This window comes from Sulfitobacter sp. HNIBRBA3233, from assembly GCF_040149665.1.
GTDB classification, from domain to species: Bacteria; Pseudomonadota; Alphaproteobacteria; order Rhodobacterales; family Rhodobacteraceae; genus Sulfitobacter; species Sulfitobacter marinivivus.
In genome coordinates, this window is record NZ_JBEFLP010000001.1 from 1,238,587 (window position 1) to 1,294,893 (window position 56,307).

The 56,307-nt window shown below is 63.9% G+C and carries 51 protein-coding genes and 2 tRNA genes (2 of these 53 cut by a window edge); 18 read left to right on the top strand and 35 right to left on the bottom strand.

The window, feature by feature from the left end; translation table 11 throughout:
• The 17 genes from ABMC89_RS05925 to ABMC89_RS06005 all read right to left on the bottom strand — a co-directional run.
• On the bottom strand, nt 1–702 hold the beginning of the coding sequence (locus tag ABMC89_RS05925; RefSeq protein WP_349566183.1) for a chloride channel protein. It extends 987 nt beyond the left edge of the window; only the first 702 of its 1,689 coding nucleotides appear in the window; the start codon lies at nt 700–702; its stop codon lies off the left edge, out of view.
• A 97-nt stretch (nt 703–799) separates the two neighbouring features.
• Complete coding sequence (gene recN / locus ABMC89_RS05930; RefSeq protein WP_349566185.1) at nt 800–2,449, bottom strand: DNA repair protein RecN; 1,650 nt, start codon at nt 2,447–2,449, stop codon at nt 800–802.
• A 31-nt stretch (nt 2,450–2,480) separates the two neighbouring features.
• Nucleotides 2,481–3,353 carry an outer membrane protein assembly factor BamD gene (locus tag ABMC89_RS05935; RefSeq protein WP_349568527.1) on the bottom strand — a complete coding sequence of 291 codons (873 nt, stop codon included), beginning with the start codon at nt 3,351–3,353 and terminating at the stop codon, nt 2,481–2,483.
• Between the two features lie 179 nt (nt 3,354–3,532).
• Complete coding sequence (lpxC, locus tag ABMC89_RS05940) at nt 3,533–4,456, bottom strand: UDP-3-O-acyl-N-acetylglucosamine deacetylase (protein ID WP_349566187.1); 924 nt, start codon at nt 4,454–4,456, stop codon at nt 3,533–3,535.
• Between the two features lie 207 nt (nt 4,457–4,663).
• Nucleotides 4,664–6,328, bottom strand: coding sequence for a cell division protein FtsZ (ftsZ, locus tag ABMC89_RS05945; RefSeq protein WP_349566189.1), 1,665 nt, complete (start codon nt 6,326–6,328; stop codon nt 4,664–4,666).
• 412 nt (nt 6,329–6,740) lie between these two features.
• Complete coding sequence (gene ftsA / locus ABMC89_RS05950; RefSeq protein WP_349566190.1) at nt 6,741–8,075, bottom strand: cell division protein FtsA; 1,335 nt, start codon at nt 8,073–8,075, stop codon at nt 6,741–6,743.
• Complete coding sequence (locus ABMC89_RS05955) at nt 8,072–8,962, bottom strand: cell division protein FtsQ/DivIB (RefSeq protein WP_349566193.1); 891 nt, start codon at nt 8,960–8,962, stop codon at nt 8,072–8,074. Before ABMC89_RS05955 ends, ftsA begins: the two co-directional genes overlap by 4 nt.
• Entirely contained in the window at nt 8,950–9,867 is a 918-nt protein-coding gene (locus ABMC89_RS05960) for a D-alanine--D-alanine ligase (RefSeq protein WP_349566195.1), read from the bottom strand. The genes ABMC89_RS05955 and ABMC89_RS05960 overlap by 13 nt, the downstream gene beginning before the upstream one ends.
• A gap of 85 nt (nt 9,868–9,952) precedes the next feature.
• Nucleotides 9,953–10,876 (bottom strand): UDP-N-acetylmuramate dehydrogenase, encoded by a 924-nt coding sequence (murB, locus tag ABMC89_RS05965; protein WP_349566197.1) that lies wholly within the window; start codon nt 10,874–10,876, stop codon nt 9,953–9,955.
• Nucleotides 10,873–11,148 (bottom strand): hypothetical protein, encoded by a 276-nt coding sequence (locus ABMC89_RS05970; RefSeq protein WP_349566199.1) that lies wholly within the window; start codon nt 11,146–11,148, stop codon nt 10,873–10,875. The genes murB and ABMC89_RS05970 overlap by 4 nt, the downstream gene beginning before the upstream one ends.
• Nucleotides 11,149–11,153: 5 nt before the next feature.
• Nucleotides 11,154–11,417: a DUF2484 family protein gene (locus ABMC89_RS05975; RefSeq protein ID WP_349566201.1), complete on the bottom strand. Its 264-nt coding sequence runs from the start codon at nt 11,415–11,417 to the stop codon at nt 11,154–11,156.
• A complete protein-coding gene (locus ABMC89_RS05980) occupies nt 11,414–11,665 on the bottom strand; it encodes a DUF2484 family protein (protein ID WP_349566203.1) in 252 nt (83 codons plus the stop codon). The genes ABMC89_RS05975 and ABMC89_RS05980 overlap by 4 nt, the downstream gene beginning before the upstream one ends.
• Complete coding sequence (locus ABMC89_RS05985; RefSeq protein WP_349566205.1) at nt 11,662–11,916, bottom strand: hypothetical protein; 255 nt, start codon at nt 11,914–11,916, stop codon at nt 11,662–11,664. The genes ABMC89_RS05980 and ABMC89_RS05985 overlap by 4 nt, the downstream gene beginning before the upstream one ends.
• Nucleotides 11,913–13,328: a UDP-N-acetylmuramate--L-alanine ligase gene (murC, locus tag ABMC89_RS05990; protein ID WP_349566207.1), complete on the bottom strand. Its 1,416-nt coding sequence runs from the start codon at nt 13,326–13,328 to the stop codon at nt 11,913–11,915. Before murC ends, ABMC89_RS05985 begins: the two co-directional genes overlap by 4 nt.
• A complete protein-coding gene (locus tag ABMC89_RS05995; protein WP_349566209.1) occupies nt 13,325–14,428 on the bottom strand; it encodes a UDP-N-acetylglucosamine--N-acetylmuramyl-(pentapeptide) pyrophosphoryl-undecaprenol N-acetylglucosamine transferase in 1,104 nt (367 codons plus the stop codon). The genes murC and ABMC89_RS05995 overlap by 4 nt, the downstream gene beginning before the upstream one ends.
• Nucleotides 14,425–15,591 carry a putative lipid II flippase FtsW gene (ftsW, locus tag ABMC89_RS06000; protein ID WP_349566211.1) on the bottom strand — a complete coding sequence of 389 codons (1,167 nt, stop codon included), beginning with the start codon at nt 15,589–15,591 and terminating at the stop codon, nt 14,425–14,427. The genes ABMC89_RS05995 and ftsW overlap by 4 nt, the downstream gene beginning before the upstream one ends.
• A gap of 120 nt (nt 15,592–15,711) precedes the next feature.
• Nucleotides 15,712–16,236: a peroxiredoxin-like family protein gene (locus tag ABMC89_RS06005; protein WP_349566213.1), complete on the bottom strand. Its 525-nt coding sequence runs from the start codon at nt 16,234–16,236 to the stop codon at nt 15,712–15,714.
• A gap of 112 nt (nt 16,237–16,348) precedes the next feature.
• Here ABMC89_RS06005 and ABMC89_RS06010 point away from each other — a divergent pair, with 112 nt between their 5' ends.
• Complete coding sequence (locus ABMC89_RS06010; RefSeq protein WP_349566215.1) at nt 16,349–17,527, top strand: BaiN/RdsA family NAD(P)/FAD-dependent oxidoreductase; 1,179 nt, start codon at nt 16,349–16,351, stop codon at nt 17,525–17,527.
• Between the two features lie 63 nt (nt 17,528–17,590).
• Here the strand turns inward: ABMC89_RS06010 and murD are convergent, their stop codons facing one another.
• From murD to mraZ, 8 genes are all read right to left on the bottom strand, one after another.
• On the bottom strand, nt 17,591–18,988 hold the full coding sequence (gene murD, locus ABMC89_RS06015) for a UDP-N-acetylmuramoyl-L-alanine--D-glutamate ligase (RefSeq protein ID WP_349566217.1): 1,398 nt from the start codon (nt 18,986–18,988) through the stop codon (nt 17,591–17,593).
• Nucleotides 18,988–20,109, bottom strand: coding sequence for a phospho-N-acetylmuramoyl-pentapeptide-transferase (mraY, locus tag ABMC89_RS06020; protein ID WP_349566219.1), 1,122 nt, complete (start codon nt 20,107–20,109; stop codon nt 18,988–18,990). The genes murD and mraY overlap by 1 nt, the downstream gene beginning before the upstream one ends.
• 84 nt (nt 20,110–20,193) lie before the next feature.
• Complete coding sequence (locus ABMC89_RS06025; protein WP_349566221.1) at nt 20,194–21,621, bottom strand: UDP-N-acetylmuramoyl-tripeptide--D-alanyl-D-alanine ligase; 1,428 nt, start codon at nt 21,619–21,621, stop codon at nt 20,194–20,196.
• Nucleotides 21,618–23,102 (bottom strand): UDP-N-acetylmuramoyl-L-alanyl-D-glutamate--2,6-diaminopimelate ligase, encoded by a 1,485-nt coding sequence (locus ABMC89_RS06030; RefSeq protein ID WP_349566223.1) that lies wholly within the window; start codon nt 23,100–23,102, stop codon nt 21,618–21,620. Before ABMC89_RS06030 ends, ABMC89_RS06025 begins: the two co-directional genes overlap by 4 nt.
• A 17-nt stretch (nt 23,103–23,119) precedes the next feature.
• Nucleotides 23,120–24,913: a peptidoglycan D,D-transpeptidase FtsI family protein gene (locus ABMC89_RS06035; protein ID WP_349566225.1), complete on the bottom strand. Its 1,794-nt coding sequence runs from the start codon at nt 24,911–24,913 to the stop codon at nt 23,120–23,122.
• Nucleotides 24,910–25,260, bottom strand: coding sequence for a cell division protein FtsL (ftsL, locus tag ABMC89_RS06040; RefSeq protein ID WP_349566227.1), 351 nt, complete (start codon nt 25,258–25,260; stop codon nt 24,910–24,912). The genes ABMC89_RS06035 and ftsL overlap by 4 nt, the downstream gene beginning before the upstream one ends.
• On the bottom strand, nt 25,257–26,246 hold the full coding sequence (gene rsmH / locus ABMC89_RS06045) for a 16S rRNA (cytosine(1402)-N(4))-methyltransferase RsmH (RefSeq protein ID WP_349566229.1): 990 nt from the start codon (nt 26,244–26,246) through the stop codon (nt 25,257–25,259). Before rsmH ends, ftsL begins: the two co-directional genes overlap by 4 nt.
• Before the next feature lie 5 nt (nt 26,247–26,251).
• Entirely contained in the window at nt 26,252–26,755 is a 504-nt protein-coding gene (mraZ, locus tag ABMC89_RS06050; RefSeq protein ID WP_349566231.1) for a division/cell wall cluster transcriptional repressor MraZ, read from the bottom strand.
• A gap of 802 nt (nt 26,756–27,557) precedes the next feature.
• Here mraZ and ABMC89_RS06055 point away from each other — a divergent pair.
• The gene (locus ABMC89_RS06055) at nt 27,558–28,322 is read left to right on the top strand and encodes a hypothetical protein (RefSeq protein ID WP_349566234.1); all 765 of its coding nucleotides are present in this window, start codon (nt 27,558–27,560) and stop codon (nt 28,320–28,322) included.
• A gap of 13 nt (nt 28,323–28,335) precedes the next feature.
• Here ABMC89_RS06055 and ABMC89_RS06060 read toward each other — a convergent pair whose 3' ends face one another.
• On the bottom strand, nt 28,336–29,409 hold the full coding sequence (locus ABMC89_RS06060; protein WP_349566236.1) for an Mrp/NBP35 family ATP-binding protein: 1,074 nt from the start codon (nt 29,407–29,409) through the stop codon (nt 28,336–28,338).
• A 503-nt stretch (nt 29,410–29,912) separates the two neighbouring features.
• Here ABMC89_RS06060 and ABMC89_RS06065 point away from each other — a divergent pair.
• Nucleotides 29,913–30,131 (top strand): DUF1127 domain-containing protein, encoded by a 219-nt coding sequence (locus ABMC89_RS06065; protein WP_349566238.1) that lies wholly within the window; start codon nt 29,913–29,915, stop codon nt 30,129–30,131.
• 392 nt (nt 30,132–30,523) lie between these two features.
• Here ABMC89_RS06065 and ABMC89_RS06070 read toward each other — a convergent pair whose 3' ends face one another.
• The gene (locus tag ABMC89_RS06070) at nt 30,524–32,866 is read right to left on the bottom strand and encodes an ATP-dependent helicase (protein WP_349566240.1); all 2,343 of its coding nucleotides are present in this window, start codon (nt 32,864–32,866) and stop codon (nt 30,524–30,526) included.
• A gap of 167 nt (nt 32,867–33,033) precedes the next feature.
• Here ABMC89_RS06070 and ABMC89_RS06075 point away from each other — a divergent pair, with 167 nt between their 5' ends.
• Nucleotides 33,034–34,179 (top strand): alpha-hydroxy acid oxidase, encoded by a 1,146-nt coding sequence (locus ABMC89_RS06075; protein ID WP_349566242.1) that lies wholly within the window; start codon nt 33,034–33,036, stop codon nt 34,177–34,179.
• Nucleotides 34,180–34,187: 8 nt separating this feature from the next.
• On the opposite strand, the gene ABMC89_RS06080 is transcribed toward ABMC89_RS06075, so the two are convergent.
• Nucleotides 34,188–34,733: a hypothetical protein gene (locus ABMC89_RS06080; protein WP_349566244.1), complete on the bottom strand. Its 546-nt coding sequence runs from the start codon at nt 34,731–34,733 to the stop codon at nt 34,188–34,190.
• 213 nt (nt 34,734–34,946) lie between these two features.
• Here ABMC89_RS06080 and ABMC89_RS06085 point away from each other — a divergent pair, with 213 nt between their 5' ends.
• Nucleotides 34,947–38,387 carry a pyruvate carboxylase gene (locus tag ABMC89_RS06085; RefSeq protein ID WP_349566246.1) on the top strand — a complete coding sequence of 1,147 codons (3,441 nt, stop codon included), beginning with the start codon at nt 34,947–34,949 and terminating at the stop codon, nt 38,385–38,387.
• A gap of 275 nt (nt 38,388–38,662) precedes the next feature.
• A tRNA-Gly gene (locus ABMC89_RS06090) sits at nt 38,663–38,737 on the top strand.
• A 140-nt stretch (nt 38,738–38,877) separates the two neighbouring features.
• On the opposite strand, the gene ABMC89_RS06095 is transcribed toward ABMC89_RS06090, so the two are convergent.
• Entirely contained in the window at nt 38,878–39,216 is a 339-nt protein-coding gene (locus ABMC89_RS06095) for a hypothetical protein (RefSeq protein ID WP_349566248.1), read from the bottom strand.
• Nucleotides 39,216–39,455, bottom strand: a complete 240-nt coding sequence (locus tag ABMC89_RS06100; RefSeq protein ID WP_349566250.1) for an Lrp/AsnC ligand binding domain-containing protein — start codon at nt 39,453–39,455, stop codon at nt 39,216–39,218. The genes ABMC89_RS06095 and ABMC89_RS06100 overlap by 1 nt, the downstream gene beginning before the upstream one ends.
• A gap of 124 nt (nt 39,456–39,579) precedes the next feature.
• Between ABMC89_RS06100 and hisB the strand changes: the two genes are divergently transcribed.
• Nucleotides 39,580–40,167, top strand: coding sequence for an imidazoleglycerol-phosphate dehydratase HisB (hisB, locus tag ABMC89_RS06105; protein ID WP_349566253.1), 588 nt, complete (start codon nt 39,580–39,582; stop codon nt 40,165–40,167).
• Nucleotides 40,167–40,805, top strand: coding sequence for an imidazole glycerol phosphate synthase subunit HisH (gene hisH, locus ABMC89_RS06110; RefSeq protein WP_349566255.1), 639 nt, complete (start codon nt 40,167–40,169; stop codon nt 40,803–40,805). Before hisB ends, hisH begins: the two co-directional genes overlap by 1 nt.
• Nucleotides 40,806–40,864: 59 nt before the next feature.
• Here hisH and ABMC89_RS06115 read toward each other — a convergent pair whose 3' ends face one another.
• Nucleotides 40,865–41,248: a DUF2147 domain-containing protein gene (locus tag ABMC89_RS06115; RefSeq protein WP_349566257.1), complete on the bottom strand. Its 384-nt coding sequence runs from the start codon at nt 41,246–41,248 to the stop codon at nt 40,865–40,867.
• A 133-nt stretch (nt 41,249–41,381) separates the two neighbouring features.
• On the opposite strand from ABMC89_RS06115, the gene hisA reads away from it, so the two are divergent.
• From hisA to ABMC89_RS06130, 3 genes are all read left to right on the top strand, one after another.
• Nucleotides 41,382–42,101: a 1-(5-phosphoribosyl)-5-[(5-phosphoribosylamino)methylideneamino]imidazole-4-carboxamide isomerase gene (gene hisA, locus ABMC89_RS06120; RefSeq protein WP_349566259.1), complete on the top strand. Its 720-nt coding sequence runs from the start codon at nt 41,382–41,384 to the stop codon at nt 42,099–42,101.
• A gap of 84 nt (nt 42,102–42,185) precedes the next feature.
• Complete coding sequence (gene hisF, locus ABMC89_RS06125) at nt 42,186–42,947, top strand: imidazole glycerol phosphate synthase subunit HisF (protein WP_349566261.1); 762 nt, start codon at nt 42,186–42,188, stop codon at nt 42,945–42,947.
• The gene (locus ABMC89_RS06130; RefSeq protein ID WP_349566263.1) at nt 42,944–43,249 is read left to right on the top strand and encodes a phosphoribosyl-ATP diphosphatase; all 306 of its coding nucleotides are present in this window, start codon (nt 42,944–42,946) and stop codon (nt 43,247–43,249) included. Before hisF ends, ABMC89_RS06130 begins: the two co-directional genes overlap by 4 nt.
• Nucleotides 43,250–43,338: 89 nt before the next feature.
• Here ABMC89_RS06130 and ABMC89_RS06135 read toward each other — a convergent pair whose 3' ends face one another.
• Nucleotides 43,339–43,806, bottom strand: coding sequence for a CoA-binding protein (locus ABMC89_RS06135; RefSeq protein ID WP_349566265.1), 468 nt, complete (start codon nt 43,804–43,806; stop codon nt 43,339–43,341).
• A 124-nt stretch (nt 43,807–43,930) separates the two neighbouring features.
• Here ABMC89_RS06135 and ABMC89_RS06140 point away from each other — a divergent pair, with 124 nt between their 5' ends.
• Entirely contained in the window at nt 43,931–44,098 is a 168-nt protein-coding gene (locus tag ABMC89_RS06140) for a hypothetical protein (protein ID WP_349566267.1), read from the top strand.
• 86 nt (nt 44,099–44,184) lie between these two features.
• Here the strand turns inward: ABMC89_RS06140 and rlmB are convergent, their stop codons facing one another.
• Nucleotides 44,185–44,961, bottom strand: a complete 777-nt coding sequence (gene rlmB, locus ABMC89_RS06145; protein ID WP_349566269.1) for a 23S rRNA (guanosine(2251)-2'-O)-methyltransferase RlmB — start codon at nt 44,959–44,961, stop codon at nt 44,185–44,187.
• A gap of 176 nt (nt 44,962–45,137) precedes the next feature.
• Here rlmB and ABMC89_RS06150 point away from each other — a divergent pair.
• A tRNA-Tyr gene (locus ABMC89_RS06150) sits at nt 45,138–45,221 on the top strand.
• A gap of 137 nt (nt 45,222–45,358) precedes the next feature.
• On the opposite strand, the gene ABMC89_RS06155 is transcribed toward ABMC89_RS06150, so the two are convergent.
• Nucleotides 45,359–47,533: a hypothetical protein gene (locus ABMC89_RS06155; RefSeq protein ID WP_349566271.1), complete on the bottom strand. Its 2,175-nt coding sequence runs from the start codon at nt 47,531–47,533 to the stop codon at nt 45,359–45,361.
• A 375-nt stretch (nt 47,534–47,908) separates the two neighbouring features.
• Here ABMC89_RS06155 and ABMC89_RS06160 point away from each other — a divergent pair, with 375 nt between their 5' ends.
• From ABMC89_RS06160 to ABMC89_RS06170, 3 genes are all read left to right on the top strand, one after another.
• Entirely contained in the window at nt 47,909–48,913 is a 1,005-nt protein-coding gene (locus ABMC89_RS06160; protein WP_349566273.1) for a GT-B fold glycosyltransferase domain-containing protein, read from the top strand.
• 105 nt (nt 48,914–49,018) lie between these two features.
• Complete coding sequence (locus tag ABMC89_RS06165; RefSeq protein ID WP_349566275.1) at nt 49,019–50,311, top strand: O-acetylhomoserine aminocarboxypropyltransferase/cysteine synthase family protein; 1,293 nt, start codon at nt 49,019–49,021, stop codon at nt 50,309–50,311.
• 125 nt (nt 50,312–50,436) lie between these two features.
• Nucleotides 50,437–53,178, top strand: a complete 2,742-nt coding sequence (locus ABMC89_RS06170) for a hypothetical protein (RefSeq protein WP_349566277.1) — start codon at nt 50,437–50,439, stop codon at nt 53,176–53,178.
• Nucleotides 53,179–53,294: 116 nt separating this feature from the next.
• Here the strand turns inward: ABMC89_RS06170 and hppD are convergent, their stop codons facing one another.
• Nucleotides 53,295–54,389 carry a 4-hydroxyphenylpyruvate dioxygenase gene (gene hppD, locus ABMC89_RS06175; RefSeq protein ID WP_349566279.1) on the bottom strand — a complete coding sequence of 365 codons (1,095 nt, stop codon included), beginning with the start codon at nt 54,387–54,389 and terminating at the stop codon, nt 53,295–53,297.
• A 140-nt stretch (nt 54,390–54,529) separates the two neighbouring features.
• On the opposite strand from hppD, the gene ABMC89_RS06180 reads away from it, so the two are divergent.
• On the top strand, nt 54,530–54,985 hold the full coding sequence (locus ABMC89_RS06180) for an Lrp/AsnC family transcriptional regulator (RefSeq protein WP_349566281.1): 456 nt from the start codon (nt 54,530–54,532) through the stop codon (nt 54,983–54,985).
• Between the two features lie 32 nt (nt 54,986–55,017).
• Nucleotides 55,018–56,307, top strand: the 5' portion of a protein-coding gene (locus tag ABMC89_RS06185; RefSeq protein ID WP_349566283.1) for a cation:proton antiporter domain-containing protein. Its footprint extends 633 nt past the window's final position; the window shows 1,290 of its 1,923 coding nt (coding positions 1–1,290); the start codon lies at nt 55,018–55,020; its stop codon lies off the right edge, out of view.

Sequence of the window (56,307 nt, forward strand, 5' to 3'; positions counted from 1 at the left end):
TTCGATCCGGTTGATCACCGTTCCCGCCACAGAGGCGATAACGATGGGTGCGAAGGCATGGATTGCGAAATGGCGCAGCACGACCTCCAGCGCGAAAAGCGCGCCCGCGATGGGCGCGTTGAAGCTGGCCGAAACGGCGGCGGCGACGGCACAGCCCAGCAGATCACGGCCCGTGATCCCGTCGGCATTGATGCGATTGGTCACCCATGTGGAGAGCACACCGGCAAGGTGCACCACCGGCCCCTCGCGCCCGGACGAACCGCCCGTGCCGAGCGTCACAAGCGATGCCGCCGCCGATGCCAGACCGGCGCGTGTCTCTACCCGGCCGTCCTTGAGCGCGGAGCCCACGATGACATCCGCGACCGACCGTGCCCGCGCATCGGAGGTGAAGCGGTGCAGGATCAGGCCCGTAGCCAGCCCGCCCAAGGTGGGAATGACGATGATCCAGTACCATTCGAGCCCCGAGATGAAGCTGTGCAGGAACTGCACATCTTCGGTCCCGTAAAGAGTGGCCTGCAAGAGGTTGATCCCCTTGCGGAAAAACAGGGCCGCGAAACCTGCCGCGATACCGATGACCAAGGCGATGAACCAGAATGTGATCTTGCCCGGCCCCTTGCGGCGCAGAACGGCCCAGCCCTCGCAACATCCCTGCCAAGCCTGCGTGGCCTGTTGCGAGAGAAAGGAGCGGCTGGGCTCTGACATCGGGGCCTTTCGATCGCTACGGGGCAAAATATCCTTTCCCTAGCGGAAATCATACTTCCGGCGGCGGTTCAAGGTATCTGCACCGCTCTGGGGCGCATCACACGCTCAGAAGCGCACGGGCCGCCTGCCGTGCCGCATCGGTAATCTGATCGCCCGCAACCATACGCGCCAGTTCGTCCACCCGCGCCTCGGGGTCGAGGGGCACCACGTCCGTCGTCGTCATCCCGTCGGTCACGGATTTTTCGACCCGCCAGTGGTGCGCGCCCAGTGCCGCGACCTGCGGCGAATGGGTCACCACCAGCACCTGACCGCCATCGGCAATTGCGGCCAGCCGGCGCCCGACCGCATCGGCGGTCGCCCCGCCCACGCCACGGTCGATTTCGTCAAAGATCAGCGTCAGCCCCGACTGCCCCTGTGTCAGGCAAACCTTCAACGCCAGCAAGAAGCGCGACAGCTCCCCGCCCGAGGCAATCTTGTTCAGCGGTCCTGCCGGCGCGCCGGGGTTGGTCGCGACCGTGAAGGTGACGGCATCGCGCCCGTCCGGGCCGGCCGTGTCCTCGGTAATGCGCGTGGCAAAGACGGCGCGGTCCATCTTCAGCGGTGCCAGCTCTCCGCTGACGGCTGTGTCCAGCCGTGCCGCCGCCGCTTGGCGTGCCTGCGTCAGCAGGTTCGCCGCCGCGTCATAGGCCGCCTCTGCCGCGCGTGCGTCACGCTCGAGGCGCGCCAGTTCTTCATCGCCCGCATCGAGTGCCGCAAGCTTGCCGCGCAGGGTGTCGGCGAAACCGGCCAGTTCATCCGCCTGCACATTGTGCTTGCGTGCGAGGCCACGCATCGCAAACAGCCGTTCTTCGGTTTCCTCAAGCTCAGCCGCGTCGAAGGACATCGCCTCGATCGCGGTCACGACACCTTCCATCGCGGTGTCGAGTTCGATCATCGCACGGTTCAGCGCCGCCATCGGTTCTTCCAGCGCGCCTTCGGCACGATCCGCCGCACCGTCAAGCCAGCGCAACGCGTCTGCCATCTGCGATTCCGCCCCGTTCGGGCCCATCGCCTCATAGGCCTGCACCACGTCGGCGCGGATCCGTTCGGCGGCCTGCATCATCCGCCTGCGGGTATCGAGCGTGGCTTCTTCGCCTTCTTCCGGCTTCAGCTTGTCCAGTTCGGCCACCGCGTAGCGCAGGAATTCTTCCTCGGCGGCAATCTCGGCCTGTGCCTTACGCGCGGTCTCGAGCGCGCGGCGGGTGCTGTGGCGCGCCGACCACGCCGCCCGCGTCTCTTGCAAGGCCGCGTCGAGACCTCCGAAATCGTCGAGGATCGCCCTGTGCCCTTTGGGATCCAGCAGGCCGCGATCGTCGTGCTGGCCGTGCAGTTCCACCAGCGTCTCAGACAGCTGGCGCAGCACCTCGCCCGAACACCGCCGGTCGTTGACCCACGCCGTTTTGCGCCCGTCCGACGTATTGATCCGCCTCAGGATCAGCTCATCCCCTTCGGGCAGTCCCGCTTCTTGCAAAACCGCGTGCGCGGGGTGACCGGCGGGCAGGTCGAACCAAGCGGTCACTTCGCCCTGCGCGGCGCCCTGCCGGACCAGATCGGCACGGCCCCGCCATCCAAGGACAAAGCCAAGCGAATCCAGCAGGATCGACTTGCCCGCGCCGGTCTCTCCGGTCAGCACGTTGAGGCCGGGCTGAAAATTCAGCTCCAGCCGCTCGATGATGAGCATGTCGGAAATATCCAGTCCGCGCAGCATGGTCAGATCACCGGAAAGGTGCGTTGCACCGTTAAAGCCACTCGCCCTTGATCGTCTGGCGGTAGATCGACGACAGCCAGTTGTTGCCGAAGCTTTTCAACTCGAGCCCGCGACCGGTCAACAGCTTGTAGCTGTCCTGATACCATTCCGTCGCCTGGTAGTTATAGCCGAGGATCGCGCCGGCGGTCTGGGCCTCCTCGGTCAGACCAAGGCTCAGATACGCCTCGACCAGCCGGTGCAGCGCTTCGGCGGTGTGGGTGGTGGTCTGGAAATCCTCGACAACGACCCGGAAACGATTGATCGCGGCTGCGTAATGGTCGCGACGCAGGTAGTAGCGCCCGATCTCCATCTCTTTCGCGGCAAGATGGTCGAAGGCCAGATCGAATTTCAGGATGGACGACCGCGCATATTCGCTGTCCGGATAGCGTTCGATCACCTGACGCAGCGATTGCAGCGCCTGGAACGTCAGGCCCTGATCCCGACCGATATCGTCGATCTGGTCGTAATAGCTGAGCGCGAGAAGATAGGCGGCATAGGCCGCGTCATCGTCATCGGGATAGAAATCGATGAACCGCTGCGCCGCGGAGCGGCTGTTGGGATAATCGCCATCCTGATGATAGGCAAAGGCCTGCATGATCAGCGCGCGCTTGGCCCATTCGGAATAGGGATAGAGCCGCTCGATCTCGGCGAAATAGAACGCGCCTTCGGCCGGACGCCTGCGGTTCAGTTCGAATTCGCCACGATCGAAAATCTGTTCCGGCGTGTAGGTTTCGAGCGGAATTTCCTGCGGATTGAAAAAGTTGTCCGTAAAACGGCCCGCATCCCGGCCACCATCGCAGGCGGCCAGCGCGGCCACAACAAGCAGCGACACGGACAGTCGTTTTGCCGAACCCCCAAGACCCATCGCTGGATTTCCCATGATTGCTACCGCTTCATCGTTTTTCTAGAGCGTCTCGCGCCTGTTGACCATGGTGTTATCACATTAATCTGCCGTACAAAACGCCGTTTTCCGCCGAAAGAAAACGCCCGGAACGCGAGGTTCAGGGCGCTGTTTCCTATCAGAGTGGCTTGCGTGAAAGCTGTTCAGGCAACGGCGGGGATTTCTTCCCAGACCAGACCAAAACCGGGAAGGCGCGCGGCCTTGTCGCCGGTGCAGGCAACTTTGCGCACCGCACCGGGTGTTGCGAAAAGTTTCCGCAAGAGCGTGTTGGTCAGCGAATGGCCCGCCCGTTCGCCCACATAATGACCCAGCAGAGGCGCACCGGCCAGCGCCAGATCGCCCAGAGCGTCGAGCATCTTGTGGCGCACGGGTTCGTCCGCGTGGCGCAGGCCACCGGGGCTGAGCACACGCTCGCCATCGAAAACAACCGCGTTTTCGCCGGGCTGCCCGCCGAGGGCCAGACCGTTGGACTGCATGTTCTCGACATCGGCCTGGCGGCAGAACGTCCGGCTGTCGCACAATTCGCGCGCAAAAGAGCCGTTGTTCATCACCAGCGACTTGAACTGGTGGCCGATAGCCGCATCGTCGAATTCGATCTCGAAGTCGATGCGCAGCGTGTCGGACGGTTTGATCGTTGCGACCGCGTCACCATCGCGGACGGTCACTTCCTTCAGCACTTCGAAAGCCATGACAGGGGCCGCCTGTGGCTGCACGCCTTGCGCCATGATCCCGCGCACGAAAGGTGCTGACGAGCCGTCGAGGATCGGCACTTCGGGTCCGTCGATGTCGACAACCGCGTTGTGGATGCCGCATCCGGCCAGCGCCGCCATCAGGTGCTCAACGGTGGATATCTCAAGCCCGGCGTCATTGCGCAGCTTGGTGCACAGGGGCGACCGGTCTACCGCGTCCCAGCGTGCCGGGATCATGCGGTTGCCCACCTGAACGTCGGTACGTTTGAACCAGATGCCCGAATTCACCGGCGCAGGGCGCACGGTTGCCGTTGCCGGTTTGCCGGAATGCAGGCCGAAGCCTGCGAAGCTGATCGCTGTTTTCACGGTTGTCTGCACGGTCTCGCCCTCAAGCTCGGATTCAAGATTACACTTGATTAACCCTTAGCTAAGCGGACGGTTGCCTTCACTCAACTCAATCTTTGCAACCGACTGAAACATCACTGTCACAAAACGGCCCACGCCGCCAAAGCCCCCGGCAATCCACTGTTATCAATAGAAAAAGGCCACCCGAAGGCGGCCTTTCTCATCACGTTGTTTCATCAATCAGTTTGCTTGGCGACGCAGGAAAGCGGGGATTTCGATGCGTTCCTGGTCGGGATCCTGCTCCTGACGGGGCTGAGGTGCTGCGGCCTGCTGGCTCTTGACCGGGGGCTGCTGGCGTGGCGGCTGGGGGGCGGGACGTGCCTGCCCTTCGGCTTCCTGCGTGCCGGTCATCCGGTTGATCAGCGAGTTGATGCCAAAGCGTGGACGCTCGCCGCCCTGTGCCGATGCAGCGGACTGTGGCTGCGGCTGGGGCCGTTTGGGCGCTTCCTGAACACGATCCGCCGAAGGTGCGGCACGCTGCGCTGCGGCGCGCAGTCGGGCCATCGCTTCGGGCGAAGGTGTTCCGGGTGTCGGCGCGCGTGGCGCAACGAAGGTTTCGGGATGCGCTTCCAGTTCTTCGGCTTCGGCCTCGGCGTGGTACTGCTCGGGCTCCGGCGTATAGGCTGGCGGTGGCAGATCGTCTTCCACCTCATCCATACGGGTGTCGCGGCGGCTGCCGAACATATCGCGCGTATCGGGCTGCGACGCGGCGGGTGCGTCATCAAAGAAGCTGGGTGTCGAGGGCTCGTCCTCGGCCGAGCTGCGGCTTTCGGCAGCCACGGGCGCCTCTTCGACGGCTTCGGGCTCTTCGATGGTACGATCCTGTGTCAGCGGCTTGGACATCGACCGGCGCGGCACGGGCATTTCGCCGGTGTTGTCCAGCGCATCGATGCCGGTTGCCACGACGCTCACGCGCATCGTGCCGCCCATGCCTTCGTCCAGCGTGGACCCGACGATGATGTTGGCTTCGGGGTCGACTTCTTCGCGGATACGGTTTGCCGCTTCGTCGAGTTCGAAAAGCGTCAGGTCGTGACCGCCGGTGATGTTGATCAGGACGCCCTTCGCACCGCGCAGCGAGATTTCGTCGAGCAGCGGGTTCGCTATAGCCTTCTCGGCGGCCTGGATGGCGCGGTCTTCGCCGTCGGCCTCGCCCGTGCCCATCATCGCCTTACCCATCTCGTCCATCACGGCACGCACGTCCGCGAAGTCGAGGTTGATGAGGCCCGGACGCACCATCAGGTCGGTCACGCCCTTGACGCCCTGGTAGAGCACGTCGTCGGCCATGGAGAAGGCTTCGGTGAAGGTGGTCTTTTCATTGGCCAGACGGAACAGGTTCTGGTTCGGAATGATGATCAGCGTATCGACGACCTTTTGCAGTGCCTCGACGCCGTCCTCGGCCTGACGCATGCGCTTGGCGCCCTCGAACTGGAACGGTTTCGTCACGACGCCGACGGTCAGAACGCCCAGTTCACGCGCGGCCTGTGCGATGATCGGCGCGGCGCCGGTACCGGTGCCGCCGCCCATGCCTGCGGTGATGAAGCACATATGCGCGCCGGCCAGGTGATCGACGATCTGTTCGATGCTCTCCTCGGCGGCGGCAGCGCCGACAGTCGCGCGGGCACCCGCGCCCAGACCTTCGGTGACCTTGATACCCAACTGAACGCGGTTTTCCGACTTGGCCTGCTGAAGCGCCTGCGCATCGGTGTTGGCCACGACGAAATCAACGCCGTCCAACTCTTTCTCGATCATGTTGTTGACAGCGTTGCCCCCCGCCCCGCCGACACCGAAAACGGTGATGCGTGGCTTCAGATCGTCTTGTCCCGGCATCGAAAGGTTCAAGGTCATCTTAATTCCGCCTGTGTTGCTTGCCCGCACCGCGCGGGTCTATTTTGTCCCAAATTTGCTTAATACTAGACCCCATAGGTCGCAGCGTCACGTAAAAAAGCCCAAAATACCCCTAAATATAGGCGATTTTTTGCCGGATATCACCGCATCTGGTGACGAATTCTAGATATGGATCAGATCGCAGCACGCAGGACGTGTACGCGGACGAAAATGCCAGCTCGGTCGGCTTCCACAGACCGAATCCGGTCACGGATACCGTTTAGCGATGTTGGGCGACTGCTCGTCTGCCACGGGCTTCTTTCGAGCCTTGCTGTGAAATTAACAGCCCTTTCGCGGCCTGTCATCCCTATTCGCACCCCATATGCGTGTATATTTCATTTTCGCGCAGACACAGGCGCCTGCCCTGCCCCGCTCACCAGTTATCGCGGAACCATTTGACCGCACGTTTCAGCGACCGCGCCGGATAGCGGTCGGCGGGAATGTCGAAATCCCACCATTCGTCCTGCGGATGCGCCGCGAAAAGCGCCAGACCCACCGCCGAAGAGAAGCCCGGACCGGTCGCTGCCTGTGGCAATCCGTGCACCCGCAGCGGACGTCCAAGGCGCACCTGCTGGCCCAGAATGCGGCTCGCCAGCCCGTCGAGACCGGGGATCTGGCTGCCGCCTCCTGTCAGGACGATCTGCTGGCTGGGCAGATGGTCGAATCCCGCCGCATCGAGCCGCGCGCGGACCTCTTCGAGAATTTCCTCGACCCGTGGGCGCATGATGCCAATCAGCTCGGCGCGGCTCGCGGTGCGACGGTCATGTTCGTAATCACCGGTCTCTCCGCCGATCTCGATCATTTCGCGGTCGTCCATGCCCGTGGCGTGAACACCGCCGTAGAATGTCTTGATCCGCTCGGCATTGGCCATCGGCACCTGCAATCCCATCGAGATATCCGATGTCACGTGATCGCCGCCCATGCGGATGCTGTCGGCGTAGATCATGTGTTTCTTGATGAAGATCGACACGCCGGTCGCCCCGCCGCCAAGGTCGATACAGGCGGCACCCAGTTCCTGTTCGTCCTCGACCAGCGCCGCGATCCCCGAGACATAGGCCGAAGACGCGATACCGGCGAGTTCCAGATCGCAGCGTTTGATGCAGTAGGCGAGATGCTGGATCGCGGCGGCATCGACCGTCAGCATGTGCATGTCGACGCTCAGTTCGTTGCCAATCTGGCCACGCGGATCGACAAGCCCGGTCCGGTGATCGAGCGAGAAGTTCACGGGCTGCGCGTGCAGAACCTCGCGCCCCTCACCGTATTCGGGCACATCGCAGGAGCTGAGCACCCGTGCGACGTCATCCTCGCTGACGACCTGATCCTCCAGCAACACCGACGCGTCCAGACCGTAGGAGCGCGGCTCGGCCCCCGCAAAACAGGCGATGACATGATCGACGCGGATGCCGGCCATCTTTTGCGCGGCCTGAAGGGCCGTGCGGATCGCGCGCTCGGTCTCCTGCATGGCAGAAATCTCGCCAAAGCGGACGCCCCGCGACCGCGTGGTGGCGGCCCCGATGACCCGGAACCCCGACTGTCCCGCAAGCGACCCGATCTCGCCCTCGTCGCCGAGCTTTGCCGAGCCATCGAAGCGCAGCACCAGCGCCGCGATCTTGGAACTGCCGACATCGAGGATCGCAACCACGCCGCGTTGCATGGCGAGCTTGCGCATGTGACGCATTGTACGCTGACTGTCGTAGAGATCGTTCATTTGTTGCCTGCCCTAAACGCTGCCTGTCGGGCCGCGCGATCCTCGGCGGCCTCTGTTTTCATTTGCACTGTTGGTCGGCGTGCCAGCCTCATATCCACCCGAACCACATCGCGGCTCAGGATATCCTGGGCCGCTTCGAGCGCGATCACCCGCTCCAGCGCGCGCAACGCACCGGTGGCGGGCAGAAGGATACGCTGCCCCCTGTCCAGCACCACGTCCCAGCGCCGTTCGCCGATCCGCACCAGCCCGCGCATCCGGTCCCCCAGTGGGGCCGCCGCCGCGATCAGGTCCAGCGCTTCGGACACCGCTTCGTTCGCGCGGTCCCCCGCGATCAGCGGCAGGTCCGGTCGCGCCGACCGGCTGGTGGCCATTGCGACATAGATACCGTCGCTGTCGATCAGCGACAGCCCGCTATCGAGCCGCCACAGCGCCACGGCCTGGCGCTGCTCGACCTCGATCTGCAGAACGCCGCCGGGTTTGATGCGCACGGACGCGGCCTTGACCGCCGGGATCTCGGTCACGGTCTGGCGCATCGCGTCGAGGTCCAGATCAAAGCTAGAGACCGGGAAATCGAGCGGCAGGCTTTTACGGATGTAGGTGGCCAGTTCGTCCTTTGCGCCATCCACAGCCATCGCGTTAACCATGAATTCGGGCCGCGTTTCGATGCTGGCGCGGGCATCGGCGATCATCGTCTGGATCGCCGCCTGCCGCTGCGGATCGGAGAGGAAAAGCGTGCCGAGGCCCAGCGTCAGGCAAAACGGGATGCCCGCGCGCAATGCGAAACGGATGCCGGGGGTCAGCATCCAGCGCTGCACCCGCCACGCCCAGCGCGAGGGTGCGGGATCGGGCTTGCCTGCATCGGCGCGGCGGCGGATCAGCGATCGCATGATGCGTCCTCCACCATCCAGTGGCACAATTCGGGAAAGCTCATGCCGCAGGCCTGCGCCTGCTCGGGGGTCAGCGATGTGCCGGTCATGCCGGGCTGGGTGTTCGTCTCAAGCAGGATCAGCCCCTCGACGCCGCGCCCCTCGTCCCAGCGGAAATCGGTCCGGCTGACACCACGGCATCCCAGTGCGCGATGGGCGCGCAGCGCGTAATCGAGGCACAGATCGAATATTTCCTGCGGCACCTTGGCGGGGACCACATGGGTCGACCCGCCTTCCTTGTATTTCGCGTCGTAGTCATACCATCCGGTGGTCAGGATGTCCGTTACCGTCAACGCGCGGTCCCCGACGACCGAGGTGGTCAGCTCGCGCCCCGGCGCGAAGGTTTCGACCATCACCTGATCGGGCATCGACGGGTCAAGCTGGGGTGGTCCGTTGTTCTCGGCCCCGACCAGATAGACACCCACCGACGATCCCTCGTTGTTGGGCTTCACGACGTAGGGGGGCAGCATGACGTGGCGCTTGCGGACTTCGTCGGCGCTGACGATCACGCTGTCGACCACGGGCAGCCCTGCCGCGCGGAAGATGTCCTTACTCATCTGCTTGTCCATGGCCACAGCGGAAGCACGGATGCCGGAATGCGTGTAGGGGATCTTCATCCATTCAAGGATACCCTGCACGCAACCGTCCTCGCCCCAGCGACCGTGCAGGCAGTTCAGGACGGCATCCGGTGCAAGATCGGCCAGAACGACAGCAAGATCGGGGCCTGCATCGACCTCGACCACATTATCATAGCCATATTCCCGCAGTGCGGCCGCGCAGGCGCGCCCGGTTGAGAGTGACACCTCACGCTCGGCCGAGGGTCCGCCCAATAGTACCGCCACTGTCGGGTTTGTCCTGCTCGACATACCCTTGTGCCTTCAATGTCCCGGACCTTTCGAGAGGTCCTTTTTGGTTTTTTGGATGCCGCTTTTCGCGGCTTGTCTACCCGCGCTATCGGGGTGATTTCTCACCGATGCGCATAATTTCCCACTCTAGCGTGATCCCGCTGGAATCGTAAACCTTTTTTCGTACATCTTCGCCCAGACTTTCCAGATCCTCGGCGGTGGCGTCGCCGGTATTGATCAGAAAATTGGCGTGTTTCTCGCTCATCTGCGCACCGCCCCGGCGCGCGCCTTTCATGCCCGCGTCCTCGATGACCTTCCAGGCTTTCAGATCGTGGACATCGTCGCTGCGCCCGGTCGAGCTGAAGCCCGCGGGATTGCGGAACGTCGATCCGGCGGAGCGGTCCTTGGTCGGCTGTGTCTCGTCGCGCTTGCGCAGCTGGTCTTCCATCGCCGCGTGCAGGGCCGCGGGGTCGCCCGCGGGCGGGGCGAAGCGCGCCTCGACGATCACGGCCCCCTCGGAAAGGTCGGTCTGGCGGTACCGGAAGTGCAGATCATCCGCCGTCAGGGTCACGATCTCTCCGCTGCGGGTCACGGCGCGGGCGTCGATGAAATGATCCGCCGTATAGGTGCCGTAGCAGCCCGCGTTCATGCGCACAGCGCCCCCGATGCTGCCGGGGATCGTGCGCAGAAAGCCCAAGTCCAGCCCCGCATCCGCCGCCTTGCGCGCCACATGGGCGTCGAGCGCCGCCGCTCCCGCCGTCACGATGCCATCGGCAATGTCGATCCCGTTGAACCCGCGCCCCAGCCGGATCACGACCGCGCGCATCCCGCCGTCGCGCACGATCAGGTTCGATCCGACGCCCATTGCGAATACCGCAGTCTCCGCGGGCAGCGCGTGTAGAAAGCTTTGCAAATCCTCGATATCGGCGGGCTGGAACAGCACGTCCGCCGGGCCGCCCACGCGCAGCCACGTCAGCTCCGAAAGCGAACGGTTCGGCGTCAGGCGCCCGCGCACCTCCGGGAGCGTCATTCCCCTACCCTGCTGTCACGAAAGGCCCGTGTCATCCGGCTAATCAGCCATCCCGTGCCAAGCGCCCCGAGGCCATACATCACCGCCGCTGCATGGGCGATGACGGCGGCACCTTCCAGCGGGTGCGCCTGAAGCCTGAGAACCATCCAGGCGGTATTGAGCGCAATACCCCCGCAGAGGATCACGGCGAACAGCCCGAACCTCCGGGCATAGCCCGCGTATCCGCACCCCAGCATCCAGACCGCCAGCAGTGCAAGCAACATCAGATACATCGCGATTACTCCGCCGGAGTATTGGCGCCGGTACGGCTGCGCAGCCAGCGCCCAAGATAAATGACCGGCCAGCGCAGCACCGAACATCCCCCGGCCATGACCAGCAACCCGACCCACGGGCCGTGCTGGCTGACAACGTAGCCGACGATCGGAATTCCCACGGCAATCAGGATATAGGCATTGCGCCAGTGGTGATCGCGGCTGGGCGTCATGGCCAGCACATTCGCGACGACCGCCCAGATACAGGCGAGGATCAGGGACAAGCTCATTCAGGGATCTCCGGACGTTCGCCGCGCAGACGGGCAAGAAAATAGCGCAGCGGATTGCGGAACATCGATACGAAGGCCGCAAGGCCCAGCGCCGCGAAGATCCAGCCGTATTGCAGACCGATCAGGACGATCAGCACCGGCGCCGCGATCAGCAGCGCCACGCCTGGAACATACTGGCGGCGCATGGGCAGCATCGCCACCGCCGCCGAGGCGAAAACCCACCCGATACAGAGCAACACCAGCGTCATGCGCTACGACGCGCAAGCCGCGCGACCCCGAGCCCCGAGAGCCATCCCAAGCCAAGGCTGACAGGCAGGCCAACGAGTGTCAGTGCAGCGCTGCCCAGCACCAGATCGCCGGTGTTGTCCGGCATCAGCAACATCGGCCCGACCAACATCGCCAGCAGCGCCAACCACGCCAGAAGCAATGACTTCGCAACCAGCGGGCGCGAAACGCCCATGCCCACGCCAAGCGCCAGCGAAGAGATCAGGGCCGTCATGCAGCCTCTCCTTTCAGGGCGCGCAGCGCATCGGGCAGGTCGTTGGCCCAGGCGCTGATCGTTCCCGCACCAAGGCACACGACCATATCCCCCGCGCGCGCCTGTTCGGCCACCAGACGGGCCAGATCTTCGGGGCCGTCGACACGCCGCGCGTGGCGATGCCCGTGCTGGATCAGTCCGGCGACCAGCGTATCGCGGTCGGCGCCTTCGATGGGGTCCTCTCCCGCAGCGTAGACCGGCGTGATGCCGACCACGTCGCAATCGTTGAAACAGGCACAGAATTCATCGAAATGGTGACTAAGGCGTGAATACCGGTGCGGCTGGTGTACCGCGATGACACGACCGTCGCAGGCCTGTCGCGCGGCTTTGAGCACGGCGGCAATCTCGACCGGATGGTGGCCGTAGTCGTCAATGATCGTCACACCGTCCACCTCGCCGACGCGGGTGAAGCGCCGGTTGACGCCGCCGAAGCTTTTGAGCGCGGTGCGGATTTCCTCGCCCTTCATGCCCAGATGCCGCGCCACGGCCACGGCCGACAGCGCGTTCGATACATTGTGATCGCCCGGCATCGGCAATTCACAATCCTTGATGACGATATCCTCGGCCTGAAGATGCACGTCGAAATGGGCGGTGCCGTTCTTGTAGTAGAGCCCGACCGCGCGCACGTCTGCCTGGGCGTTGAATCCATAGGTGACCACCCGGCGGTCGGTAATCTTGCCCACGAGGCTCTGGACTTCGGCGTTATCGGTGCAGCACACGGCGACGCCGTAGAACGGGATATTCGAGGTGAAGTCTAGAAACCCCTGACGCAGCCGTTCGATCGTTCCCCAGTGGTCCATGTGCTCGGGGTCGATGTTGGTCACGATCGCGATGGTCGCGGGCAGCCGGTTGAAGGTGCCGTCACTTTCGTCGGCTTCGACGACCATCCATTCGCCCTCGCCCTTGCGGGCGTTCGATCCATAGGCGTGGATGATGCCGCCGTTGACCACGGTCGGGTCAAACCCGCCGCCGTCCAGCAGCGCCGCGACCATCGTTGTCGTGGTCGTCTTCCCGTGCGTCCCGGCAATCGCGATGTTGGATTTCAGCCGCATCAGTTCGGCCAGCATTTCGGCGCGGCGCACGATCGGCAGGCCCATGGTGCGCGCGGCATCCAGTTCGGCATTCCCCGGCTTGATCGCCGAAGAGATCACCACGACCTGCGCGTTCTCGATGTTCTCGGCCTGCTGGCCCTCGAATATTGTCGCCCCGAGGTCGCGCAGCCTGTCGGTGATCGGCGATGTCTTCTGGTCCGATCCCTGCACCTGATAGCCGTGGTTCAGCAGCACTTCGGCGATGCCCGACATGCCAATCCCGCCAATTCCGACGAAATGAATCGCGCCCACATCCTGGGGCAGTTTTGTGGCGGCATTCATGCGGCGTCTCCTTGCGGTGTTGCGAGCGATTGCACCATATCGGCCAGATCCTCGGCGGCTTCGGGTTTGCCCAGCCGCAACGCGCTGAGCGACATTTGTGTAGCGGCGGACGGATTCGAGAGAACCATTTCGATGTATTGGGCGAGGCTCTCTGGGTTGGCCGCGTCCTCGCGTATCATGATCGCGGCTTCCGCCTCAACCAGCCCGTGGGCGTTTGCGGCCTGATGGTCACCCGCCGCCGCCGCGAAGGGGATCAGGATCGACGGGCGTCCGATCACCGTCAGGTCCGCGATGGTCGAGGCACCCGACCGGCTGATGACCAGTTGCGCCTCGCTCATCCGACGCGGCACATCGTTGAAAAAGGGCTGCACGTCCGCGTCGATGCCGTTCTCGGCGTAATAGGTGCTGACGCGCTCGGCGTCCTCGTCGCGGGCCTGATGGCTGACGCGGATGTTGCGCAGCATCTCCATCGGCAAGGCGGCGATCGCGGGCGGAACAACATCCGACAGGATGCGCGCGCCCTGGCTGCCGCCCATGACCAGAAGCTGCATCGGGTAATCGCCGGGCGGGATATATCCCGCGCCCTGCCGCTCGAGCACGCTGGCGCGGACCGGATTGCCCACGTGGTAGCCATCAACCCCCTCGGGCAGCGCGGTCGGCCATGTGCCGCAGGCGATACGGTCGACCCGTTTGCAGAAAACCTCGTTCACGCGGCCCAGAACGCCGTTTTGTTCGTGGATCATGCGCGGCTTGCGCAAAAGCGTGGCCGCCGCCAGCGCGGGGATCGTGGGATAGCCGCCGAAGCCCACCACAGCCGCCGGCCGGTCCGACAGCATCCGCAGCGCGGCCTTCGCCACGCCGCCCGCCAACCGCAGCGGCACCAGCGCCTTCTGCACCAGCCCGCCCCGCGCGAAAGTCGCGCTTGCGATCTGGTCGATCTCGACCGCGTCCGGAAATCCGCCGGTGTAGCGCGCGCCGCGCGCATCGGTGCTAAGCTTGACCCGCCAGCCGCGCGCGAGCATCACCTCGGCCAGCGCCTGTGCGGGGAACATATGCCCGCCGGTGCCGCCCGCCGCAATGATCAGCAACGGCTGGGTCATCCGCGCCCCCGCGACAGCAGATCGCTGATTTCACCCTGCGGGCGCGACCGTGTGAAGGCCAAAAGCATGCCCAGCGCGATCCCGCTGGCGATGACGGACGACCCGCCGTAGCTGACGAAAGGCAGCGTCATGCCCTTGGCCGGAAGCAGCCGGACAGCGACGCCCATATTGATCATCGCCTGCACGCCGAACATGCACGCAAGACCCGTTCCTGCCAGCCGGATAAAGGGATCGCGTTCGCGGATCAGCCGCAAAAGCGACCGCACCACGATCACCGAATAAAGCGCTATGATGCACAGAACCAGCACGAGGCCGTATTCCTCGGCGGCAACCGCGATAATGAAATCCGTGTGCGCGTCGGGCAGCGACCATTTCACCTCGCCCTCGCCCACGCCGACACCGAACAACCCGCCCTCGCGGATCGCGTTGGTGGCATAGCCCAGCTGGGTGGTCGGATCGACATCCGCCGAGAGAAATCCGTCAATGCGGCGGGCAAAGTGTTCGGAATTGGCATAGGCAACCGTGCCCGCCACGACCACCAGACAGGCCATGCCCACCAGCAGCACCATCGGCGCACCCGAAACGAAATACATCACCCCCCAACCGAAGAGGACAAGACAGGCCTGACCAAAGTCGGGCTGCAACGCCAGCAGCAGCACGATCGTCAAACACAGACCGAAGGACCATGCCTTGCCGGGGGGGCCGTTGATTTCGAGGTTCGCGGCCATCATCCATGCGGCAACGACCACGAAACCGGGCTTGAGGAACTCGGACGGCTGGATTGACGCAAAACCGAGCGAATACCACCGCACCGCCCCCTTGCCGAAATCGGTGCCGAAAAACGGCAGGAACAGCAGCGCCACGAAGGAGATCAGGAAGCCGACCACAGCCAGCCTGCGCACCACGAGCGGCGACATCATGGATGTCAGCAGCATTGCGAGCATGGCAAGCCCGCCGAAGAACGCCTGCCGCTGGACATAATGGAAAGGCTGGAAACCGTTCTTTTCGGCCAGCGGCGGGGACGCGGCAAGCCCCAGCAACATCCCGACGGCAAAGAGCATCAGAATACACGACAACGCCCATTTATCGAGCGTCCGCCACCACTTGGGGAGAATCGGTTCACCGTCCCGTATCGGGACCGCACCATAGACCATTTCTGTCATGGGTCTGCCTTACACTGCCTGCCTGCCCCCTTTTTCGGGGGTCTGGCACAATGTATAGCGCGATTTGCGCATCGGGGCTAGGCACTTTCGCGCGGCCCCGATGCTGTTTGCATGGCTCGATCAGGCGGCGTGAGTGCCCCGGACGGGATAATCGTTGGCACGCACGAACTTGATCCCGTTTGTCAGCCCCTGAAGGTCGGGACGGGCGAAGGGCGCGTTCGAGATATCGATGATCTGGATGTTGCCCTCGCCGTTGATGACGAAGACACCCGGTTCGGGGAACGGGCGGTCGGTTTCCTGCGGGCTTCGCGGATCGGACACGTAAAGGCCAAGCGCCCGCATCTGCGCGACGCTCAGGTCATGGCCGATGGCGAGGCTCAGGTCTTTTTCTTCCGCAAAGGCGCGCGCCTTTTCCTCGGGATCGCCCGAGACGGCGACAACATCGACGCCCAAGGCGTTCAGATCGCTCTCCAGTTCCTGAAGCTTTGCCAGATAGGTCTTGCAGATCGGGCAGTGCAGCCCGCGGTAGACGACGACCATCTGCCAGTCGTGCCCGTCGCGCGGCGCCCCAAGCGTGAGCGTCCCCCCGCCCAGTTTCGGTACATCGGTTTTCGGGAAGCGGCTGCCCGCTATCAGGGTGGTCATGGGGTACGTCCTTTCTGGCTCGTTGAGCGACCTAGGTAACATGAGGGTGAAGGGCCGCAATGCCCCTCACGAAGGCTTGACCCCGCACTGCCGCTCGTGCACCTCCGCGGGCATGGAGTTTGACACTGTCATCATAGGCGCGGGTGCCGCGGGCATGATGTGCGCGGGCCACCTGTCCGGCCGCACATTGGTCGTGGACCATGCAAAGGCCCCCGGAGAGAAGATCCGCATTTCCGGCGGTGGCCGCTGCAACTTCACCAATATGTACTGCACGGCGGAGGCCTTCCTGTCGCAGAACCCGCATTTCGCGAAATCCGCCCTGGCGCGCTACACGCAATGGGATTTCGTCGAGCTTGTCGATGCGCATGGCATCGCGTGGCACGAAAAGACGCTCGGGCAGCTGTTCTGTGACAGCTCGGCCAAGGCGATCATCGCCATGCTGCGCAAGATGATGCAACAGCGCGGAGCCGAGCTGTTGCTCGCAACGTCTGTGACCAGCCTCGGCCGGACAGCCGACGGGTTTTCGCTGGTGCTGTCCGGCCCCGAGGGCGAAAAGACGCTGCGCTGCGCGCGGGTCGTGATTGCCACGGGCGGCAAATCCATCCCCAAGATGGGGGCCAGCGGCTACGCCTACGAGATCGCGCAGCAATTCGGCATCCCGGTGACAGAGACCCGGCCCGCACTGGTGCCTTTCACCTTTCCCGACGGCCGCTTTGCCGAGATCTCGGGCGTTGCCGTTCCCGCGCGCGTCTCCGCCGGTGGCACGGCGTTCGAAGAGGCGCTGCTCTTCACCCACCGCGGCCTGTCGGGGCCTGCGGTGTTGCAGGCATCCTCCTACTGGCGCGAGGGCGCTCCCGTCACGCTCGATATTCTGCCCGCGGATATGGTGTCGGCGCTCAAAGCGCAGCGCCAGACGGCGGGGCGGCGCAATCTTACCACCGAACTGGCGCGCCACCTGCCCGCTCGGCTGGTCGATCACCTCGCCGCGCGCTTCGATCTGACAGGCAATCTGGCGGACTGGTCGGACAAGCGTCTGCAGGATCTGGCGGACGGCCTGCGCGACTGGCAGGTCACACCGGGCGGGACCGAGGGCTACCGCACCGCCGAGGTCACACTCGGCGGCGTCGACACCGACGCGCTCGATGCGCGCACCATGGCCGCCCGCGACGTGCCCGGCCTCTATTTTATCGGCGAGGCCGTGGATGTCACGGGATGGCTGGGGGGATACAATTTCCAATGGGCCTGGTCATCGGCCATGGCTGCCGCGCGCGCGATGGGCACCGCCGGCTGAAGGCGCCCGACGCCAGCGTGCTAGCCGCCGGATCCCGCGAGGCAGCGCAGCGACGAGCGCTCTTCAATCCAGATGCGCCCGCACGAGACGGATGAAATCCTCACCCCGCCGCTCGAAACTGTCGTATTGGTCAAAGCTCGCGGCGGCGGGCGCCAGCAGCACCACATCCCCCGGCTCCGCCTCTGCCACGGCCCGCGCAACGGCTTGCTCCATCGTTGTGCAGACTTCGGCCTCGGGCTTCAGCTGCATCGCGAAGCCTGCCGCCTCGCGCCCGATCACATAGGCCTTTTTGACCGACCCCGATGCACCGTCGAGTGCGGACAGCCCGCCCTCTTTCTCCAGCCCGCCGCAGATCCAGCGGATATTGTCGAAAGCCGCCAGCGCCTTGGCCGCCGCGTCCACGTTGGTCGCCTTGCTGTCGTTGACAAAGCGCACGCCGGCTTTCTCGCCGATCAGCTGGCTGCGGTGCGGCAAACCCCCGAAACTGTGAAGCGCGGTCTCGATCACGCGCGGGGCCAGCCCCAGTGTCCGACAGGCCGCGTAGGCGCAACAGGCGTTCTGGTGGTTATGCGCCCCCGGCAGGCCCGACACCTCGCGCAGATCGATCGAGGCGGCCTGCTTGCCGTTGCGGTACTCGCTCAGAAATCCCTTGCGGGCAAAGACCTGCCACCCCGGTCCGGTCAGTTTGCGCGCCACGCTCACGCGGATCACGCGGTCGTCCGCGCGGCCCTCGGCCAGTTGCCCGGCCAGGAACGCCCCCTCGATCTCGTCCACACCGACAACCGCGCGGTCCGGCCCGCCTTCGGCGAACAACCGGCGCTTGGCGGCGAAATAGCCCCCCATGCCCGCGTGGCGGTCCAGATGGTCGGGGCTCAGATTCGTGAAGACGGCGACATCCGGCGTCAGGCTACGGGCCAGATCGGTCTGGTAGCTCGACAACTCCAGCACCACGACCCCGCCGGAGACGGGCGGATCGATATCCAGAACGCCGCGCCCGATATTGCCTGCCAGCTGCGCGTCACGGCCCACCTGTTCGAGAATGTGATGGATCAGCGCCGATGTGGTGGATTTCCCGTTCGACCCCGTCACCGCAACGACACGCGGTGCTACGTCAAAATTTTCCCATTCTTCGGTGGCAAAACTCTGGAAGAACAGGCCGATATCATTGTCCACCGGCACCCCGAGATCGAGTGCCGCCGCGATCACCGGATTGGGACGCGGATAGAGATGCGCGATGCCCGGGCTGACAACCAGACGCGCCACATCGTCAAGCGCGCCCTGCCGCGCAAGCTCGCGGCATTCGAAACCTTCGGCTTCGGCAGCGGCCCGTGCGGCGGGATTGTCGTCCCAGCACACCGGCACCGCGCCGCCCTCCCGCAATGCGCGCGCCGCCGACAGGCCGGACCGCCCCAACCCGAGGACCGCGACAGTGGCACCATCGAGCCCGCGCACCGGGATCATCAGCGCACCTTCAGCGTGGCAAGACCGATCATCGCGAGGATCAGCGAGATGATCCAGAACCGGATCACGATCGTCGGCTCCGCCCAGCCTTTCTTCTCGTAATGATGATGGATCGGCGCCATCAGGAAGACCCGCTTGCCGGTCCGTTTGAAGTAGAGGACCTGAATGATCACCGACAGCGCCTCGACCACGAACAGGCCGCCCACGATGGCCAGAACCAGTTCGTGTTTGGTTGCCACCGCGATGGCCCCCAGCGCGCCGCCCAGCGCCAGCGATCCGGTATCGCCCATGAACACGGCGGCGGGCGGCGCGTTGTACCACAGAAAGCCCAGACCCCCGCCGAAGAGACCCGCGCAGAAGATCAGGATCTCGCCGGTGCCGGGCACGTAATGCACATCAAGGTAATCCGTGAAATCGACCCGCCCGACAGCGTAGGCGATGACACCCAAAGTGCCGGCCGCGATCATCACGGGCATGATCGCCAGCCCGTCCAGACCATCCGTCAGGTTCACCGCATTGGCAGCGCCCACGATCACGATCATCCCGAAGGGGATGAACAGCAGCCCCAGATTCAGCAGGACATCCTTGAACACCGGCAGCGCCAGACGCCCCGACAGCGCGTCATAGTCGTCGAGACGCGCAACCAGATCGAGATCGTTGATGGCGTGAACCTGCATCGCCCAATAGGTCGCAACCCCCGCAATCGCGAGGCCGAGCGCCACCCGGATCCGCCCCGGAACGCCCTTGTGGTTGCCCTTCGACACCTTCGCATAGTCATCGGCGAAACCGATGGCGGCAAAGCCCATGGTCACGAAAAGGACGAGCCAGACGAATGGGTTGTCCAGACGCGCCCAAAGCAGCGTCGAGGTCAGCAATGCGCCGACGATCAACAGCCCGCCCATGGTGGGCGTGCCCGCCTTGACGAAATGCCCCTCGGGTCCGTCATCGCGAATGGGTTGCCCCTTGCCCTGCCTGCGGCGCAGGACGGCGATCAGCGGCTTGCCGAAGATAAAGCCGAAGATCAACGCGGTCAGGAACGCACCACCCGCCCGGAACGTGATGTAGCGAAACAGGTTAAAGAAGTCGCCACCGTCAGACAGCAGGGTCAACCAATACAGCATTCAACGTCCTTACTTGGTCTGTCACCGGGGCAGCCATGCCCATATATGGTGTCGGCGGTGCCTGTAACGCCAGGTGTTCGAGGATCAGGCGGTTGCTACCGGATGGCCCATTTTGCGTATCGCGTCAACGATCAGGCCCAGTTTCATACTTAAAGAGCCCTTGGCCAGCACCACATCGCCCGCGTCCAGTTTGTGACGCAGCCCCTCGACCAGCTCGGCCGAGGTTTCGGCCCAGTCGCCGCGCTGGTGTTCGGGCAGCAGGGCGTGCAGGGATTTCATCAGCGGACCGATGCAATGGACCTTGTCCAGCGCCTGAAGCGCGGGCAGATGCGCAAGGCCAGCGTGCAAGGCGATGGCATCCGGCCCCAGCTCTTTCATATCGCCCAGAAAGGCGACCCGCCGCCCCTTGCCGATCCGCCCGACACCGTCGATCGTCACGGCGGCGGCCAGCACCTCCAGCGAGGCGGCCATGGAAGTTGGATTGGCATTATAGCTGTCGTCGATGAGCGACAATGTCAGCTCCGTCTCGACTTCGTCGAGTTGTATCACCTCGCGCACGCCGCGCCCCTTGTAGGGCGTCCACCGCCCGAGCGAGGCCACGGCACGCGCAAGATCCGCACCGATTGCATCGACCACGGCCAGCGCACCCAGACCGTTCATCGCGAAATGACGTCCCGGCGTGGCGAGCTTGAACAGCAGGGGCGCGCCGTGCGCTTCGGCCTGAACAACTGTGGTGTCGCCCTGGATGGCCACGTTTTTCAGCCTGTATTCGTACCCCCGCTCACCGAAAGCGAGGCCATTCAGACGCTTGTCCACCGTCTTGGCCGCAAGGATCGCCGAGGTCTCCACGTCCGCGTTGTAAACCGCAGGCGCGCCGATGGGCAGCGCGTCGAAGATGCTCGCCTTTTCCAGCGCGATGCCGGTGATGTCGTCGAAGGCTTCCAGATGCGCGGCGGCGACGGTGGTGATCAGCGCCGCGTGCGGGCGGGTCAGCGTGGTCAGCGGCAGGATCTCTCCGGGATGGTTCATACCCATCTCGATGATCGCGTATTCGGTATCCGCGGGCATCCGTGCCAGTGTCAGCGGCACGCCCCAGTGGTTGTTGTAGCTGTCGACAGAGGCATGGGTGCGCCCCTGATCGGCGAGCATCGCCAGCAGCATTTCCTTGGTCGATGTCTTGCCCACCGACCCGGTGACGCCGATCACGCGGGCCTTGGTGCGGGCACGGCCCGCAGCCCCCAGCGCGCGCAACCCCTCCAGCACATCGTCCACGATCAGAAGCGGCGCATCCGGCGCGACACCCTCGGGCACCCGCGACACCAGTGCCGCCGCGGCACCACCGGCAAGCGCCTGGGCCACGAAATCATGGCCGTCGCGCGCCGCACTCAGGGCGACGAACAGATCGCCCGCAACCAATGTGCGCGTGTCGATCGACACCCCGTCGCAGTGCCAGTCGCCCTGCGCGCGGCCACCGGTCGCTTCTGCCGCCTCGGCGGCTGTCCACAAACTCATGCCAGTCTCCCGTCCAGTGCCGCGACCGCGACACTTGCCTGTTCCACATCATCGAACGGCAGCACGTCGTCGCCGACGATCTGCCCGGTTTCATGTCCCTTGCCCGCGATCAACAGCGCATCGCCGGGCTCCAGCATGTCGATCCCGCGCAGGATCGCCTCGGCCCGGTCCGCGACCTCGACCGCGTTCGGAGCGCCCGACAGGACCGCCCGGCGGATCGTTGCGGGATCTTCGCTGCGCGGGTTGTCGTCGGTCACGATCACACTGTCGGCCTGTGCCGCAGCCGCCCGCCCCATGAGGGGGCGCTTTCCGGCATCGCGGTCCCCGCCCGCACCCACGATGGCGATGAGGCGGCCCAGCACATGCGGGCGCAGGTTGGACAGCGCCGTGGCCACGGCATCTGGAGTGTGGGCATAATCGACAAAGACGGCAGCCCCGTTCGCCCGTGTCGCGGCCAGCTGCATCCGCCCGCGCACCGTGGTCAGATGCGGTATGGTATCGAAGACATCCGCCGGATCGGCACCACAGGCGATCACCAACGCGCAGGCCAGCAGGACGTTATCGGCCTGAAAGCCGCCGATCAGGTTCAGCCGCTTCTGGAATACCTTGCCGCGCCAGTCGAACCGCAGGTCCTGCCCCGTCGCATCGAACCGCTGTGCCGTCAGGTGCAGATCGCCGCCGTCACGGCCCACGGTAAACACTTCGCAGCCCCGCGCGCCCGCGATCGCGGCCATATCGACGCCCTTGGGGTCGTCGATGTTGATCACAGCCGCGCCATCCTCGGGCAGGACGCGGGCAAACAGACCCGCCTTGGCGTCGAAATAGGCCTCGAAGGTCTCGTGGTAGTCCAGATGATCCTGCGTAAAATTGGTGAAACCCGCCGCGCGCAGCACAACTCCGTCGAGCCGCCGCTGGTCCAGACCGTGGGAGGACGCCTCCATCGCGGCGTGGGTGATGCCGTTTGCGCGCGCCGCGCTCAGCGTGCGGTGCAATGTGATCGGTTCCGGCGTCGTGTGGGCAAGCGGGGCGGCCCACGCCCCTTCGACACCGGTGGTGCCCAGATTGACCGCCGCCAAGCCCATCTCGATCCAGATCTGGCGCACGAAGGTCGATACCGATGTCTTGCCGTTGGTCCCCGTGACCGCGACCATCGTCTCGGGCTGGCCCGCGTGCATCAGCGCCGCCGACCGCGCCAGCGCCTCGCGGGGCTGGTCCGCGACGATCAGCGCCGCACCGGCCGCGCGCACCGCATCGCCGGCAATCCGCGCGCCTTCGGCATCCGTCAGGACCGCCACGGCGCCCCGCTCCAGCGCGGCGGACACAAAGTTTGCCCCGTGGACCTTCGATCCCGGCATGGCGGCGAAAAGAGTGCCGTGGTGGACGCGCCTGCTGTCGACTTCGAGACCGCTCAGCACCGGATTCTCCCCCCCTGCGGCCATCAATCCCAAAGAGTTCAACGGGATGTCGAGAGGGGTCACCATATGCGCGCCTTTGTGGCTTAGTTGCTGCTGGTGAGCGTTATACCAGCGGGCGGCGGTGTTTCAATGGTCGGACGCATCCCCAGAAGCGGGGCGATGCGGCGGATCATCTCGGCGGCGACGGGTACGGCGGTCCAGCCTGCCGTGCGGCGCGGTTTGTCCGAGGAGGTTTCCACGGGCTCATCCAGCGTCACCACCAGAACGTACTTCGGGTCATGTACCGGAAACATCGTCGCGAAGGTGGTGATGGTCTTGTCCGCATAATACCCACCGCTCGGACGGGGCTTGTCCGCCGATCCGGTCTTGCCCGCCACGTAATAGCCCGGCACTTCGCCAAAGCTGGCCGTGCCGTCATCGCCGACGACCACATCGCGCAGCATCTGGCGCGCGGCAGCTGCGACCCGCTCGCTTATCACCCGCTCGCCCAGTTGCGGGCCGGTTTTCTTCAGCAGCGTCGGTTTTACCACGCGGCCACCGTTGGCAATGATGGCATATCCCGCCGCAAGATGCATTGCCGTGGTCGAAATGCCGTGCCCGTAGGAAATCGTCACTGCCGAGAGGTCCGTATACCGCTCCGGCAACAGCGGACGCCCGCCAGAGGCTTCGACGATCTCGAAAGGTGTCTTTTCCAGCAGGCCAAGCTTTTCGAGGAATTCCTTCTGACGTTCCTTTCCGATCATCAGCGCCAGACGTCCCGTCCCGCGGTTCGAGGACTTCTCGATTATCTGCGACACCGTGATGGTGCCGTAATTCTTGTTCTTGAATTCGCCGATACTGTGGCCGCCGACCTTCATCGGACCGGCGGTGTTGATCATCGTGTTCTCGTTGACCAGCCCCAGCTCCATCGCCTGCGCGGCGGCGAAGATCTTGAAGGTCGATCCCAGCTCGTACACCCCTTGCACCGACCGGTTGAACAACGGGCTGTCCGATGGATCGCCCTCGATCGCCGGACGGGGCCGGTCGTTGGGATCGAAGCTCGGAAGGGACACAACGCTGACCACCTCGCCGGTTTTGACATCCATCAGGATCGAGGTCGCGCCCTTGGCGTTCATCAGCTTCATACCGCCCCAAAGCACCCGCTCGGCGGCGGCCTGCACGGTCAGATCAAGGCTGAGTTGCAGCGGCTTGCCCGCATTCGCGGGATCGCTGAGATAGTCGTCAAAGTATTTCTCGACACCCGCGACACCGATCACTTCGGCCGCACGCACGCCCTCGCGGCCGAAGCTCGCCCCGCCCATGACATGGGCCGCCAGCTTGCCGTTGGGATAAAGACGCATGTCGCGCGGGGCGAACAACAGACCCGGATCGCCGATATCATGCACCGCCTGCATCTGCTCGGGGCTGATTTTCTTCTTTATCCACAGAAACTTGCGGCTGCCGGTGAAATCCTTGACCAGCCGCTCGACCTTGAGATCGGGAAAGATCTCGACCAGCTTTTGCGCCGATCCCGTCGGGTCGATCAGATGCGGCGGCTGCGCATAAAGCGCGTGGGTATCCATATTGGTGGCCAGAATATTGCCGTTGCGGTCCACGATATCCGCACGGGTGTTCGAAATGATCGACCCCGGCGCGATCGCGCGCGGCTCCGCCGGTTCGGAGACGGCCAGAAGCCCCATGCGCGCGCCGACAACGGCGAAGGCACAGAAAAAGAACACGCCGAGCACCAGAAGGCGCCCTTCGGCGCGCATCCGGTCGCGGTCGCGCATGTGTTCGTGCCGGATGCGGCGGTTTTCATTCTCGATCGCGTCGGGATCCTCGCCGTTGGCACGGGCGGCAAGAATACTGGCAAGCGGGCGCAGCGGGGTGCGGATCATAGCGGATCCTCCGCGTTCATGGTGGAGACATCGACGCCATCGGTGATCGGCAGGAGCGGCGCGGGGGGATAGCCGATTTCGTCCACCTGACCGAACTGGTCGGGGTGCAGCGGCAGAAGCTGGAGGCGCTCATAGTTGATCTCGGCCAGATCGCGCAGCCGGTCGGGCCGGTTCTGGAACGCCCATTCGGCGCGCAACACTGCCAGACGCGCGTGGGATGAGCGGATTTCGCGGTGGAGGTTCTCGGTCTGGTTCAGGGCCGCCTGCGTGGCGTAGTTTTCGCGGTAGGCCCAGAAGGCCAACCCGATCACGCCAAGCGCAGTCAAAACGTAAAGCACTGATTTCATGTCTTCTTTCCCCTCATCATCGGCATGCCGATGGTCTTTGGATCAACCGTGCCTGCGGGCGCGTCGGTGCGCCGCGCCACCCGCAGCTTTGCCGAACGGCTGCGCGGATTTTCCTCCAGCTCGGCGGCGTCCGGCCCGATGGCCTTGCGCTTTTCGATGGTGAACTGCGGCGGCTCTGTCTCGATCTGCGGGGCGAAACGGTTGGCGTTTCCGCCCGCTCCGGCCCTGTCCGTCAGGAACCGTTTGACCATCCGGTCCTCGACCGAATGGAAGGTCACCACCGCCAGCTGACCGCCCGGTTTCAACGCCCGTTCCGCAGCCATCAGGCCCTCGAAAAGCTCGCCGTATTCGTTGTTCACCGCGATGCGCAGCCCCTGAAAGCTGCGGGTCGCGGGATGGCTCTGGCCGGGTTTGGAGCGCGGCAGGCACCCTTCGATCAACGCGGCAAGCTCAAGCGTGCGGGTGATCGGGGCCTCGGCCCGCGCCCGTCCGATGGCCTTGGCGATGCGGCGGCTTGCGCGCTCCTCTCCGTAGAGAAACAGGATATTCGCGATGTCCTCTTCCGAAGCCTCGTTGACGATATCGGCAGCCGACGGCCCTTCCTGGCTCATCCGCATATCCAGCGGGCCGTCGCGCATGAACGAAAAACCGCGCTCTGCCAGATCAAGCTGCATGGACGAGACCCCGAGATCCAGCACCACACCGTCAAGGTCCTGGCCGTATTCGTCCATTTTCGAGAAGACACCGCGCTGCATCACGATCCGGTCGCCGTAGGCATCGGCCCAGCCTGCGGCCAGTTCGAACGCCAGCGGGTCACGGTCCACCGCGATCACGCGGGAGGCGCCAGCCTCCAGCAAGCCGCGCGTGTAGCCGCCCGCCCCGAACGTTCCGTCCAGCCAGACACCGGAGACCGGCGCCACAGCCTCAAGCAGAGGTCGCAGCAGGACGGGAAGGTGGGGTTCTTTTGAAGGGTCGGTGGCAGCCATGTCCCTTACGCTCCCGGTTGACCGTCCAGGAACACCAGCGGATCGAAATCATCCGGCAGCTCGTCGAGCCACTCTTCCTCGCGGGCCTTCTCTTCGGTTTCGTAGGTTTCGGGCTTCCAGATCTGGAAGGTGTCACCCGCCGCGATGAAAAACGCCTCGTTCTCGAGCCCGATCTTCTGGCGCAGCTTGGCCGGCAGGACCAGACGGCCGGTTTCATCGACAGTCGTGGGGAACGACTGCCCGTGAAACAGGCGTTGCAGCATCTTGCGCTCCATCGACCCGCGCGGAAGCGCGTCGATCTTGTCATCGACCTCGTCGATGGCGGCCATTGTGTAGCATTCAAGGTAGCTGCGGCGGTGATCGCCGTAGACGATCACAAGCTCGGGTGTCTCGCCGGATTTCCAGTTCGGGTCGTTTGCCTCCAACACACGCCGAAAAGAGGCCGGGATAGACACCCGCCCCTTCGTATCGACCTTGTTGTGGCTCTCGCCTCTGAACCGTCGGCTCACTATGTTGTCCCTGCCTGCGCACCCGTCGGTGCAGATTCTGTTGGCGCCGCGCGGCCTGCCCGACCGCTGAATGTAAAAACGGCGGGTTGATCTGCTGCCACTGATCAACCCGCCGCTTGATCCCGCCTTGCGGGGAAGTTCCGACCACGCGCGACACCTGGGGGGATGTACTGCTCGCCCGCACGCCGGATCTCTTGGTCTGATGAAGCGAGGTGCCTGTATGAAACCTGCTAGAGTTTATTGTTGCGTGGGGTCGTTTGGTGCCCCGTGTCTCGTCTCATCCGATGCACAAGGGATGCCATGGGAATTCATGGGCGTCTACATTTATTTTAGGCATCCGGCACAAAATGCTGTTCCGGTGATACCAAAAAAACAACACTTGGTAGGGAGGGGTGCGCAAAATTTGGCTTAATTTGTGCACGCTGTGAGATTCAAATCTATATATTGTGTTCATTAGGGAGGTGCAAATTTTTCCCACGAATTCCCAATTAATATGCATCGCCCCAAATCGGCCATATTTCGTTCCCCGCCTGTTCCGGATTTTTGCCCCGACAGGGACGCTGCTTCGCCCCACCCGGCACCGAATCTACAGCGGCGATCCGCGCCGACCACGCGCTTCCCACGATTTCCCAGCCACCGCTTCCCGACACGCGCCGGACAAGGGCGCGGGCGCTATGGCGCATCAGACACGCAAGCGGTTCCACGCCGGGTACGATTGGGGAAACAGGTTGATCTAAGACGCCGGAGGCGCCAAAACTGATCCACCCCGCAAAAGGACAGGTTTCCACCGGTGTTGAGTGCCTTGAAATTGATGCGTCACGCAATCGCGCTTCTGACGCACAATCCGTTCCAGACGATACGGGTCGTAGCGCCGGGTCTGGCGCTGATGATCGGCGTCATCGCGATCACCGTTGTTTTCGCCCCTGACCTTCTGACCTACAGCACCGCGAACCCGAAGGTCGACACCCTGCGCTGGAGCGGCCTGCCCTTGGTGCTCGTGGCCAGCTTCATCCTCAGCTACGCGCTGATGGCGGTGCTGTGGCATCGCTATACGCTGTCTGCCTCGCGCAAGCCGCATCCGCTGGGTCCGATGCTGATCCTCGGCTACCTCTGGCGGGTGACGCTTCTTGCGGCGATCCAGCTTGGAGCGAGCCTTGCCCTGATTCTGCCACTGACCTTTGCGCAGCAGAACGGGGGCGGCGTGATCGGCGGACCTGCCCTGCCCTCGATCCTGCTGACGACCTTCCTGACACAGCTGATCCTGCTTTGGTTTTCCCTGCGGCTGAGCCTGATCCTGCCCGCAGCGGCACTGGGACGACCGATCACGCTGCTCCAAAGCTGGCGCCTGACGCAGACGATGACGCGGGCGTTGTGGGGGGTGTCGACCCTGCTGGCCCTGCTGAACACCGTGCTGACCGCCACGATCAATTCGCTGGCCCCCCCGACGGCGGGTCGAACGCTGGTCATCGAACTGCCGATCTACGTGCTGGAGGGCCTGCTGATCTTCTCGGTGCTCACCACGCTCTATGCACAGCTGATCCAGAAGAAGCGCCTGATCGCCATCTGATGGCGTCGCCGGGTCAGGCCATCCCACCCCGGATTAGACCTTCGGCCATGCGCGCGTAGGCGTCGGCCATCGGGCCATCGCCGGCCGCGACTGGTGTGCCCGAATCCCCCGCCAGACGGGTCTCAAGGTCGATGGGCAGGCTGCCCAACAGCGGCACGCCCATTTTCTCGGCCTCGGCCCGCACGCCGCCCTGACCGAAAATCTCGTGCTGGCTGCCGCAGTCGGGGCAGACGAACATCGACATATTCTCGATCAGGCCCAGAACCGGTGTTTTGAGCGTGGCAAACATGTCCAGCGCCTTGCGCGCGTCGATCAGCGCCACGTCCTGCGGGGTCGACACGACGATCGCACCGGACAGCTCGGACTTTGTGCACAGCGTCAGTTGCACATCGCCGGTGCCGGGCGGCAGATCCACGAGCAGCACATCCAGCTCACCCCATTCCACCTGCCCCAGCATCTGCTGCAGCGCACCCATCAGCATGGGGCCGCGCCAGACGACGGCCTTGCCCTCTTCCATCATGAAACCGATCGACATCAACGTCACCCCATGCGCCTTCAGCGGAATGATCGTTTTGCCATCGGGGCTGCCCGGACGTTTGTTGATCCCCATCATGCGGGGCTGCGAGGGACCGTAGATGTCGGCATCCAGCAGACCAACCTTGCGCCCCTGCCGCGCGAGGGCCACCGCAAGGTTCGACGATACAGTCGATTTGCCGACACCGCCCTTGCCAGACCCGATCGCGATGATCCGCTGGACGCCGGCGGGCTTGGTCGGACCATCCTGAGGCTTGGGATGGCCCCCGATCTTCAGACTGGGCGCGGCCGGGGCTTTGGGCGCGGGGCCGTGCGCTGTCAGCGCCACAGAGGCCTTTTCCACGCCGGGCAGCGACGCGACCAGTTTCTCCGCCGCATCGCGCAACGGGCCCATCGCCTTGGCAACCTCTGCCGAGGGTGCCTCGATCACGAAGCGGACGGTCGATCCGTCCACGGTAAGCGCCCGCACAATGTCATGCGCAACAAGGCTCTTCCCGTCCGGCAGCTTGATCCGTTCGAGAGCAGAGAGTACGTCGTCTTTCGTCAGCGGCATGGCAGTCTCCTTCAGAGGGTACAGACATCGCAGATCGCGCCGCAGGTGCAAGGGTCGAGCCTGTCGCAGCGCACGGCACGCTCGCCCTAAGTCGGATGAGCTACAGGTCAACAATACCACCTATGCGCTTGCTGCATGGCAGCATTGCAAAGTTTTTTATTGTGCGGCTGCAGCAATTAGCGCTATCAATAGGACATGAAAACAATCCTCCCGATGGTTTTCAGTTAAATACCAGAGCCTCTTACCTCCTCCCAAGAGGGTCTGATCTTTACGGCGGCGACATCTTCCTCCTCCCTGATGTCGTCGCCATTTTTTATCCAGACACATCCATCCGAATCGAAACGCCCGCACGGGGTGTTTATTTTTGCACATGGTTTCATGTAATTACGCAACGTCGCATATGCGCCTGGTGCATATCGGCTTTGCCTTCTTGAGCGTTGCGATCAGGGACGCCGTGCCTATTTCTATCCCAGACGCGACATTGAAAGACGAAAGAGAATAACATGGCATTCTACAGCGACACACACACAGCCGGCACCGCAAAACCTAGCCGCATCGCAGCAATCTTTGACACCATCAGCCTGAAGCTGCGGCAGCGCCGCGCGTACCGCCAGACCTTCAACGAGCTTTGCACGCTGCACGACCGCGACCTCGCCGATCTGGGCCTGAGCCGTGGCGACTTCCGCCGCATCTCGCGCGAAGCGGCAGAAGCGGTCAGCTAAGCCCGAAATTCCAATCCTTTCCGGGCCCTCCTCCCTTTAGGCCCGGAAGGTTCCGGCGCGGCAGAGTCTCGGTTTGCGATGACCCCGCGCCACACGCGATGTTTCCACCCTCCTCCCTTTAGGTGGATGCATCACGAATACGGCGGCTCCCTCCTCCCAGGGTGCCGCCGTTATTCGTTTCTGCCGCCGCATGTGTCCGTAAAGAGTGCTCCGTTTCGCCCCGGAGATGCGCAATCGCGGCATCAGAAAGCAAAACACGCCCCGGCCAGAAGCCCCCGACCCGCGCAGTGGCGGGGCGGAGAAGTGATATCAAATCTGCACCAGTAGCTGCGCCTGCACGCCCGACGCGTCGGCCCTGTCGAGCGCCACATAGCTTACGTGCGCGCGCCGTCCTAGAACGGTACGTCGTCCGCCGCCGACAGGAAGCGTGCGACGACCTTCTTGTCGCCCGCCTTTTCGAACGCGACTTCCAGTTTGTCACCCTCGATTCCCTGAACCGTGCCGTAGCCGAATTTCTGGTGGAACACGCGTTCGCCGATGGTGAAGCTGCTGGACGCTGTCATGTCGATGGTGATGTTCTTTGCCTCCGACGGCTGGCTGACACCGCGCTGGCCAGACCGCGCCTGAAGCCGCCGCCACCCCGGAGAGTTGTAGACGTTCGCCTCCGCCGCCTGATCGTGCAGGCTGCTGGTCGGCATCGCCGCGCCAAAGCCTCCACCGTAAAGCCCCGGCGGGGTCAGAACCTCGACGTGGTCTTCGGGAAGCTCATCGATGAAGCGCGACGGCATCGCCGACTGCCACTGCCCGAACACCCTGCGGTTCGCGACGAAGGACACGGTACAGATTTCCTCGGCCCGCGTGATGCCCACATAGGCAAGGCGGCGCTCTTCCTCCAACCCCTTGAGGCCGCTTTCATCCATTGATCTCTGCGAGGGGAAAAGGCCGTCCTCCCATCCGGGCAGGAACACGCAGGGAAATTCCAGACCCTTGGCCGCGTGCAACGTCATGATCGATACTTTTTCGCCGCCCTCTTCCTGTTCGTTGTCCATGATGAGGCTGACGTGTTCCAGAAACCCTTGCAGGTTCTCGAACTGCTCAAGCGCCTTTACCAGTTCCTTGAGGTTCTCAAGACGACCGGGGGCTTCCGGCGTCTTGTCGTTTTGCCACATGCCGGTATAGCCGCTTTCGTCGAGAATGATCTCGGCCAGTTCCATGTGGCTGACGTCTTCGTCGCCCACCATGCGGCTCCACCGGTCGATCCCGTCGATCAGCAGGCGAAGCTGTGCCGCGCCCTTGCCGCCGATGCCTGCGTGGGCCAGCAGGATGCGCGCGCCCTCGACCAGATTGGTGCCGTGTTCGCGGGCGGTGCGCTGGATCTTCTGCTGGGCCACATCGCCCAGACCCCGCTTTGGCGTGTTCACGATCCGCTCGAACGCCAGATCGTCATCGGGCGAGGTGACGACGCGGAAATAGGCCATCGCATCGCGAATTTCGAGCCGTTCGTAGAAGCGCGGCCCGCCGATCACGCGGTAGGGCAAGCCGATGGTCAGGAAACGGTCCTCAAACGCGCGCATCTGGTGCGATGCGCGCACCAGTATGGCCATCTGGTCCAGACCATAGGGCCGCAGGCCGCGCGTGCCGCGCTGCATCGCCTCGATTTCCTCGCCGATCCAGCGGGCTTCTTCCTCGCCGTCCCAATGGCCGATCAGGCGCAGTTTCTCGCCGTCCTGCGCCTCGGTCCAGAGCGTCTTGCCCAGCCGCCCCTTGTTGCCCGCGATCACACCGGACGCCGCCGCAAGGATATGGGGCGTCGAGCGGTAGTTCTGTTCCAGCCGCACCACATGGGCACCGGGGAAATCCGTCTCGAACCGCAGGATGTTGCCCACCTCGGCCCCGCGCCAGCCATAGATCGACTGGTCGTCATCGCCCACGCAACAGATGTTCTTGTGACCGCTCGCCAGCAGGCGCAGCCACAGATACTGCGCGACGTTGGTGTCCTGATATTCGTCCACGAGGATGTATTTGAACCAGCGCTGATACTGCGCCAGCACATCCTCGTGGGTCTGGAAGATCGACACCATATGCAACAGCAGATCGCCGAAGTCGCAGGCGTTGAGCTCTTTCAGGCGGGCCTGATACTGGGCGTAGATCTCGACGCCGCGATGGTTGTAGGCACCCGCATCGGCTGCCGGCACCTTGTCGGGCAGCAGCGCGCGGTTTTTCCAGTCGTCGATGATGCCCGACAGCATCCGCGCGGGCCAACGCTTGTCGTCGATCTCTTCGGCTGCGATCAACTGCTTGAGAAGGCGCAGCTGGTCATCGGTATCGAGAATCGTGAAATTGCTTTTCAGCCCGACAAGTTCGGCGTGGCGGCGCAGCAGCTTTACGCAGATGGCGTGGAATGTGCCCAGCCACGGCATGCCCTCGATCTGCTGGCCCAGCATCGCGCCGACGCGATTCTTCATCTCGCGCGCGGCCTTGTTGGTGAAGGTCACGGCAAGTATCTCGTTCGGGCGTGCCCGTCCGGTGTTCAGCAGATGCACGATTCGCGCGGTCAGCGCGCGGGTCTTGCCGGTTCCGGCCCCCGCCAGCATCAGCACCGGGCCGTCCATCTGCTCTACCGCGGCCCGCTGCGCGGGGTTCAACCCGTCCAGATAGGGCTGCGGGCGGGCCGCCATCGCGCGTGCGGACAGTGAAGCGCTCTCGAAGGCGCTGTTTTCATCAAAACTGCTCATGCACCCAAATTAACCCGATCGCACCAAAAGGAAAAGCCGCGTTCGCAATTTGTTCCGGACATCGGCAAGTTACTGGAAAGGATCTGTTTCAGGGCCGCGAAGAGCGCGCGCATCTGCCGGTCACGGGGCAACTGGACAAATCCTGCGGCCCCTGCCCTTATGCGGTCATGGACCTGCACAACCGATATCCCTCCGTCGCCGATCTGCGCAAACGTGCCAAGCGGCGCATTCCGAAATTCGTCTGGGAATACCTCGACAGCGGCACCGGAACCGAATCGACCAAGGCGCTGAACCGCACCGCATTGGACCGCATCGGGATGATGCCGTCGGTTCTGGACGGAGAGTTCACACCGGATCTGTCCACGCGGTTTCTGGGGCGCGACTATCCTGTACCTTTCGGGGTGGCCCCGATCGGGATGTCCGGCCTGATGTGGCCCGATGCCGAAGGCCACCTTGCCCGCGCCGCCGCGCGCGCCAAAATCCCCTACGCGATCTCTACCGTCGCCACCCAGAGCCCCGAGGATGTCGCCCCGCATCTGGGCGAGGCGGCCTGGTTCCAGATGTATCCGCCGCGCGTGCCGGAAGTGCGCCGCGACATGCTCAACCGCGCGCGGGACGCGGGGTTTACGGGACTGATCCTGACCGTCGACGTGCCCGTGGCCTCGCGCCGCGAACGGCAGGTCCGGTCCGGCCTGACCAATCCGCCCCGCCTGACACCGCGTCTGATGGGGCAGGTCGCGCTGCGCCCGGCCTGGGCGTGGCAGACGGCCAAGCGCGGGATGCCGCACATGCGCGGGCTGGATAAATACACAACGGCGGCGACTGCGAACCTGCCGCCGACCGCGCATATGGGGTATATCCTGCGCACCGCTCCGGGCTGGGAATACGTCGACTGGCTGCGCGAGGAGTGGGACGGCGATTTCATGGTCAAGGGCGTGATGCGCCCCGAAGACGCGAGCCGCCTGGACGGCATGGGTGTCGATGCGATCTGGGTGTCGAACCACGCGGGCCGACAGTTCGACGGCGCGCCCGCCGCAATCGATGCTCTGCCCGCGATCCGGGCGGCAACCGACAAACCGCTGATCTTCGACAGCGGGATCGAGGGCGGGCTGGACATCCTGCGCGCCATCGCCCTCGGCGCGGATTTCGTGATGCTGGGTCGCGCGTTCCACTTCGCCCTTGGTGCGCTGGGACCCAAAGGCATCGACCACCTGATCGACATTCTGGCCAAGGACATGGCGTCTAACATGGGCCAGATCGGTGCGCGCGATCTGCGCTCCCTGCCCGAGACGATCCGCCTCGACCGGCTTTGAGAGTGCGCCTATTGCGCCCTGACAGGCAGCGGCGCATCCACGAAACGCAGGCGTGAATCACCCGGCGGGAAGGGTTTTCCGTTCCCGCCCGTGGACGAGACCACAAAGCCGTCAGTCACCCGGAAATAGCGCGCGCATACCTCGCCCCCGAACTGGGAAATAAGAAGACGGGTTGTTTCCTGCAGAAATTCGCCCATTCCCCCTTCGGCGGTCACGCTCTCGATCTCGTCGGGGGCCACGCAGGTCGCGCCGTCCACGATCCGGCCCCTGCTGCGCAGGCTGACACGCTCGATCTGGCCCGACAGGCCGCGCACCGCACCGGTTTCGACCGCGACGATCCGGTTGCCCACGCGCTGCGCCTTCGACAGGGAGGCACAGCTGTTATCCGACGCGCGGTAGTCGATGCAGGCGATTTTCCCCGGATGCTCTGCGAGCATCTGCACCACTCCGACAGGCTCCCCTTTATCGAGGGTCTGCATCTTGAAAGGATCGGGCACGGTGCACCCCGCCACCGCAAGCATCGCAAGACAGGCGGCTATCGTATATTTGTTCATTGCATCACTACCCCGATGTCACCTTTCCCACCAAAAAGGATCGCTGCACCTGCGACAACCTTTTGTTTCACGCCACCCCCAATATCATGCCTGAAAAACGGGTGCGGAAATATCCATTGCGGATCATTCCCGCCCTACCCAGTCTCCCGCATTGCAGCGGGTGCAGCTTAGCGCGTAGTTTGCCTTAACGTCACTTTACCCAAAGGCCCCTCCATGACCGATTTCCGCAAGATCCTGATCGCCAACCGCGGCGAGATTGCCATTCGCATCATGCGCGCAGCCAATGAAATGGGCAAAAAGACGGTCGCGGTTTTTGCCGAAGAGGACAAGCTGGGCCTGCACCGGTTCAAGGCGGACGAAGCGTACCGCATCGGCAAGGATCTGGGACCGGTCGCCGCCTATCTCAGCATTGACGAGATCATCCGCGTGGCCAAGGAATGCGGCGCCGACGCGATCCACCCCGGCTACGGTCTGCTGTCCGAGAACCCCGATTTCGTGGATGCCTGCGCGCAGAACGGCATCACCTTCATCGGGCCCAAGGCCGAAACCATGCGCGCATTGGGCGACAAGGCCAGCGCCCGCCGCGTCGCGATCGAGGCAGGCGTGCCCGTCATCCCCGCCACCGAAGTGCTGGGCGACGATATGGCCGCGATCAAGAAAGAGGCGGCCGAGGTCGGCTATCCGCTGATGCTCAAGGCCAGCTGGGGCGGCGGCGGGCGCGGGATGCGCCCGATCCAGAACGAAGCTGAACTGGAAGAGAAAGTCCGCGAGGGCCGCCGCGAGGCCGAAGCGGCCTTTGGCAACGGCGAGGGATATCTGGAAAAGATGATCCTGCGCGCGCGCCACGTCGAGGTGCAGATCCTCGGCGATACGCACGGCGAAATCTATCACCTTTACGAACGCGACTGCTCTGTCCAGCGCCGCAACCAGAAGGTGGTGGAGCGCGCCCCCGCCCCCTACCTGACCGAAGACCAGCGTGCCGAGATTTGTGAGCTGGGCCGCAAGATCTGCGCCCATGTGAATTACGAATGCGCGGGAACCGTCGAGTTCCTGATGGATATGGAAACGGAACAGTTCTACTTCATCGAGGTGAACCCCCGCGTGCAGGTCGAACACACCGTCACCGAGGAAGTGACCGGCATCGACATCGTGCGCGCCCAGATCCTGATCGCCGAAGGCAAGACGATTGCCGAGGCCACCGGCAAGGCACGGCAGGAGGACATCACCCTGACCGGACACGCGCTGCAAACCCGGATCACGACCGAAGACCCGCAGAACAACTTCATCCCCGACTACGGACGCATCACCGCCTACCGCTCGGCGACCGGCATGGGCATCCGTCTGGACGGCGGCACAGCCTACGCGGGCGGCGTGATCACCCGCTACTACGACAGCCTGCTGACCAAGGTGACCGCCAAAGCCCCCACACCGGAAATGGCGATTGCCCGCATGGACCGCGCCCTGCGCGAATTCCGCATCCGCGGCGTCAGCACCAATATCGCCTTCGTCGAGAACCTGCTGAAGCACCCGACGTTCCTCGACAATACCTATCACACCAAATTCATCGACCAGACGCCGGAGCTTTTCCAGTTCGCCGCGCGGCGTGACCGGGGCACCAAGGTTCTCACCTATATCGCGGACATCTCCGTCAACGGTCACCCCGAGACCAAGGACAAGCCGCTGCCGGCCAAGGCGCATCGCCTGCCGATGCCCCCCGCCCAGCGGGCCGAGCCGATGATGGGCACCCGCAACCTGCTGGAGCAGAAAGGCCCGCAGGCCGTCGCCGACTGGATGAGCCAGCAGCGCCAGCTTCTGATCACCGACACGACCATGCGCGACGGCCACCAGTCGCTGCTGGCAACGCGGATGCGCAGCTTTGACATGATCAATGTGGCCCCTGCCTACTCGGCCAACCTGCCGCAGCTGTTGTCGGTCGAATGTTGGGGCGGCGCGACCTTCGACGTGGCCTACCGCTTCTTGCAGGAATGCCCGTGGCAGCGCCTGCGCGACCTGCGCGAACGCATGCCCAATATCATGACGCAGATGTTGCTGCGGGGCTCAAACGGCGTCGGCTACACCAATTACCCGGACAATGTGGTGCAGCACTTCGTGAAGACCGCCGCCGACACCGGCGTCGATGTGTTCCGCGTCTTCGACAGCCTCAACTGGGTCGAGAACATGCGCGTCGCGATGGATGCGGTGCTCGACAGCGGCAAGGTCTGCGAAGGGACGATTTGCTATACCGGCGACATCTTCGACCCCGACCGCGCGAAATACGATCTGAAGTACTACGTCAAGATGGGCAAGGATCTGCGCGACGCCGGGGCGCATGTACTGGGCCTCAAGGATATGGCGGGTCTGCTGAAGCCCGCACAGGCACGACAGCTGGTTCGGGCGCTGAAATCCGAAGTCGGGCTGCCGATCCACTTTCACACCCACGACACGGCGGGGATCGCCTGTGCGACGATCCTTGCGGCCAGTGAGGCAGGCGTCGACGCTGTCGACTGTGCCATGGACGCGCTGTCCGGCAACACCTCGCAGGCCACTCTCGGTTCCGTGGTCGAGGCACTGCGCCACACCGACCGCGACACCGGTCTGGACATGCGCGCCGTGCGCGAGATTTCCGACTACTGGGAAGAGGTGCGCAACCAGTACCGCGCCTTCGAGACCGGCATGCAGGCGCCCTCCTCCGAGGTCTATCTGCACGAGATGCCCGGCGGGCAGTTCACCAACCTCAAGGCGCAGGCCGCGTCATTGGGGCTGGAGGAACGCTGGCCCGAGGTCGCGCGCACCTACCACGACGTGAACCTGATGTTCGGCGATATCGTGAAGGTCACGCCTTCGTCGAAAGTGGTGGGCGACATGGCCCTGATGATGGTCAGCCAGGGCCTCACGCGCGCGCAGGTCGAGGATCCCGCAACCGACGTCAGCTTTCCCGACAGCGTCATCGACATGATGCGCGGCAATCTCGGCCAACCCCCTGGCGGCTTTCCCGACGGTATCGTCAAGAAAGTGCTGAAGACCGAGACGCCCAATGTCGAACGCCCCGGCAAGCACCTCGCCCCGGTCGACCTTGAAGCGACCCGCAAGGAGCTTTCGGACAAGCTCGACGGTGCCAAGATCGATGACGAGGATCTGGCGGGCTACCTGATGTATCCGAAGGTCTACATCGATTATATGGCACGCCACGAGACCTACGGGCCCGTGCGTACCCTGCCCACGCCCGTCTTCTTCTACGGAATGGAACCGGGCGAAGAAATCTCGACCGAGATCGACCCCGGCAAGACGCTGGAAATCCGGCTTCAGGCGGTGGGCGAGACCAACGAAGACGGTGAGGTGAAGGTGTTCTTCGAACTCAACGGACAGCCGCGCGTGATCCGGGTTCCCAACCGCATGGTCAAGGCAACGACCCAGTCGCGGCCCAAGGCGGAGGTCGGCAATACCGATCACGTCGGCGCCCCGATGCCCGGCGTTGTCGCAACCGTCGCGGTCAGCGCGGGCCAGAAGGTGAAACAGGGCGATCTGCTGCTGACCATCGAGGCGATGAAGATGGAAACCGGCCTGCACGCCGAACGCGACGCGACGGTCAAGGCGGTCCATATCACCCCCGGTGCCCAGATCGACGCAAAGGATCTGCTGGTCGAGCTTGAGTAACCCCGCCGCCGGACGCCACGCGCCCATCTGCAACGCACAACGAAGCACTCCGCGGCCACTCTGGCCGCGGTTGGCGCGGCACCCTTTTTCGCGCCAAGCCGCCAGGCGGCCTATCGCTTTCTCGGACTGCGAAAAGCCCCCGATCCCTGCTCCGACACCGGTGGCGATGGTCCAACATCCGCTCCGCGCGCTATCGGCGAAAAATTTTGCCGGCTTTGCGAAATTCCCTCTTGCGGCCTCCGGTCGTGGCAGCTAAATCAGCCCCACTAACGGATGCGGGCGTAGCTCAGGGGTAGAGCATAACCTTGCCAAGGTTAGGGTCGGGCGTTCGAATCGCCTCGCCCGCTCCAGTTAGAAACCGGGACCCCACCGGTTTACCGCAAGGCCGCCTTCGGGCGGCCTTTCGCGTCTCCGGGGGCCGCGTGATCAGAGCGAGGACTCGGGCGCACGCGCCGCGCCCGCCCCTGCCGGACTGGACTGCATCGGAATTTCAGTTGATCGGAAAGCGCTTCAGACAGCCCGGCGCGTTGCGCTGGTAGTCTTCGAGCGTGGCGTCCACGTCGCGCCGGTCGCGCATGATTTCCATCGCGCGCTTTTTCTCGGGCCAGCTTCCGGAGACATGGCGTTCGAGAATCAGGATACTGATCCCCACGAGGATGTCTTTCTCCTCGCTGGTCATCAGCCCCGCCCGCCCCAGCGTCACCCCCGTCAGCGCCATCATGTTCGCACAGCGCAGGGCCGCGGCCTCGGACCCCTCGTAGACGCGCTGCGGGGCCGCGAGAGCGGGAAAGCCCAGCACCGCGCAAACTGCGAGCGTCACAAGCCGCATCAAAAGACCTTGAACGTCATGGTCGTCAGCGAGCGTTCGATGCCTTCGATATCGAGCAGATTGTCGTTGATATAAACGCCCACGTCCTCACCCTTGGGGATATAGACCTTCATCAGAAGGTCGAAATCGCCCGATGTGGAATAGAGTTCGGAATGGATTTCACGCAGGGCGATCGCCTCGGCAACGCGGTAGGTCGAACCGGGACGGCAGCGGATCTGGATAAAGACGCAAGTGGACATGTCAAAGCTCCGGCGGATGATACCGCCACGCTGTCACGAAGGCCGCCGCGCCGCAACCCAAAGCGGCTCTTGGCCCGCATGGCTGCGATGGTATAAGAGCGCCGAGACACAAAGGAAAATCGCCATGCGCAGCGCCAGCATCACCCGCAAGACCGCGGAAACGGACATCAGCGTCGATATCAATCTCGACGGCAGCGGCACCTACGACAACCGCACCGGCGTCGGCTTCTTCGACCACATGCTCGACCAGCTGTCGCGGCACGCGCTGATCGACATGACCGTGCGCTGCGAGGGCGATTTGCACATCGACGACCACCACACCGTCGAGGATGTCGGCATCGCTCTCGGACAGGCGCTGAGCGAGGCGGTCGGCGACAAGCGCGGCATCACCCGCTACGGCAGCTGTCTGCTGCCCATGGACGACGCGCTGGTGCGCGCGGCGCTCGATCTGTCGGGCCGGCCCTTTCTGGTGTGGAACGTCGATCTGCCCACGGCCAAGATCGGCAGTTTCGACACGGAACTCGTGCGCGAGTTCTTTCAGGCGTTTTCGACCCACGGGGGCATCACCCTGCACGTTGACCAGCTTCACGGTCTGAACAGCCACCACATTGCCGAGGCCGCGTTCAAGGCGGTGGCGCGGGCACTGCGCGACGCGCTGGAAAGCGATCCGCGCAAGTCGGATGCGATCCCCTCGACCAAGGGCAGCCTCTGATGCTTACGGCGATCATCGATTACGAAAGCGGCAACCTGCATTCCGCCCACAAGGCATTCGAACGCATGGCGCGCGAAGTGGATGCAGGCGAGGTTGTCGTGACATCCGACGCCGATGTTGTCGCCTCAGCCGACCGTATCGTATTGCCCGGCGACGGGGCGTTTCCGGCCTGCATGGCCGCGCTTAAAGGCACCGGAGGGCTCTTCGAGGCGATGACCGATGCGGTCGAAAACCACGGCCGCCCGTTTCTGGGCATCTGCGTCGGGATGCAGCTGATGGCCAGCATCGGGCGCGAATACGAAGATACGGAGGGCCTCGACTGGATCGCGGGCGAGGTGACGCGCATCACCCCTGCCGATGCGTCACTGAAAGTGCCGCATATGGGGTGGAACGATCTTATCATCGATGCGCCGCACCCGGTTTTCGACGGGATTGCCACGGGCGATCATACCTATTTCGTGCACAGCTATCACATGGCCGTCGAAAAACCGGCGGAACGTCTGGCCCATGTGGATTACGCCAGCGACGTCACGGCGGTGATCGGTCGCGCCAACATGATCGGGATGCAGTTCCACCCCGAGAAAAGCCAGACAACCGGCCTGCGGATGATCGCGAACTTTTTGCGCTGGCGCCCCTGAACGCTGCGGGCGCGGAACATCCCTGCCCCGCGCCCGCTTTCGTCCTGCCGCAGCCGGATCTACTTCACCCGGCTCCAGGTCTGTTTCTTGCAGATCGGCCCGATGCAGCCTGAAACGGCAAGCGTGTTGCCAGACAGGCTCATCTTCGACTTGTAGGTCTTGCCGGTCGACGGCTGCCAGATCTTGCCGCTCTTGTAGTCGCCCCCGCCGGCGGGCTGCATGTCCCAGACCAGCTGCTTGCCGATGTTCTCGGACTTGTATTCCCCCGAACTGTTGAAGGTGCGCGCAATCACCCCGCAGATCGATGCACCGCAGGGGCTCATCTTGACGTGGGCATAGGCGCCATCGTCCACTTCGGTCTTCCAGATGCCTTCCGCCGGATCGGCCCAGGCCGCGCCTGCCAGACCCAGCGCCAGCGCCGCGGGAACCATTACTCGTTTCATAGGTTTCCTCCCTCTTCTCGAGGCCAAGCATGATACAGACCTGCGCGTTCTGGCAAGCATGACGTGACGGCGCGTTGCGCCCGCGCCGAAACCGTGCAAAACCCCGGTCATTCAACTGTCCAAGGGCTGCGCCATGATCCTCTTCCCCGCAATCGACCTGAAGGACGGACAAGCCGTCCGCCTTGTACACGGCGATATGGACCGCTCGACCGTCTTCAACGACGATCCCGCGGCTCAGGCCCAGACATTCGTGGATGCGGGATGCACGTGGTTGCATCTGGTCGACCTCAACGGCGCCTTCGCCGGAGAGCCGGTGAACGCCGCCCCGGTCGAAGCAATTCTGAAGCGCTGCAAGGTCCCCGCCCAGCTCGGCGGCGGCATCCGCGACATGGCGACGATCGAACGCTGGCTCGACCGCGGCCTCGCGCGCGTCATCCTCGGGACCGTCGCCGTGGAAAATCCCGCGCTGGTGCGCGAGGCCGCCCGCGCCTTTCCCGGCAAGGTCGCCGTCGGCATCGACGCCCGCGAGGGCCGTGTCGCAACCAAGGGATGGGCCGAGGAAACCGACGTCATCGCCACCGACCTCGCAAGGTCTTTCGAGGACGCGGGCGTGGCCGCGATCATCTATACCGACATCCTGCGCGATGGCGCGATGGGCGGGCCGAACATCGATGCCACCGCCGATCTCGCGCGTGCTGTATCGATTCCCGTCATCGCCTCGGGCGGTGTCTCCTCTCTGGACGATCTCAAGGCCCTCGATGCCACCGGCGTGATTGCTGGCGCGATTTCGGGCCGCGCCCTCTATGACGGGGCCATCGATCTGCGCGAGGCACTGGCTGCATTGCGCGACTGAATCTCCATTTTGCCCCTAAACTCATGCGGGCCTCGGCCCGCTCCCCCGCTTGCCCCGCGCCGCCTGTCCCACTAGAAGAACGCCATGCTCAAAACCCGTATCATCCCCTGTCTCGATGTTGCCGACGGCCGTGTCGTCAAAGGCGTGAACTTTGTCGGACTGCGCGATGCGGGGGATCCGGTCGATGCCGCGATTGCCTACGACGCCGCCGGCGCGGACGAGCTGTGCTTTCTGGATATCCACGCCACCCATGAAAATCGCGGCACCATGTTCGATCTCGTGCGGCGCACCGCCGAGCATTGCTATATTCCGCTGACCGTGGGCGGCGGCGTGCGCACCGCTGCAGATGTGCGTGCCCTGCTGCTGGCCGGCGCCGACAAGGTCAGCTTCAACTCCGCCGCCGTGGCCAACCCCGATGTGGTGGCGCAGGCGGCAGACCAGTTCGGCAGCCAGTGCATCGTTGCCGCCATCGACGCGAAAACCGTGGCCCCCGGCCGCTGGGAAATTTTCACCCACGGCGGGCGCAAACCCACGGGCATCGATGCGGTCGAATTCGCCTGCACCATGATGGAGCGTGGCGCGGGCGAGATCCTGTTGACCTCGATGGACCGCGACGGCACGAAATCGGGCTTCAACCTCGGCCTGACCCGCGCGATCTCGGACGCGGTCTCGGTCCCGGTGATCGCATCGGGCGGTGTCGGCACGCTTGACCATCTTGTTGAGGGCGTGACCGAAGGCGGCGCCTCTGCCGTGCTGGCCGCGTCGATCTTCCACTTCGGCGAATTCACCATACAGGAGGCCAAGCAGCACATGGCCGCCGCAGGCATCCCCATGAGGCTCGCATGACGCTCGACGATTTGTACGATACGATCCTCTCCCGCAAGGATGCCGCCCCCGACAGCAGCTGGACCGCACAGTTGTTGGCCAAGGGCCCCGAAAAATGCGCCGAGAAATTCGGCGAGGAAGCCATCGAGGCGATCATCGAGGCGGTGCGCGACGACAAGCCCGCGCTGACCTCGGAAGCTGCCGATGTGCTCTATCATCTGCTGGTGATGCTGGCCGCGCGTGATGTGCCGCTGTCTGACGTGCTGGCCGAACTCGCCCGCCGCCAGTCACAATCGGGCCTTGCGGAAAAAGCGTCGCGCTAGGCTCCTCTTCTGCAGGCTATAATCGCCGGGGTGCCTGTGCCCCGGCAGGAACGCACTTTGCCCCCTGCCGCTGCGCCAAGGCGTTGACGCTAGAGCTTGCTTGATATCACGCCCGTCGCGAAACCGCCCATGCGCAACTCGCCGAACAGGCGCTGGTATTCGATTTTCGGACAGCGGTTCTGGATCACGTCGATCCCCTTGGCTTCTGCCTGCGCTGCGGCTTCGTCATGGCTCACGCCGATCTGCATCCATATCGTTTTCAGATCAGGCAGGACCTCCAGCGCACGCTCGACAATGGGCGGCACCGCGTCGGAGCGGCGGAAGATATCGACCATATCGACCGGCCCTTCGATCTGGTCCAGATCGGCCACCACAGTCGCGCCGAAAAGCGTCTCGCCCGCGATACCGGGATTGACCGGCACCACGTCGAATCCCTTGAGCTTGAGATACCGCGCCACGTAATAGCTGGGCCGGACAGGGTTTTGCGACACGCCGACCACCGCGATCCGTTTGGTGCGGTTCAAGATCTGTTTGAGATAGGCGTCTGAATACTGCATGGGAAGGAATCTACAGTCTTGGGCTGCCTTGGCAATCCACCGATTTCCCCGCTCGGACCAGCGTGCGGATCAGTCGAAAATATCCTCAACGATATCAAACGCTTCCGATGCGATCTTTTTCCAGATGCTTTTGCGCTTTTTTTGCCGCTTCGGCGGGCTGTGCCTGGCCTCGGGCAAGGACCGCAGCCGCGCGGGGGTCTGGTGGCTGACAGCACGGGGCGCTTGGGTCTCGCGCGGGATCGCCTTCATCTGCCGCAGGGGCGCGCCGCAGCTGCCGCAAGTCAGCGTGTGATGCCCGCGATCCAGCTTGAGCACCGACCGCGTGCCACAGTGGCAGCAGGTCGCGATTTTCGTGGACTGTTGAATAAGACTGCTCCGTCAGCGATGCGCCCGGGATGCATATAGGGCGATGGCGGCCGCATTTGAAACGTTGAGCGATCCGAAACTGCCGCCTGCGTCAATCCGCACCAGCTGGTCGACGGTCTCGCGGGTCTTTTCGCGCAGGCCCGGCCCTTCGGCCCCCAGAACCAGTGCGACAGCACGGTCGCGCCGGCCCTCCAGCGCGGTTTCGATCGTCTGTTCGGCCTCCCCGTCCAGACCCAGCACCAGATATCCCATGTCCTGAAGGCTGCGGATACCTTCGGCCAGATTGCGGATGCGCAGATAGGGCTGACGTTCCAGCGCACCCGAGGCTGTCTTGGCCAGCGCCCCCGTTTCGGGGGCCGAGTGGTGCTTGGTGCCGATCACGGCCGACGCCCCCATCACCTCTGCCGAGCGCAGGATCGCACCGACGTTGTGAGGGTCCGTCACACGGTCCAGCATGACGACACGGGGGGCCGCGTCCCCGATGCACACGTCTTCAAGCCGCCCCCAGTCCAGCGGCTTGACCTCGAGCACGGCGCCCTGATGCACGGACCCCTGATCGATCGGCGGGCGAAACTTGCGCGGGTCGACGACTTCGGGCTCGATCCCGGCGGCCGCGATCGCATCTTCCAGCTTGGCCTGCGCATTCGGCGTCACCATGAGGTGCAGCTTTTCGCGTGCCGGATTCGACAAGGCGTCGCGCACAGCATGCAGACCGAATAGCCACAGCGTCTCGCGCGCGTCGGCTTTGCGCGCCTGCTCCTTCTCGACGACCCATTTTGGCTTTTTCATCTTCCGGCCTCGCATCTTTCGTATCTCGCCCGTCTATCCCGCCGCGCGGAACAAGCCAAGGGGAACGCTGTTTCGCCGCCGTTGCGCAGCCGCGAAACAGCCGTGCGAAACCACGGTGAAATCAGCGGATTTAGGTGTTGACGCCCTCTGGCCCCGCAGGTAATCAACGCGCCAGTGGGCGACAGGCCGCAAGGTGTGGCAGGGGACTGTAACTCCCTCGCGGAGACGCACGCCTGGTTCGATTCCAGGGTCGCCCACCACTTTCACTCCAGTTCAGACCCAATTGACGGCGCACCAGCCCCCCGGCAAAGGTATCTGCCTCGCGACCGGTCCCGACACGCGAAAATCCCCACCCGTCGTGCGGATGGGGGCGTGATTTTCTTCGCTGAGAGACGCCTCAGACGGCCAGTTCGTCCAGCACTTCTTCGCCGGCGGCATCGAGATCCTTCAGCTGGTCGTCGTCGATCGGCTGAAGCAGGGGAATGCCGGCAAGGTATTCGACATCGTACTGGCCTTTGCAGTCATCCTCTTCGACCGGGACACCTTCACAGGCGGTGACCTCGATATTGTCGATATAGATGTCTTCGTTGCTCGCAGAGATGTCCGAAACGAACCGAAATGTCACATCGCCCTTCGCCTCGTCCAGCACGCCACCGGTGTATTCCAGCGATGTGTAATGGCCTTCGATGGTGTTGCCGGTTTCGGAGCCGACCAGCTTGGTGCCGGCATCGTTCACGCGGAACTCGTCGAGCAGCGTCCATTCCCCGTCGCCCAGCTGCACTTCCAGCCGCAGGCTATCGGCCATCGAGCCGCTGTTTTCGAAGTTACCGGCACAGCCGACCATCGCATCGAAGGAGATGGAGGTCGGGCCTTCGCTCTGGATCGTCTCGAGTTGCAGCGTCCCGTCACGGCATCCATCCGTGTTGAGGTCACCGTACCATGTATCCACCGCCCATTGGTCGCTGCTGGCAATGGCATCGCTGTCTGTCGGCGCGTGGATACCGTCGAAGCTTTCGGACAGGACGACCTTCGGATCGCTGCACAGATCGTCGCCGGTAACGGTCTCTTCGCAGGCGGTGATTTCGACGTTGTCGATCTTCATCCATTCGTCCGATGCGGTCAGATCGGACACGAAACGGAACTGGACGCTTTCCTGGGCGGTGTCGAGGATTCCGCCCTCGTAGGTCACCTGACCGGGATGGTTGCCGAAGGACTGGCCGGTTTCGGAGCCCACGATCGCGGTGCCCGCATCGTTGACCTGAAACTCGTCGAGCAGTACCCATTCGCCGCCGTCGAGGCTGACTTCGACGCGCAGGCTGTCTTCGCCCCAGCCGGAGTTCTCGAACAGGCGGGTGTCATGGACGTTGGCATCGAACGTCAGTGTCGCGGCCCCGTCGGTGGGCACTGCCTTCAGTTCCAGCACGCCTTCGTTGTGGCTGTTGGTGACCAGCTTGCCCCATGCCGCGGCCCAGTTTGTCTGGCCTTCGACCAGTTCGGACTGCTCGGGTTCGTAGAGGCCGTCGAAATCGTCGGAAACGGACGTTTCGACGCAGACCACATTGGTGCCGCCCTCCACTTCCTCGGAGGCGGTGACAGAGAGGTTGTCGATCTTGATCCATTCGTCGGATGCCGTCACATCGGACACGAAGCGGAACTGAACGTCGGATTCCGCCGTGTCCAGAATGCCGCCCGAATAGGTGATGCCACCCGGCGTATTGCCGAAGGACTGGCCGGTTTCGGACCCTACGATCGCGGTGCCCGCATCGTTGACCTGGAATTCGTCGAGCAGAACCCAACCGGTGCCGTCGATGTTCACTTCGACGCGCAGGCTGTCTTCGCCCCAGCCCGAATTCTCGAACAGATGCGTGTCGTGGACATTGGCGTCAAAGCTCAGGGTGACGGGACCGTCCGTCGGCACGGTCTTCAGCGCCAGCACACCTTCGTTGTAGCTGTTGGTGACAAGCTTGTCCCACGCCACGGCCCAGTTCGTGGGCCCGTCGATGGCGGCGGATTGCTCGGGCTCGTGAATGTCGTCGAAGTTTTCGAACAGGACTTCCTTGCTGACAAGTACGGGATCACCGCCGTCCGGCCCGCCCGCGCCGCCGGTTGTCAGAACCTGACCGTTGCCACCGTCGCTGTCGACCACCACCGCAAAGCTGTCGGCGTCGAGATCGGCAATCGTCATGGGACCGTTATCGGAGAACAGGGTAAAGCTGGCCTGGTTCACCACACCTTCGGTCGTGTCGGCAACCGTACCGAACTGGAGGCCGACATCGTACTGGTCTGCGACCTGCGCCCCGTTCGACAGCGTATCCACGGCGTCGACCGCCGCCTGAATGCCCGTCACCGGCGCAAAGATCGAGCCTGCGTTGGCGTCGGGAAAGAAGTTCAGGCTGTCCAGCGTGCTGTCGTCGGACAGGTTGAAGAAGACGCCGTCTACATCAAGCACATCCACAGCAGGATCGGCCGGACCGACAACCACGAAGAGCGTGCCGGTTCCTGTTTCGGTGATCGTGACCTTCGCCTGAGGATCACACCCGAGAATGAATGAAATGGATGGTTTTTCGGTCATTGTTCGCGTCCCAATAGAGAAATGGTTTTGCAATCCATACGCCGACAAGCACGACCCAGCCGAGAGAAAATCGCAATTGCGCCACAATACGGACACAATCGCGCGGCTCCCGCCCCAATTGGACAGGATTTTTACGAATTGGATTTTCCAGACAGGAAACAATTCGCGATAAATTAACCAATTGTTCTCCGCTTTATTCCAACCCATTCCGGGCCCGAACGAATCACGCAAGCGCGATCACGCAGGGGTTAGGACGGTCTTCGCCAGTGCCTTTGCCGATGGCTTTCGAAATGCGTTCTTTCAAAACCAAAGCCGCCCTTTATACTGCCGGGAAAAAATTCAGCGGGCGCAGTGCTGAAGCGCATGAGGAAGAGTATGGCACCCAGATCGGCGGCAGAACGATCCTTCAACGTGGTGGTTGTCGGACAGCACGGACGCCTGGCCTATGAGGCGCTGATATTCGTGGCGAGCCTGCGGGCGATGTCCCCCGATTTCGAGGGCCGCATCCTGATCGCGGAACCGCAGGAGGGACCGCTGTGGCCCAAGGATCCGACCATTCGCGCAGAGGACGTGCGCGAGACGCTGATCGCGCTCGGCGCCGAATTCGTCCCCTTCGAGGCGCGCCATTTTGGGGCGAAATACCCCTACGGCAACAAGATAGAAATGCTGCTGGCCCTGCCCGAGGGGGAGCCCTTCGTCTTTTTCGATACCGATACGCTGATTACCGGCGATCTCGCGGCGGTGCCCTTCGATTTCGACCGTCCCACCGCGTCGCTGCGGCGCGAAGGGACGTGGCCCGAGCCGCAGCTTTACGGACCCGGGTACACGGGCCTTTGGAAATCGCTCTACGACAAGTTCGGTCTCGATTTCGAAAGCTCGCTGGACCTGTCGCAGCCCGACGAATACTGGCGGCGGTATCTCTATTTCAACGCGGGCTTTTTCTTCTACCGCTGCCCCCGCGTCTTCGGGCAGCGGTTCCTGGAATACGCGCTTGCGATCCGCAACGCCCCGCCGGTCGAACTCTGCGCCCAGAGCTTTGATCCTTGGCTCGACCAGATCGCACTGCCGCTGGTCATCCACAGTCTGGGTGGCGGGCGCGATACCCTCCCCGAGGGTCTGATCGACGGGTCGGTCAGCTGCCACTACCGGATGCTGCCGCTGCTCTACGCCCGCGAGAGCGACCGCACCGTCGAGGTTCTGGAAGCGGTCACAGCCCCCAACAAGTTCAAGAAGGTCCTCAAGGGCTACGACCCGATCAAGCGGATGATCTATCAGGGGCGCGGCCAGAAGGCGCGCGCGCTGTTCGACCGCGAGAACCTGCCGCGCAAGGAACAGGCGATCCGCAACCGCCTGAAGTCCAACGGTTATTGGATGCGCTAGGCGCAACCGCCGGTCAAGGCGGCCCGCGCGCGCCCGATAATCGCCATTGAGGCATCCTTGCTTTCGACCTAACCTCCGCGGAAATCTGTTCTTGAGGAGGATACAATGACAGACGGCCCCACATACGGTTTCGACACCCTGCAAATTCACGCCGGCGCACGCCCCGATCCGGCCACCGGCGCACGGCAAACGCCGATCTACCAGACCACGGCCTATGTCTTTCGCGACGCGGACCACGCGGCGGCGCTGTTCAACCTTCAGGAAGTCGGATTTATCTATTCGCGCCTGACCAACCCGACGGTCGCGGTGCTTCAGGAACGCATTGCCACGCTCGAGGGCGGCGTTGGCGCGGTCTGCTGTTCCTCCGGCCACGCGGCGCAGATCATGGCGCTTTTCCCGATCATGGGACCGGGCAAGAATATCGTCGCCTCGACACGCCTCTACGGCGGCACGGTCACGCAGTTCAGCCACACGATCAAGCGCTTCGGCTGGGAATGCAAATTCGTGGACTTCGATGATCTTGAAGCCGTCAAGAACGCGATCGACGAGAACACGCGCGCGGTGTTCGGCGAGGCGATTGCCAACCCCGGCGGCTATATCATGGACGTGCGCGCCATCGCGGACATCGCCGATGCGGCAGAGATCCCGCTCATCATCGACAACACCACGGCGACCCCCTACCTCGTGCGGCCCATCGAACACGGCGCGACGCTGGTCGTGCATTCGACGACAAAGTACCTGACGGGCAACGGCACCGTCACCGGTGGCTGCATCGTGGATTCGGGCAAATTCGACTGGTCCGCGAACGACAAGTTCCCGTCGCTCAGCCAGCCCGAGCCTGCCTATCACGGCCTGAAGTTCCACGAAACCTTCGGCCCGCTGGCCTATACGTTCCACGGCATCGCGATCGGCCTGCGTGACCTTGGCATGACGATGAACCCGCAGGCGGCGCACTATACCCTCATGGGCACCGAAACCCTTTCGCTGCGCATGGATCGCCACGTCGAGAACGCCGAGAAGATCGCCAAATGGCTCGAGGCGGATGACCGCATCGACTATGTGACCTACGCGGGTCTTGAATCCTCGCCCTATTTCGAGCGCGCCAAGAAGGTCTGCCCCAAAGGCGCGGGCGGGCTGTTCACCTTTGCGGTCAAGGGCGGCTACGACGCCTGCGTCAAGCTGGTGAATGCGCTTGAAGTGTTCAGCCACGTGGCGAACCTCGGCGATACGCGGTCGCTGATCATCCACTCCGCCTCGACCACCCACCGCCAGCTGACCGCCGAGCAGCAGGAAGCGGCAGGCGCAGGCCCGTCCGTTGTGCGTGTCTCGATCGGGACCGAGGATGCGGACGACCTTATCGCCGATCTGGATCAGGCGCTTTCCAAGGCCGTCGCCTGACCCCTCGGGCCCCCGATCTGCGGCAGACCGCTGATCCGTGCCTCGCGTCTTTTCACGCGGGGCACGGTGCACTATCCTGAGTGCACGAAGTTGTTGGTTAACCGCACCCGTGATAAAGGCATGGCATGAAGCCTAATTTTGCTCTTTCCCTGTCGTTCGAAGGCATCCAGCTGCTGCACCGCGCCGCAGGCGGCTGGAGGGAGGTTGGCGAGGTCAGCGTCTCTTCGGACGATCTCGCGGCAGAGCTGGCCGTTCTGCGCAAGACCGCCGTCAGCCTCGAACCCGGCGGTCTTCGGTCGAAGCTCGTGATCCCCGCGAGCCAGATCAAATACCTGACCATCGAAACGCCCGGCCTGTCCACGCAGGCACGGCGCAAGGAAGCCGCGAAAGCGCTCGAAAACGCCACCCCCTACGAGGTCGAAGATCTGGCGTTCGACATCTCGCAGGACGGGCCGCTGACCCATGTCGCGGCTGTTGCCCGCGAAACCCTTTCGGAGGCGGAAGGGTTCGCGCAGGAACACCGTTTCCACCCGGTCAGCTTTGTGGGCATGCCCGAAGACGCACCCTATCTGGGCGAGCCGTTTTTCGGCAGGACGAAAGCAGCGGACGATCTGCTGGAAGACGGCGAAGAGGTGGAACCGGACGGTATAGCCGTCGTTGTGGTCGGCAAGATCGACCCCGCCGCGCTGACAGCTGCGGCCTCGACGGAAACCGGCGCAGAAGCCCCGGACAACGATCCAACGGTCGCGGGTCAGGATCCCTCCGACAACGCGCACGAAGCCGAGACAGAAAAACCGGACGAGGCCCCCGCACAAACAGCCGCGACACCGCCCTCGCCCGCCGAAGACGCGCCTGAAGCCGCACCTTCGGGCAAAGCGGCGGATCAAAAACCGTCTTCAGATGCGGATACCGTGCCGGACGAACCGCCCCTGCCCGCCTTCGCCGACCGCAGCCTGACGGCGCAGGAACTGGCCGATGATCCGTTGGAGGACGCACCGAAGGTCGCGCCCCGCCCCGATACCGCGCCCAAAGCATCGCCAGCGCAGCCTTCCGCGCGCTCCGACAAGGCCGCTGCGGCTCCGGTCGCGGCGCTTCAGCCGCAGTCGAAGGGGGATGCGCCCCTCGCGCCGGCCCCGAAGAAACCCACACTTTCTGCCGCGCGCGCCGTTTCTGCGCCGGCGGCGGCACCCGCCGTGGGCTTTGCGAGCCGCCGCGCACCACAGCCCGCGACGCGCACGGGCAAAGCAGCGGCACCGCGGATCACACCGCAGCCCGACAGCAGCTCCCTGACGCAAACGCCGCCCCCCGACGAAGAGCCGGTCGCCGCGCCCGCAAACAAGAAAGGCGGCTTTCTGAGCCGTCGCAAGCCCCGCAAGGGGGCCGCCGCACCGGTCCCTGCCCCCGCGAACAGGCTGCCCGCAGCCAGCAGCGAGGAGGAGCGGATGACCGTCTTCGGTGCGCGCGCTGCGGACATCGGCGGCAAACCGCGTTTCCTTGGCCTGATCATGACCGTGATCCTGCTGGTCTTCCTCGCCGGTGTCGCGGCCTGGGCGGCGGTGTTCCTCGATGACGGGATCGCAAGCCTCTTCGGCGGCGACCGCGACCGTGCGGTGGCCTCCGCCCCCGAGAACCAGATCACCCCCGAGGTGATCCGCGTCCCGGATGACAACCAGGATACGACCACCCCCACCGCCGAGGGCACGCAGGTTGCAGCACTCGATCCCGTTCTCTCCGCCTCCGAGACCGCGACAGTCGATGCCGCCCTTGCTCCGCGCGCCGAACCGGAGCTGCCGGTCATCAGCGAACAGGAAGCCGCGGCGCGATACGCCGTCAGCGGCATCTGGCCCCTTGCGCCGCGTGATGTTCCGGGCCGGCCCGAGCTGGACCAGCGTCCGGTTTTCCAGATCGGGATCGACGGCAGCAGCGGCGCGACAGACGCGATCGCACTGCAAAACCCCGAAGCATTCGATACGGACCTGACGCTGGCCTCGATCCCCTCACCGCCGCCCTTCGGGCAAAGCGCGCGGATCGGCGATGACGGGTTGATCGTGCCCACCGACAGCGGCGTTGTGGCACCGGGAGGCTATACGCTCGTCGCCGCCAGCCCACCGGTCAAGCCACCGCTGCCGCCGACACGCTTCGCTGAGGACCCGGAAGAGGACGCAACCGCCGCCGAAGATACGCCCGCGCCGCTGCTGGCCGCGTTCCGGCCCACGCAGCGGCCCACCGGGCTGGCAGAGACAACCGAACGCGCCCAGCTGGGTGGTGTGACATTCTCGGAACTTGCCGCTTTCCGCCCGTCGCTGCGCCCCCGGTCGCTGCAGGAACGCGCGGATGAAGAGCGCGAGCAGGCGAAGGCCGACGAAGAGGCGCGCGCACGCGCCGCGGCAGAAGCGGCAACAGCGGCAGCGGCTGCCGCGCTTGCCCTGCCGCCCGCCGCAGAAGCCCCCGCCATCGAAAACGCCACCCGTTTTGCCACGACCCAGTCCCGGCGGCCCGACACACGGCCACGCAATTTCGACCGGATCGTGGCCAAGGCCCAGCGCGCCCAACCGCCACGCGAGACCCAAGTGGCAACTGCCGCCGCCGTGGCACCGCGCGCTGTCGCCCCCAAGATCCCGTCGAAAGCATCCGTGTCCAAAGCGGCAACCGTCAAGAACGCGATCAACCTGCGCCAGGTGAACCTGATCGGAGTCTACGGAAAACCGTCGAGCCGCCGGGCCTTGGTGCGTCTGTCCAACGGCCGCTACAAGAAGGTGCGCGTTGGCGACGCGATCGACGGCGGGCGCGTCTCGGCAATCGGGAACGACGAATTGCGCTATACCAAGCGGGGCCGCAACGTCGTGCTGAAAATGCCGAAAGGCTGATACCGCCTTCCGGCCCCAACTCCTGACATCATCGGGCAAAGAAAAACGCGGGGCGCGCGCTCCTTTGCACCCCGCGTTCCGGTATTGTGACGTGACGCGACCGCCGCAGCGCCGGATTACTCCGTCGCCAGTTCGCCGCTGTCGATCTGCTCTTGCTCGATACTCTCGAACAGTGCCTTGAAATTGCCTTCGCCAAAGCCGTCATCGCCTTTGCGTTCGATGAATTCAAAGAAGATCGGACCGATCACGGTCTTCGAGAAAATCTGCAGCAGGATCTTCGTTTCTGCGCCGTCCACCACGCCTTCTCCGTCGATCAGGATGCCGTGTTTGCGCATCCGGTCCAGCGGTTCCTGATGGCCCGTGACGCGGTCCTTGCTGAGCTCGTAATAGGTGTCAGGTGGCGCAGGCATGAACCGCAGCCCCCGCTCCGCAATCGCATCTGTCGCGTCGTAGATGTCGCGCGCGCCCACGGCGATATGCTGGATACCCTCGCCGTTGTATTTCTTGAGATAGGCAACGATCTGCCCCGTCTCGCCCCGGTCTTCGTTGATCGGGATGCGGATACGGCCGCAGGGCGATGTCAGCGCGCGGCTGAACAGGCCGGTAAACTTGCCCTCGATATCGAAGAAGCGGATTTCACGGAAGTTGAACAGATCACCGTAGAATTTGAACCACTTATCCATGTTCCCCTTGAACACATTGTGCGTCAGGTGGTCGAGGTAGTAGAACCCCACGCCCTCGGGCTTTGACGTGGCGATCCAGTCATATTCCCAGTTGTAGGGGGATGTGTCGTAATACTGGTCCACGAAATACAGAAGCGACCCGCCGATCCCCTTGATCGCGGGCACGTCCAGAACCTTGCCGCCGCCCTTGTATTCCTCGGCCCCGTTGGCGACCGCATGGGCCAGCGCCTTTTGCGCATCCACGACGCGCCAGCCCATGGAGGGGGCGCAGGGGCCATGCTCTGCCACAAAACCGGCGGCAAAGCTGTCGGGGTCGTGGGTCAGTGCGTAGGTGATATCGCCCTGCTGCCACAATTCGATGCCCTTGGTCTTGTGGTTCGCGACATGGGTGTAACCCATCTTGCGGAACACCTCGCGCAGCTCTTCGGGGTTGGGAGAGGCGAATTCGACGAATTCAAAGCCATCGGTTCCGGCGGGGTTCTCTGCCGTGATCTTGGATTTCGGCGCGTCGTGGGGGAAAGGGCCCATGTCTGAATCTCCTGTCGGTGTTGATTTGGCAGGCAGGTTACCACTCATCCGCCGCTATTTTTGCGCAATTTCGGACGTTGGACTGGTGATCTTCGCGCAGTTTGCGCATAGTATCCGTCAGAAACGTGGATTTCGCGCATATGCTTGATGATATGGACAAGCGGCTTCTCGCCGCCCTTCAGCAGGACGCTCACCTGACCTCGCAAGAGCTGGGCGAACGTCTGAACCTGTCGCCCTCGCAGGCGGGGCGCAGGCGGCAGCGGCTGGAAAGCTCGGGCGTCATCGAAAGCTATACCGCGCGGGTCGATGCGCGGCGGCTCGGGCTTGCGGTGCAGGGGTTCGTACAGGTTCACCTGTCGATCCACGGTCCCGAACACGCGCACAGCTTTGGGCGGCTTATCGCCGCGCGAAACGAAATTGTGAGCGCGTGGACCATGACCGGGGATGCGGATTACCTGTTGCGCGTCTACTGTGAAGACCTACCTGCACTCAACAGATTGATTCACGAGGTGCTCTTGCCACATCCAGCGGTCTCGCGCGTACAAAGCCAGATCGTGATGGACCAGCTGAAACGCGACGGCCCGCTACCAACCTGAACGCCGGTGTGGCGTGACCAAAAGGATACGACATGGAAGGTTTCCTGTTCCAAGCCTCGATCTACCTCGCCGCCGCGGTGCTGGCGGTGCCCATTGCCGCGCGGCTGGGGCTGGGATCGGTGCTGGGGTATCTGGCCGCAGGCATCATCATCGGCCCGGCCCTGGGGCTGGTCGGATCCGAGACAAAGGATCTGCAGCATTTCGCCGAATTCGGCGTGGTGATGATGCTGTTCCTGATCGGCCTCGAACTCGAGCCGAAGGCGCTCTGGGACATGCGACACAAGCTTCTGGGCCTGGGCGGGCTGCAGGTTGTCGTCAGCTCGCTTGCCCTGATGGGGATCGCGATGGCCTACGACCAGCCGTGGGGCGTGTCGCTTGCCATCGGTCTGTCGTTGTCGCTGTCCTCTACCGCGATCGTGCTGCAAACCCTGTCCGAAAAAGGGCTGATGCAGACCGCTGGCGGACGGTCGGTGTTTTCCGTGCTGCTCACGCAGGACATCGCAGTCATTCCCATTCTTGCCTTTCTGCCCCTGCTCGCGGTCACGCTGCCGACTGTCGTCGGCCCAGACGGGTCGATCCTGCGCGAGGGCGCGGCACAGGGCGCCGGCGGCGGCGGCCACGAGGCGGCAGGCGCGCACAGCCCCGAAGCCGCCGTCGCAGCCGTGCGCCTGATCGAGAGCCTTCCGGCATGGGGCGTGACGCTGGTCACCATCGGCGCAGTCGTGGGCATCGTGGTTGTCGGGGTATTCTTCACCCGGCCGGTGTTCCGTTTCATCCACGCCGCAAAGCTGCGCGAGATGTATACCGCTCTGGCGCTGCTGATCGTCGTGGGTATCTCTGCCCTGATGACGATCGTGGGCCTGTCACCGGCGCTCGGCGCATTTCTGGCCGGTGTGGTGCTGGCCAGTTCCGAATTCCGGCACGAGTTGGAAACCGACCTTGAGCCGTTCAAGGGGCTGCTCCTCGGGCTGTTTTTCATCACCGTCGGCGCGGGGATCAATTTCGAGCTTCTGGCGGCGGATTTCGCCATTATCATGGGGATGGCACTGCTGGTCATCATCGTGAAGGGGCTGATCCTCTTCGGGCTGGGATGGCTGTTCAAACTCAAGGGCCGCGACCGCTGGCTTTTCGCGCTGGGTCTCGCACAGGCGGGGGAGTTCGGCTTCGTGCTGGTCAGCTTCTCTGTCACCACGGGTGTCATGCCCAATCCGGTGGCGGAAACCCTGCTGCTGGTGATTGCCCTGTCGATGCTGATCACGCCGCTTCTGTTCATTCTCTACGACTTCATCTCGCGCCGCTCGGCCGAGGCGCATGTGCGCCCT

What these genes read in the sequence shown, in the direction of transcription:
- recN (WP_349566185.1), bottom strand. Translation starts at nt 2,449, where the DNA reads ATGCTGCGCGGACTGGATATTTCCGACATGCTCATCATCGAGCGGCTG.
- ABMC89_RS05935 (WP_349568527.1), bottom strand. Translation starts at nt 3,353, where the DNA reads ATGGGTCTTGGGGGTTCGGCAAAACGACTGTCCGTGTCGCTGCTTGTT.
- ftsZ (WP_349566189.1), bottom strand. Translation starts at nt 6,328, where the DNA reads ATGACCTTGAACCTTTCGATGCCGGGACAAGACGATCTGAAGCCACGC.
- ftsA (WP_349566190.1), bottom strand. Translation starts at nt 8,075, where the DNA reads ATGAACGATCTCTACGACAGTCAGCGTACAATGCGTCACATGCGCAAG.
- ABMC89_RS05955 (WP_349566193.1), bottom strand. Translation starts at nt 8,962, where the DNA reads ATGCGATCGCTGATCCGCCGCCGCGCCGATGCAGGCAAGCCCGATCCC.
- ABMC89_RS05960 (WP_349566195.1), bottom strand. Translation starts at nt 9,867, where the DNA reads ATGTCGAGCAGGACAAACCCGACAGTGGCGGTACTATTGGGCGGACCC.
- murB (WP_349566197.1), bottom strand. Translation starts at nt 10,876, where the DNA reads ATGACGCTCCCGGAGGTGCGCGGGCGCCTGACGCCGAACCGTTCGCTT.
- ABMC89_RS05970 (WP_349566199.1), bottom strand. Translation starts at nt 11,148, where the DNA reads ATGTATCTGATGTTGCTTGCACTGCTGGCGGTCTGGATGCTGGGGTGC.
- ABMC89_RS05975 (WP_349566201.1), bottom strand. Translation starts at nt 11,417, where the DNA reads ATGAGCTTGTCCCTGATCCTCGCCTGTATCTGGGCGGTCGTCGCGAAT.
- ABMC89_RS05980 (WP_349566203.1), bottom strand. Translation starts at nt 11,665, where the DNA reads ATGACGCTGGTGTTGCTCTGTATCGGGTGGGTTTTCGCCTCGGCGGCG.
- ABMC89_RS05985 (WP_349566205.1), bottom strand. Translation starts at nt 11,916, where the DNA reads ATGACGGCCCTGATCTCTTCGCTGGCGCTTGGCGTGGGCATGGGCGTT.
- murC (WP_349566207.1), bottom strand. Translation starts at nt 13,328, where the DNA reads ATGAATGCCGCCACAAAACTGCCCCAGGATGTGGGCGCGATTCATTTC.
- ABMC89_RS05995 (WP_349566209.1), bottom strand. Translation starts at nt 14,428, where the DNA reads ATGACCCAGCCGTTGCTGATCATTGCGGCGGGCGGCACCGGCGGGCAT.
- ftsW (WP_349566211.1), bottom strand. Translation starts at nt 15,591, where the DNA reads ATGACAGAAATGGTCTATGGTGCGGTCCCGATACGGGACGGTGAACCG.
- ABMC89_RS06005 (WP_349566213.1), bottom strand. Translation starts at nt 16,236, where the DNA reads ATGACCACCCTGATAGCGGGCAGCCGCTTCCCGAAAACCGATGTACCG.
- ABMC89_RS06010 (WP_349566215.1), top strand. Translation starts at nt 16,349, where the DNA reads ATGGAGTTTGACACTGTCATCATAGGCGCGGGTGCCGCGGGCATGATG.
- murD (WP_349566217.1), bottom strand. Translation starts at nt 18,988, where the DNA reads ATGATCCCGGTGCGCGGGCTCGATGGTGCCACTGTCGCGGTCCTCGGG.
- mraY (WP_349566219.1), bottom strand. Translation starts at nt 20,109, where the DNA reads ATGCTGTATTGGTTGACCCTGCTGTCTGACGGTGGCGACTTCTTTAAC.
- ABMC89_RS06025 (WP_349566221.1), bottom strand. Translation starts at nt 21,621, where the DNA reads ATGAGTTTGTGGACAGCCGCCGAGGCGGCAGAAGCGACCGGTGGCCGC.
- ABMC89_RS06030 (WP_349566223.1), bottom strand. Translation starts at nt 23,102, where the DNA reads ATGGTGACCCCTCTCGACATCCCGTTGAACTCTTTGGGATTGATGGCC.
- ABMC89_RS06035 (WP_349566225.1), bottom strand. Translation starts at nt 24,913, where the DNA reads ATGATCCGCACCCCGCTGCGCCCGCTTGCCAGTATTCTTGCCGCCCGT.
- ftsL (WP_349566227.1), bottom strand. Translation starts at nt 25,260, where the DNA reads ATGAAATCAGTGCTTTACGTTTTGACTGCGCTTGGCGTGATCGGGTTG.
- rsmH (WP_349566229.1), bottom strand. Translation starts at nt 26,246, where the DNA reads ATGGCTGCCACCGACCCTTCAAAAGAACCCCACCTTCCCGTCCTGCTG.
- ABMC89_RS06060 (WP_349566236.1), bottom strand. Translation starts at nt 29,409, where the DNA reads ATGCCGCTGACGAAAGACGACGTACTCTCTGCTCTCGAACGGATCAAG.
- ABMC89_RS06065 (WP_349566238.1), top strand. Translation starts at nt 29,913, where the DNA reads ATGGCATTCTACAGCGACACACACACAGCCGGCACCGCAAAACCTAGC.
- ABMC89_RS06070 (WP_349566240.1), bottom strand. Translation starts at nt 32,866, where the DNA reads ATGAGCAGTTTTGATGAAAACAGCGCCTTCGAGAGCGCTTCACTGTCC.
- ABMC89_RS06075 (WP_349566242.1), top strand. Translation starts at nt 33,034, where the DNA reads ATGGACCTGCACAACCGATATCCCTCCGTCGCCGATCTGCGCAAACGT.
- ABMC89_RS06080 (WP_349566244.1), bottom strand. Translation starts at nt 34,733, where the DNA reads ATGAACAAATATACGATAGCCGCCTGTCTTGCGATGCTTGCGGTGGCG.
- ABMC89_RS06085 (WP_349566246.1), top strand. Translation starts at nt 34,947, where the DNA reads ATGACCGATTTCCGCAAGATCCTGATCGCCAACCGCGGCGAGATTGCC.
- ABMC89_RS06095 (WP_349566248.1), bottom strand. Translation starts at nt 39,216, where the DNA reads ATGCGGCTTGTGACGCTCGCAGTTTGCGCGGTGCTGGGCTTTCCCGCT.
- ABMC89_RS06100 (WP_349566250.1), bottom strand. Translation starts at nt 39,455, where the DNA reads ATGTCCACTTGCGTCTTTATCCAGATCCGCTGCCGTCCCGGTTCGACC.
- hisB (WP_349566253.1), top strand. Translation starts at nt 39,580, where the DNA reads ATGCGCAGCGCCAGCATCACCCGCAAGACCGCGGAAACGGACATCAGC.
- hisH (WP_349566255.1), top strand. Translation starts at nt 40,167, where the DNA reads ATGCTTACGGCGATCATCGATTACGAAAGCGGCAACCTGCATTCCGCC.
- ABMC89_RS06115 (WP_349566257.1), bottom strand. Translation starts at nt 41,248, where the DNA reads ATGAAACGAGTAATGGTTCCCGCGGCGCTGGCGCTGGGTCTGGCAGGC.
- hisA (WP_349566259.1), top strand. Translation starts at nt 41,382, where the DNA reads ATGATCCTCTTCCCCGCAATCGACCTGAAGGACGGACAAGCCGTCCGC.
- hisF (WP_349566261.1), top strand. Translation starts at nt 42,186, where the DNA reads ATGCTCAAAACCCGTATCATCCCCTGTCTCGATGTTGCCGACGGCCGT.
- ABMC89_RS06130 (WP_349566263.1), top strand. Translation starts at nt 42,944, where the DNA reads ATGACGCTCGACGATTTGTACGATACGATCCTCTCCCGCAAGGATGCC.
- ABMC89_RS06135 (WP_349566265.1), bottom strand. Translation starts at nt 43,806, where the DNA reads ATGCAGTATTCAGACGCCTATCTCAAACAGATCTTGAACCGCACCAAA.
- ABMC89_RS06140 (WP_349566267.1), top strand. Translation starts at nt 43,931, where the DNA reads ATGCTTTTGCGCTTTTTTTGCCGCTTCGGCGGGCTGTGCCTGGCCTCG.
- rlmB (WP_349566269.1), bottom strand. Translation starts at nt 44,961, where the DNA reads ATGAAAAAGCCAAAATGGGTCGTCGAGAAGGAGCAGGCGCGCAAAGCC.
- ABMC89_RS06155 (WP_349566271.1), bottom strand. Translation starts at nt 47,533, where the DNA reads ATGACCGAAAAACCATCCATTTCATTCATTCTCGGGTGTGATCCTCAG.
- ABMC89_RS06160 (WP_349566273.1), top strand. Translation starts at nt 47,909, where the DNA reads ATGGCACCCAGATCGGCGGCAGAACGATCCTTCAACGTGGTGGTTGTC.
- ABMC89_RS06165 (WP_349566275.1), top strand. Translation starts at nt 49,019, where the DNA reads ATGACAGACGGCCCCACATACGGTTTCGACACCCTGCAAATTCACGCC.
- ABMC89_RS06170 (WP_349566277.1), top strand. Translation starts at nt 50,437, where the DNA reads ATGAAGCCTAATTTTGCTCTTTCCCTGTCGTTCGAAGGCATCCAGCTG.
- hppD (WP_349566279.1), bottom strand. Translation starts at nt 54,389, where the DNA reads ATGGGCCCTTTCCCCCACGACGCGCCGAAATCCAAGATCACGGCAGAG.
- ABMC89_RS06180 (WP_349566281.1), top strand. Translation starts at nt 54,530, where the DNA reads ATGCTTGATGATATGGACAAGCGGCTTCTCGCCGCCCTTCAGCAGGAC.